The organism is Pseudomonas sp. NFACC51 (genome assembly GCF_900103575.1).
Lineage (GTDB): Bacteria > Pseudomonadota > Gammaproteobacteria > Pseudomonadales > Pseudomonadaceae > Aquipseudomonas > Aquipseudomonas fluorescens_Q.
The window spans coordinates 62,045-104,420 of sequence record NZ_FMXH01000022.1 but is presented as its reverse complement, the minus strand read 5'-3'; the positions used below and the strand labels follow the sequence as shown (position 1 = coordinate 104,420).

General features: G+C 61.7%; 38 protein-coding genes (1 of these 38 only partly in view). 24 read left to right on the top strand and 14 right to left on the bottom strand.

Annotated elements, in window-relative coordinates; genetic code table 11:
- Nucleotides 1-93 precede the first annotated feature (93 nt).
- Nucleotides 94-1,218 (bottom strand): IS481 family transposase, encoded by a 1,125-nt coding sequence (locus BLT00_RS29460; protein ID WP_092146064.1) that lies wholly within the window; start codon nt 1,216-1,218, stop codon nt 94-96.
- A 795-nt stretch (nt 1,219-2,013) separates the two neighbouring features.
- On the bottom strand, nt 2,014-2,727 hold the full coding sequence (locus BLT00_RS29455) for an SIMPL domain-containing protein (protein ID WP_092149050.1): 714 nt from the start codon (nt 2,725-2,727) through the stop codon (nt 2,014-2,016).
- A gap of 370 nt (nt 2,728-3,097) precedes the next feature.
- Here BLT00_RS29455 and BLT00_RS29450 point away from each other — a divergent pair, with 370 nt between their 5' ends.
- From BLT00_RS29450 to BLT00_RS29435, 4 genes are all read left to right on the top strand, one after another.
- Complete coding sequence (locus tag BLT00_RS29450) at nt 3,098-4,360, top strand: ATP-binding protein (RefSeq protein WP_092149047.1); 1,263 nt, start codon at nt 3,098-3,100, stop codon at nt 4,358-4,360.
- The gene (locus BLT00_RS29445; protein WP_003177957.1) at nt 4,353-4,913 is read left to right on the top strand and encodes a response regulator transcription factor; all 561 of its coding nucleotides are present in this window, start codon (nt 4,353-4,355) and stop codon (nt 4,911-4,913) included. Before BLT00_RS29450 ends, BLT00_RS29445 begins: the two co-directional genes overlap by 8 nt.
- 251 nt (nt 4,914-5,164) lie before the next feature.
- Nucleotides 5,165-6,892, top strand: a complete 1,728-nt coding sequence (locus BLT00_RS29440) for an ABC transporter ATP-binding protein/permease (protein ID WP_063322938.1) — start codon at nt 5,165-5,167, stop codon at nt 6,890-6,892.
- A 235-nt stretch (nt 6,893-7,127) separates the two neighbouring features.
- Nucleotides 7,128-7,874, top strand: coding sequence for a FadR/GntR family transcriptional regulator (locus BLT00_RS29435; RefSeq protein ID WP_003197797.1), 747 nt, complete (start codon nt 7,128-7,130; stop codon nt 7,872-7,874).
- 508 nt (nt 7,875-8,382) lie between these two features.
- Here BLT00_RS29435 and BLT00_RS29430 read toward each other — a convergent pair.
- Nucleotides 8,383-8,742: a hypothetical protein gene (locus tag BLT00_RS29430; RefSeq protein WP_092149044.1), complete on the bottom strand. Its 360-nt coding sequence runs from the start codon at nt 8,740-8,742 to the stop codon at nt 8,383-8,385.
- 369 nt (nt 8,743-9,111) lie between these two features.
- On the opposite strand from BLT00_RS29430, the gene kdgD reads away from it, so the two are divergent.
- The 6 genes from kdgD to BLT00_RS29400 all read left to right on the top strand — a co-directional run bounded on the left by kdgD (nt 9,112) and on the right by BLT00_RS29400 (nt 16,864).
- Nucleotides 9,112-10,023, top strand: a complete 912-nt coding sequence (kdgD, locus tag BLT00_RS29425) for a 5-dehydro-4-deoxyglucarate dehydratase (protein WP_063322936.1) — start codon at nt 9,112-9,114, stop codon at nt 10,021-10,023.
- A 193-nt stretch (nt 10,024-10,216) separates the two neighbouring features.
- Nucleotides 10,217-11,662, top strand: coding sequence for an aldehyde dehydrogenase family protein (locus tag BLT00_RS29420; RefSeq protein ID WP_092149042.1), 1,446 nt, complete (start codon nt 10,217-10,219; stop codon nt 11,660-11,662).
- Nucleotides 11,663-11,747: 85 nt separating this feature from the next.
- Nucleotides 11,748-13,112 (top strand): MFS transporter, encoded by a 1,365-nt coding sequence (locus BLT00_RS29415; RefSeq protein ID WP_072341209.1) that lies wholly within the window; start codon nt 11,748-11,750, stop codon nt 13,110-13,112.
- A 13-nt stretch (nt 13,113-13,125) separates the two neighbouring features.
- Complete coding sequence (gene garD / locus BLT00_RS29410) at nt 13,126-14,679, top strand: galactarate dehydratase (RefSeq protein WP_092149040.1); 1,554 nt, start codon at nt 13,126-13,128, stop codon at nt 14,677-14,679.
- 195 nt (nt 14,680-14,874) lie between these two features.
- Nucleotides 14,875-15,816, top strand: coding sequence for an AEC family transporter (locus BLT00_RS29405; protein ID WP_092149038.1), 942 nt, complete (start codon nt 14,875-14,877; stop codon nt 15,814-15,816).
- A gap of 85 nt (nt 15,817-15,901) precedes the next feature.
- Entirely contained in the window at nt 15,902-16,864 is a 963-nt protein-coding gene (locus BLT00_RS29400) for a DUF4917 family protein (RefSeq protein ID WP_063322931.1), read from the top strand.
- Between the two features lie 188 nt (nt 16,865-17,052).
- On the opposite strand, the gene BLT00_RS29395 is transcribed toward BLT00_RS29400, so the two are convergent.
- From BLT00_RS29395 to gatC, 6 genes are all read right to left on the bottom strand, one after another.
- Nucleotides 17,053-17,433: a carboxymuconolactone decarboxylase family protein gene (locus BLT00_RS29395; RefSeq protein WP_092149036.1), complete on the bottom strand. Its 381-nt coding sequence runs from the start codon at nt 17,431-17,433 to the stop codon at nt 17,053-17,055.
- Entirely contained in the window at nt 17,430-18,491 is a 1,062-nt protein-coding gene (locus BLT00_RS29390) for a calcium/sodium antiporter (RefSeq protein ID WP_063322929.1), read from the bottom strand. Before BLT00_RS29390 ends, BLT00_RS29395 begins: the two co-directional genes overlap by 4 nt.
- A gap of 49 nt (nt 18,492-18,540) precedes the next feature.
- Nucleotides 18,541-18,918 carry a septal ring lytic transglycosylase RlpA family protein gene (locus BLT00_RS29385; RefSeq protein ID WP_092149034.1) on the bottom strand — a complete coding sequence of 126 codons (378 nt, stop codon included), beginning with the start codon at nt 18,916-18,918 and terminating at the stop codon, nt 18,541-18,543.
- A gap of 185 nt (nt 18,919-19,103) precedes the next feature.
- Nucleotides 19,104-20,549, bottom strand: coding sequence for an Asp-tRNA(Asn)/Glu-tRNA(Gln) amidotransferase subunit GatB (gene gatB / locus BLT00_RS29380; RefSeq protein WP_063322927.1), 1,446 nt, complete (start codon nt 20,547-20,549; stop codon nt 19,104-19,106).
- A gap of 10 nt (nt 20,550-20,559) precedes the next feature.
- Nucleotides 20,560-22,011 carry an Asp-tRNA(Asn)/Glu-tRNA(Gln) amidotransferase subunit GatA gene (gene gatA / locus BLT00_RS29375; RefSeq protein ID WP_092149032.1) on the bottom strand — a complete coding sequence of 484 codons (1,452 nt, stop codon included), beginning with the start codon at nt 22,009-22,011 and terminating at the stop codon, nt 20,560-20,562.
- A 16-nt stretch (nt 22,012-22,027) separates the two neighbouring features.
- Nucleotides 22,028-22,315, bottom strand: a complete 288-nt coding sequence (gatC, locus tag BLT00_RS29370; RefSeq protein ID WP_003197816.1) for an Asp-tRNA(Asn)/Glu-tRNA(Gln) amidotransferase subunit GatC — start codon at nt 22,313-22,315, stop codon at nt 22,028-22,030.
- Nucleotides 22,316-22,687: 372 nt separating this feature from the next.
- On the opposite strand from gatC, the gene mreB reads away from it, so the two are divergent.
- From mreB to tldD, 8 genes are all read left to right on the top strand, one after another.
- Complete coding sequence (gene mreB, locus BLT00_RS29365) at nt 22,688-23,725, top strand: rod shape-determining protein MreB (RefSeq protein ID WP_002555108.1); 1,038 nt, start codon at nt 22,688-22,690, stop codon at nt 23,723-23,725.
- A 142-nt stretch (nt 23,726-23,867) separates the two neighbouring features.
- Entirely contained in the window at nt 23,868-25,019 is a 1,152-nt protein-coding gene (mreC, locus tag BLT00_RS29360; protein WP_092149031.1) for a rod shape-determining protein MreC, read from the top strand.
- Nucleotides 25,016-25,504 carry a rod shape-determining protein MreD gene (mreD, locus tag BLT00_RS29355; RefSeq protein ID WP_003197820.1) on the top strand — a complete coding sequence of 163 codons (489 nt, stop codon included), beginning with the start codon at nt 25,016-25,018 and terminating at the stop codon, nt 25,502-25,504. The genes mreC and mreD overlap by 4 nt, the downstream gene beginning before the upstream one ends.
- Before the next feature lie 183 nt (nt 25,505-25,687).
- The gene (locus BLT00_RS29350; RefSeq protein WP_063322925.1) at nt 25,688-26,284 is read left to right on the top strand and encodes a Maf family protein; all 597 of its coding nucleotides are present in this window, start codon (nt 25,688-25,690) and stop codon (nt 26,282-26,284) included.
- A 56-nt stretch (nt 26,285-26,340) separates the two neighbouring features.
- The gene (gene rng, locus BLT00_RS29345; protein ID WP_018613976.1) at nt 26,341-27,798 is read left to right on the top strand and encodes a ribonuclease G; all 1,458 of its coding nucleotides are present in this window, start codon (nt 26,341-26,343) and stop codon (nt 27,796-27,798) included.
- Between the two features lie 60 nt (nt 27,799-27,858).
- Nucleotides 27,859-31,662, top strand: a complete 3,804-nt coding sequence (locus BLT00_RS29340) for a YhdP family protein (RefSeq protein WP_092149029.1) — start codon at nt 27,859-27,861, stop codon at nt 31,660-31,662.
- A 130-nt stretch (nt 31,663-31,792) separates the two neighbouring features.
- Nucleotides 31,793-32,656 (top strand): carbon-nitrogen hydrolase family protein, encoded by an 864-nt coding sequence (locus BLT00_RS29335; protein ID WP_092149027.1) that lies wholly within the window; start codon nt 31,793-31,795, stop codon nt 32,654-32,656.
- 5 nt (nt 32,657-32,661) lie between these two features.
- Nucleotides 32,662-34,104: a metalloprotease TldD gene (tldD, locus tag BLT00_RS29330; RefSeq protein WP_072341241.1), complete on the top strand. Its 1,443-nt coding sequence runs from the start codon at nt 32,662-32,664 to the stop codon at nt 34,102-34,104.
- Nucleotides 34,105-34,250: 146 nt separating this feature from the next.
- Here tldD and yjgA read toward each other — a convergent pair whose 3' ends face one another.
- Entirely contained in the window at nt 34,251-34,775 is a 525-nt protein-coding gene (yjgA, locus tag BLT00_RS29325; RefSeq protein ID WP_014336624.1) for a ribosome biogenesis factor YjgA, read from the bottom strand.
- A 108-nt stretch (nt 34,776-34,883) separates the two neighbouring features.
- On the opposite strand from yjgA, the gene pmbA reads away from it, so the two are divergent.
- From pmbA to BLT00_RS29295, 6 genes are all read left to right on the top strand, one after another.
- Nucleotides 34,884-36,230 (top strand): metalloprotease PmbA, encoded by a 1,347-nt coding sequence (pmbA, locus tag BLT00_RS29320; RefSeq protein WP_063322920.1) that lies wholly within the window; start codon nt 34,884-34,886, stop codon nt 36,228-36,230.
- A 284-nt stretch (nt 36,231-36,514) separates the two neighbouring features.
- The gene (locus BLT00_RS29315) at nt 36,515-36,910 is read left to right on the top strand and encodes a hypothetical protein (RefSeq protein ID WP_063322919.1); all 396 of its coding nucleotides are present in this window, start codon (nt 36,515-36,517) and stop codon (nt 36,908-36,910) included.
- A complete protein-coding gene (locus tag BLT00_RS29310) occupies nt 36,903-38,279 on the top strand; it encodes a class II fumarate hydratase (protein WP_092149025.1) in 1,377 nt (458 codons plus the stop codon). Before BLT00_RS29315 ends, BLT00_RS29310 begins: the two co-directional genes overlap by 8 nt.
- A 28-nt stretch (nt 38,280-38,307) precedes the next feature.
- Nucleotides 38,308-38,748: a hypothetical protein gene (locus BLT00_RS29305; RefSeq protein ID WP_063322917.1), complete on the top strand. Its 441-nt coding sequence runs from the start codon at nt 38,308-38,310 to the stop codon at nt 38,746-38,748.
- Nucleotides 38,749-38,750: 2 nt separating this feature from the next.
- Entirely contained in the window at nt 38,751-39,362 is a 612-nt protein-coding gene (locus tag BLT00_RS29300; RefSeq protein WP_092149023.1) for a superoxide dismutase, read from the top strand.
- Nucleotides 39,363-39,390: 28 nt separating this feature from the next.
- Nucleotides 39,391-40,281: a ZIP family metal transporter gene (locus tag BLT00_RS29295; protein WP_092149021.1), complete on the top strand. Its 891-nt coding sequence runs from the start codon at nt 39,391-39,393 to the stop codon at nt 40,279-40,281.
- Between the two features lie 165 nt (nt 40,282-40,446).
- Here the strand turns inward: BLT00_RS29295 and BLT00_RS29290 are convergent, their stop codons facing one another.
- The 4 genes in view from BLT00_RS29290 to hpf are tightly spaced (at most 15 nt apart) and all read right to left on the bottom strand, a layout consistent with a single transcriptional unit that may run on beyond the window.
- Nucleotides 40,447-40,722: an HPr family phosphocarrier protein gene (locus tag BLT00_RS29290; protein ID WP_063322915.1), complete on the bottom strand. Its 276-nt coding sequence runs from the start codon at nt 40,720-40,722 to the stop codon at nt 40,447-40,449.
- 15 nt (nt 40,723-40,737) lie between these two features.
- Nucleotides 40,738-41,595 carry an RNase adapter RapZ gene (gene rapZ, locus BLT00_RS29285; protein WP_003197845.1) on the bottom strand — a complete coding sequence of 286 codons (858 nt, stop codon included), beginning with the start codon at nt 41,593-41,595 and terminating at the stop codon, nt 40,738-40,740.
- A gap of 2 nt (nt 41,596-41,597) precedes the next feature.
- Nucleotides 41,598-42,062, bottom strand: a complete 465-nt coding sequence (gene ptsN / locus BLT00_RS29280) for a PTS IIA-like nitrogen regulatory protein PtsN (protein ID WP_003197847.1) — start codon at nt 42,060-42,062, stop codon at nt 41,598-41,600.
- A 12-nt stretch (nt 42,063-42,074) separates the two neighbouring features.
- Nucleotides 42,075-42,376 carry the 3' portion of a ribosome hibernation-promoting factor, HPF/YfiA family gene (gene hpf, locus BLT00_RS29275; protein ID WP_003178005.1) on the bottom strand. Its footprint extends 7 nt past the window's final position, so the window shows 302 of its 309 coding nt (coding positions 8-309); its start codon lies beyond the right edge, outside the window — the gene reads right to left on this strand; its stop codon occupies nt 42,075-42,077.

Sequence of the window (42,376 nt, the reverse complement as noted above, 5' to 3'; positions counted from 1 at the left end):
ACTTAGGGTTCCGCCCTGACGGCGGGTCACTTTCGAAAAGCGTGTACGGACCGGACACATGGTTGACACCTGTGCGGAGACATAGTGGACACATTATGCGCCGTAGTCAGGGTTATTCACGTCGAAGGTCCGTAAGAAGTGATGGCAGAAATAGACGTCAAACAAGCCATCGCTTTCAGCGTTAGGGCGTATTGCGATGTGCTGTCCTACCAGTCCTTTGGCGATGCTGAAGTAGCGTTTCTGGAAGCGAAATCGACTGTGATACACCTTGGCCAACACATCATCCGGGCCATATTCAAACTCTGACAGTTGCTGCGGATACGCCCAGGGGCTGCTCCGATAGCGGTCCATAGGCACCTTGTAGCCCAGCGCCTGATGGGGGCGCTGCAGGTTATAAACCTCACGCCATCGATCAAAAGCCGATTGAGCGTCCATTAGCGTGGAAAAATGACGCCCATCCAGCACTTCTGCTTTGAGCGAGCGGTGGAAACGTTCGATCTTTCCATTGGTTTGAGGATGGCGAGGACGGCTGAAACTGATCCGGATCCCCAGGCGAATCAGCCAGATACTCAGCTCTGTCACTTCACCCGGATTGCGTGGCGAGCCCCAGGGTGGGCCGTTATCGACGTTGATACGCGCCGGCAAGCCATAGCGTTGGAAAACCTCGATCATCCTCTCCTTCACCGTGGCTCCCCGTTCGTTGTCACAAGCCTCAATGGCTAGGCTGAACCGAGAATGATCGTCCAGCAGGGTCAGGGGATGGCACCGACCTTGTTGCAGCGCAAAATGCCCTTTGAAATCCATCTGCCAAAGATCATTAGGCGCGTCGTGTTCAAATCTCAGCGTTGCCGATTGCTCTCTCTGAGAGGGCTGGATCAGGCCGTGCCGGTGCAAGACATTGGTGACGGTGCTGGGGGCGATACGTTTTTCCAACAGGCTGCTAATCGTGCGTCCGCCCCATGCCGGATGGGCCAGCCTAAGGGCCACGACTTGCGCCTCCATGGCGACCTGCGTCAGTTTGGGGCTGGTCGCGGGTCTGCGAGATTTCTCTTGCAGACCAGGCTGACCATGCGCCTTGTAGCGATCTAGCCACTTGTAGGCTGTTTGCGGGCTGATACCGAATCTTCGACACAGCTCACGTTTATTGCTGCCGGGTTGCCGTGCTAAGGCAACGAACTCTTCTTTCAGGCTCATGGCATCTCTCGTAGTCCAGGGCATGATGGCTTTCCGGCGAAATTGGCTCGCTGGAAAGTGTCAACCATGTCCCCGCACACCCGTCAACCATGTGTCCGGTCCGTACAAAAAGCGCGAAAGTAACCAAAGCGCTTTAGCCCCACCACTCGGTGCCTCGCCTAGGCTCGGCATGCCCTCACTCCGGCATTGCTCCGTGGGCCCGCTGCGAAGGGCCATCCATGGCCCAGCGCAGCTATCCCGGCATCCATGCCGGGATGCCCACTCCACAATGCCTGCGTTCGGCCAGCGTGGTTAACGGGGCGCCGAGATCAACGTCCACCGCGAGGCGGCCTGATAGCCGGCCTGGTTCCCACGGTCGTACTCCGATCCAATTTGTGGGAGCGGGCTCGCCCGCGAAGGCGGCTTGAAAGCCCAAGTGTGAAATCTGAGCATTTCATACCTAAGGAAAATATTTTGACTTTTCAAGGTGGTCGAATTTGTCGCTGTCCACATTCCATAAAACGTGGACAGCTTTCTCGCGCTGTTTTTGGAAATGTCAAAAACTATTCTGCGAATCCGTTTCTGAGAAAGAACCCTGCGGAGGTTGAGGCAATACGCCTCTGCTCAGCTGAACACCAACCCCGTGGCGAGGGAGCTTGCTCCCGCTGGGGCGCGAAGCGGCCCTAAAAGCAGCGACTCCATTCATCTGACACAACGCGGCGCCGGGGTTGGGTCTGCTGCGCAGCCCAGCGGGAGCAAGCTCCCTCGCCACGGGGAGCGCCGATGCTGGAGGTTAGCGTTCAGCCAGCAGAGAACTGGCTGAGCCGCTGCCCATCATTACTACATCGACACCTCAACCACCCCATCCGCCGTCATGGTCACCTTGCTGGTGCCCGCTTCCACGTCAGGCGTCACGGACTCCGCATCCATGGACGCGCCTTTCATCATCATTTGCGGGCGCATGAACGGTTGTGGATAACCGTTGGTATTGAAGTTCAGGTTGACGATCTTGTAACCCTTGCCGCCCAGGGCCTCGGTGGCCAACTGGGCGCGGGCCTTGAAGGCGTTGACGGCGTCTTTGAGCAGGGCGTCTTCGCTGCCCTGGCGGGTGGCGGTGGCGATGGCGAAGTCCATGCCGCCCATTTTCATGTCGCCCAGCAGCTCGCCGGTGAGTTTGGACAGGGCGGCGAAGTCTGCGCTTTCCAGGCGCAGTTCGGCGCGTTCACGCCAGCCGGTGATTTTCTGGCCCTTGTTGTCGTAGATTGGGTAGCTGTTACGGCTGCCTTGGCGCAGGGTAATGCCCTTGACCTCTTTGGCCTGGCCGATGGCTTTGTTCACCGTAGTGCTGACAGCGGCGGCGAGTTTGGCCGGGTCGGTGTTCTGTTCTTCGGTGTAGAGGGTCACGATCATCAGGTCGCGGGCCACTTCCTGGCTGACTTCGGCGCGCAGGGATATCTGGTTGTAGTGCAGCTCATCGGCGGCCAGGGCCGGCAGGCTGGCGAGGGTGCCGAGGCTGAGGGCAAGCAGGGCAGCGGGGCGACTGAACGTGTGCATGAAAGCTCCTTGGGATGAGGCGCAGGGGTGATGTCCGGGCCTGCGTGAAGGATAAGACTCTAGCTTTTATGGGTGGGTTCGCACAGTTACAACTTCTATACAGATACCTGAAGCCAATGAAGATCCCCTGTGGCGAGGGAGCTTGCTCCCGCTGGGCTGCGCAGCAGACCCAAACCTGACACCTCGGTGTGTCAGACAGATTGAGTCGCTGCTGTTGGGGCCGCTTCGCGGCCCAGCGGGAGCAAGCTCCCTCGCCACAGGGGGAAAGGTGACATTTGGAACTGTGGCGCTTTGCCGCATAGCTGCCGCTGCAACCCGCGCCTTGGTTATACTCCGTGCGATTCGCCTGGAGCGCTCATCAGGAGAGCTCATGCTCGCCCCTTTGCAAATGACATCCGCCTCTCGCCAGAACCTCTGGCGCCTGACATTCATCCGCATTCTGGTCCTGGCGGCCCAGGCCGGCTCGGTGGGGCTCGCCTATTGGTTCGACCTGCTGCCGCTGCCCTGGCTGCAACTGGCGATCACCCTGGTCTGTTCCAGTGTGCTCTGCGCGCTGACGGCCGTCCGCCTGCGCACCTCGTGGCCGGTGACCGAGCTTGAATACGCCGTGCAACTGGCCTGTGACCTGTTTATCCACAGCGCGCTGCTGTATTTCTCCGGCGGCTCCACCAACCCCTTCGTCTCTTATTACCTGGTGCCGCTGACCATCGCCGCGGTGACGTTGCCGTGGCGCTATTCGCTGATTCTTTCCGGTATCGCCCTGGCGCTGTATACCTTGTTGCTGGCGCGGTTCTACCCGCTGGAAACCTTTCCCATCGCTCGGGAAAACCTGCAGATCTACGGCATGTGGCTGAGTTTCGCCCTGGCCGCGGCAGTCATTACGTTTTTTGCGGCTCGCATGGCCGAGGAGCTGCGCCGCCAGGAAGAACTGCGGGCCATTCGCCGTGAAGAGGGCCTGCGGGACGAGCAATTGCTGGCCGTGGCGACCCAGGCCGCCGGTGCCGCCCATGAATTGGGCACGCCGCTGGCGACCATGAGCGTGCTGCTCAAGGAGATGCGCCAGGATCATCATGATCCAGCATTGCAGGAAGATCTCAGCGTGTTGCAGGATCAGGTCAAGCTCTGCAAGGAAACGCTGCAATACTTGGTACGCGCGGCCGAGGCCAACCGCCGGCTGGACATCGACATGCAAGCAGTCACCTTCTGGCTCGACGATGCCCTGAACCGCTGGCACCTGATGCGCCCGGAAGCCAGTTATCGCTTCCAATGCCTGGGCAAGGGCGTGGTACCGCGCATGGCGCCGCCGCCGGACCTGACCCAGGCGCTGCTGAACCTGCTGAACAACGCCGCCGACGCTTGCCCCGAAGGGCTGGAAGTGGCGTTGGATTGGAATGCCTATGAGCTGACCATCAGTATTCGCGACCACGGCGCCGGTGTGCCGCTGGCGATTGCCGAGCAGATCGGCAAGCCGTTCTATACCACCAAGGGCAAAGGTTTCGGCCTGGGCCTGTTTTTGAGCAAAGCCAGCGTGACACGCGCCGGCGGCTCGGTGAAACTCTACCCCCATGAGGAAGGCGGCACGCTCACCGAGCTGCGCCTGCCCCATGCCGACCGAGGAGACGAATATGAGTGACGAGATCCAAGTCGACGGCGAAGAACTGCCGCACCTGTTGCTGGTGGATGACGACGCCACGTTCACCCGCGTGATGGCCCGGGCCATGTCCCGTCGCGGTTTTCGCGTCAGCACCGCAGGTTCTGCCGAAGAAGGCCTGACCATCGCCCAGGCCGACCTGCCGGACTACGCCGCCCTGGACTTGAAAATGGACGGCGATTCGGGATTGGTGCTGCTGCCCAAGCTGCTGGAGCTGGACCCGGAGATGCGCGTGGTGATCCTCACCGGTTATTCGAGCATCGCCACCGCGGTCGAGGCCATCAAGCGCGGTGCCTGCAATTACCTGTGCAAACCGGCGGACGCCGATGATGTACTGGCGGCGCTGTTGTCCGAGCACGCCGACCTCGACACCCTGGTGCCGGAAAACCCCATGTCGGTGGATCGCCTGCAGTGGGAGCACATCCAGCGGGTGCTGACCGAGCACGAAGGCAATATCTCCGCGACGGCCCGAGCCCTGGGCATGCACCGGCGGACCTTGCAGCGCAAATTGCAAAAGCGACCCGTGCGTCGCTGAACCTGCGCTGAACGAATGCTGTCCACCCTCGCGACACATCGGGCCGTTGCTTTATGATCGGCCCCAGCGTCATGTATCACAAATACTGTTCCTTTTTGACGGCGTCTGTTGCCGTCATGCTGCGTTGCCGCTCCTCGCCATAGCGGGCTATGACTCGTCGCGGCGCCTTGCCTGACGACAACAGCCACTCGTCAAAAAGAAACGTATTTGCGAAACATGACACTAGTTCTTTTCCCTATTGAGCCTTAACCATGAATCAGAACGCTGAATATTCCGCGGTCAATGACGCGGTGCGCGGCCAGTTTTTCCGCCGTGTCTGGCAAATGACCACGCCGTACTGGCGCAGTGAGGAGAAGGGCAAGGCCTGGACGCTGTTGATCGCCGTCATCGCACTCTCGCTGTTCAGCGTGGCGATCTCGGTGTGGGTCAACAGTTGGTACAAGGATTTCTACAACGCCCTGCAGGAGAAGAACAGCGCGGCGTTCTGGCAGTTGATCCTGTACTTCTGTGGTATCGCGGCGGTGGCGATCCTGGGCGCCGTTTATCGCTTGTACCTCACGCAGATGCTCACCATCCGCTGGCGGGCCTGGCTCACCGAGCAGCATTTCGCCCGTTGGCTCAGTGACAAGAACTATTACCGGCTGGAGCAGGGCGGCTACACCGATAACCCGGACCAGCGGATTTCCGAAGACCTCAACAGTTTCACCACCAACACCCTGAGCCTGGGCTTGGGATTGCTGCGCACCGTGGTCAGCCTGGTGTCGTTCTCGATCATTTTGTGGGGCGTGTCGGGCAGCATCGAGGTGCTCGGCTACACCATCCCGGGCTACATGTTCTGGTGTGCACTGGTGTATGCGGCGGTGGGCAGTTGGCTGACGCACCTGATCGGCCGACGCCTGATCGGTCTGAACAACAACCAGCAACGCTTCGAAGCCGACCTGCGTTTTTCCATGGTACGGGTGCGTGAAAACGCCGAGAGCATTGCGCTGTACAACGGCGAGCCGAACGAGAACCGTCGCCTGAGCGGGCGTTTCGGCCTGGTCTGGCACAACTTCTGGGACATCATGCGGGTGTCCAAGCGCTTGACGTTCTTCACCTCCGGCTACGGCCAGATCGCGATCATCTTCCCGTTCATCGTCGCCGCGCCGCGTTATTTCGCCGGCAAGATCCAATTGGGCGAGCTCATGCAGATCAACTCGGCGTTCGGCAATGTGCAGGAGAACTTCAGCTGGTTCATCAGCGCCTACGCCGACCTCGCCGCGTGGCGCGCCACCTGCGATCGTCTGCTGAGTTTCCGCCAGGCCATGAGCGACAACGAAGACCGCGTGCCGGCCATTGACGTACAAAACCAGGGCGATGGGTTGAAGGTTCAGCACTTGGGGTTGGACTTGGCCGATGGTCGCCATCTGCTCGATAACGCCGACATGACCGTGGAACCGGGCGAGCGGGTGATGCTCAGTGGCCGTTCGGGCAGTGGTAAATCGACCCTGCTGCGGGCGATGGGGCATCTGTGGCCGGCGGGGCACGGGACGATCCGGCTTCCGGCCGCGCGTTACCTGTTCCTGCCGCAGAAGCCTTATCTACCGATTGGCAGCCTGCGTGAGGTATTGAGTTATCCACAGGCCGGCGATATCTACCCCAACGAACGTTATGTCCAGGTGCTGGAAACCTGCCGCCTGCCGCACCTGATTGCGCGGCTGGATGAAAGCAACCACTGGCAGCGCATGCTCTCGCCCGGCGAGCAACAACGCCTGGCCTTTGCCCGTGCATTGCTTTATGCACCGCAATGGTTGTACATGGACGAAGCCACGTCGGCGATGGATGAAGAAGACGAAGCCACGCTGTACCAGGCGCTGATCGACCAGTTGCCGGGTTTGAGCATTGTCAGCGTTGGCCACCGAAGCAGTTTGAAACGTTTCCATCCGCGACATGTGCGTATCGAAAATGGCCAACTGGTGGAGCGCACTGTGACCGCTTGATGACCATCGCCGAACATTGTTGTGGCGAGGGGATTTATCCCCGCGGGGCTGCGTAGCAGCCCCTTGATTGGTCTGGATTGGGGCCTGTGATTTGATGGGGCGCTTTGCGCCCAACGGGGATAAATCCCCTCGCCACAACGGTCATCCTCAACGAGGGCTGTCCGGTGGGACGGTGATCGTACAACCACGTTGCGCTATGATGTTGCCATTCAGCCGTTTACCGAGACACAGCCCCATGGAAAACCCGATCGAAGTACCACGCTTTCCCCGCAAGCGCCGCAGCCTGGCGCAGGAGCTGGTGACGGTGTTGACCGAGCAGATTCGCGACGGCCTGCTCAAGCGCGGCGATAAATTGCCCACCGAGTCGGCGATCATGGAAGCCCATGGTGTCAGCCGAACCGTGGTGCGCGAGGCGATTTCCCGCTTGCAGGCGGCCGGCCAGGTGGAAACCCGCCATGGCATCGGCACTTTCGTGCTGGACACGCCGAGCCCGAGCGGTTTTCGCATCGACCCGGCCACCGTGGTCACCTTGCGTGACGTGCTGGCGATCCTGGAGTTGCGCATCAGCCTGGAAGTGGAATCCGCCGGGTTGGCGGCGCAGCGGCGCAGCGACGAGCAACTGGCCGCCATGCGCGCCGCCCTCGACGCCTTGAACGAAAGCGCCGCCCACGCCAGCGATGCGGTGGCCTCGGACTTCGCCTTCCACCTGGAAATCGCCCTGTCCACCGGCAACCGCTACTTCACCGACATCATGACCCACCTGGGCACCAGCATCATTCCGCGTACCCGGGTGAACTCGGCGCGCCTGGCCCACGATGACCAGCAGCGCTACATGAACCGCCTGAGCCGTGAGCACGAGGAGATCTACGACGCCATCGCCCGCCAGGACTCCGAGGCGGCGCGTGCGGCCATGCGTTTGCACCTGACCAACAGCCGTGAAAGGCTGCGCCAGGCCCATGAAGAGGCGCAGGCGCAGGGCTGAAGACGCTGGTGACAGGATGCTTTTGTGGCGAGGGAGCTTGCTCCCACTGGGCCGCGCAGCAGCCCCTCTCAAGCTCACTCAATCAACCTGATCCACCGTGTCGCCGGGTTCTAGGGCCGCTTCGCGGCCCAGCGGGAGCAAGCTCCCTCGCCACGGGGAATTGGGTACGGCGTGGGTTAAGGGAATGCCTCGAATCAGTGTCAGATTCAAGAGCAAATCGGTTGGTCGAGCGGGATGCTTTTGAGCTTTTGAGCTTTTGAGCTTTTGAGCTTTTGAGCTTTTGAGCTTTTGAGCTTTTGTGGCGAGGGAGCTTGCTCCCGCTGGGCTGCGCAGCAGCCCCCTCTCAAACTCACTCAATCAACCTGATCCACCGCGTCGCCGGGCTCTAGGGCCGCTGCGCGCCCCAGCGGGAGCAAGCTCCCTCGCCACAAAAAGCATCCCCTCGGCAAAGAGAGCGGTGTCCGGTTTTCGATCTGTTTGCCTGTCTGACAAATCGTAGGCGCCAATCCTACGCACTGATCCGCAACATTTGCGGCTCGGATATATCGCTGTCCCTACCGCTCTCGTAACTCACCACGTAACGAAGCTCAACCAATTGGCCGACGTAAGCTGTCAAGTCGACATGGGTTAGCGTCACTGTCACCCCCTTGCGTGGCGTACCTTCCTCGCCGGCGGTCAGAGATGTAAACGCGCCTACCGAAGTTGGATGTGTCGAGCCGACGCCCAGAGTCAGTTGGGCGTTCGAGTAGCGGTCGAAATCTGCATCCGGAATTTTCACGGTTAACGTCTTTGTCTTTGACAAGCTGATCGTGACTTCCCCTGTGGCTGGAAAATCCCTGAGCGTCGGTTTCGCATACGTCTTCGCCATGATGTCACTCCTTGTGAGGCGGCCCTGATCGTCGCGTACGGGCGACTCACTTTAAAGGTTTCGGAAAAGGACCACGGCCGGGCGTCGCACGGCCACACTGCCGTTATGCCTTCGTCCCGTAACGTCGCCTACTGACAGAGTTGACAGTCGCGATGAGCGGTCCTGGGCACTCGCCCGCAAGTTTCATTGGCTTTCCAGTTCCGCCAGATGGCCTGATTTACAAGGCTTTGCGAGCGCTCCCCGTGCCCTCACACCTGACAAAAGACGAAATGCAGTTGACGTGTGTATTTTAAGTTGTACGATGACCTACAACTTCTGGCCGAAGCTTAACCATTTCATACACATTTTGCGTCCCAGGGTGTTCGAATAATGAATCCACAAGAACTGAAGTCCATCCTCTCGTCTGGCCTGCTGTCGTTCCCGGTCACCGATTTCACTGCCCAAGGCGATTTCAATCGCGCCAGCTACATCAAGCGTCTCGAGTGGCTGGCCCCGTACGGCGCATCTGCGCTGTTCGCAGCAGGCGGCACCGGTGAATTCTTCTCCCTGGCCGCCAGCGAGTATTCGCAAGTCATCAAGACCGCCGTCGATACCTGCGCCACCAGCGTGCCAATTCTTGCCGGTGTTGGCGGTGCCACTCGCCAGGCCATCGAATACGCTCAAGAAGCCGAGCGCCTGGGTGCCAAGGGCCTGTTGCTGCTGCCGCACTACCTGACCGAAGCCAGCCAGGACGGCGTCGCCGCCCACGTTGAAGCCGTGTGCAAATCGGTGAAAATCGGCGTGGTGGTGTACAACCGCAACGTTTGCCGCCTGAACGCCACTCAGCTGGAACGCCTGGCCGAGCGCTGCCCGAACCTGATCGGTTACAAGGATGGCCTGGGTGATATCGAGCTGATGGTGTCGATCCGTCGTCGCCTCGGCGATCGTTTCAGCTACCTGGGCGGCCTGCCGACCGCTGAAGTCTACGCCGCGGCCTACAAGGCCCTGGGCGTGCCGGTCTACTCCTCGGCGGTGTTCAACTTCATTCCGAAAACCGCGATGGACTTCTACCACGCCATTGCCCGCGACGATCACGAGACCGTCGGCAAAATCATCGACGACTTCTTCCTGCCTTACCTGGACATCCGCAACCGCAAGGCCGGTTACGCGGTGAGCATCGTCAAGGCCGGCGCGAAAATCGTCGGCTACGACGCAGGTCCTGTGCGCACGCCGCTGACCGATCTGCTGCCAGAAGAATACGAAGCCCTGGCCGCGCTGATCGACAAGCAAGGCAAGCAATAACAGACCCGACAAGGCCGCTGAGCAATAAGCGGCTTTTGCGTAAGGCTTGATCGTTCCCACGCTCTGCGTGGGAACGCAGCCAGGGACGCTCTGCGTCCCTTAAGCCGAACGCGGAGTGTCCGTTGAGGCGTTCCCGCGCAACGCGTGGGAATGATCTTGGGACTAGACAGGCTTTTTGTTAGGAGGAGCATCCGTGGCAGATTCAAAGCGTTTCGATAACTACATCAACGGTCAGTGGGTGGCCGGTGCTGACTATTGCACCAACATCAACCCGTCTGACCTGTCCGATGTCATCGGTGAATACGCCAAGGCTGACGCAGCGCAAGTCAATGCCGCCATCGAAGCCGCCCGCGCCGCCTTCCCGGCCTGGTCGACCTCAGGCATCCAGGCCCGTCACGATGCGCTGGACAAAGTCGGCAGCGAGATCCTCGCCCGCCGTGAAGAACTCGGCCAATTGCTGGCCCGGGAAGAGGGCAAGACCCTGCCCGAAGCCATCGGCGAAGTGACCCGCGCCGGTAACATTTTCAAATTCTTCGCCGGTGAATGCCTGCGCCTGTCCGGCGATTACGTGCCGTCAGTGCGCCCAGGCGTCAACGTCGAAGTCACCCGTGAAGCCCTCGGTGTGGTCGGCCTGATCACCCCCTGGAACTTCCCGATCGCCATTCCCGCGTGGAAAATCGCCCCGGCCCTGGCCTACGGCAACTGCGTGGTGATCAAACCCGCCGAATTGGTGCCGGGCTGTGCCTGGGCCTTGGCCGAGATCATTTCCCGCGCCGGTTTCCCGGCCGGTGCGTTCAACCTGGTGATGGGCAGCGGCCGTGTGGTCGGCGACATTCTGGTCAACAGCCCGAAAGTCGACGGCATCAGCTTCACCGGCTCCGTCGGTGTAGGCCGGCAGATCGCGGTCAACTGCGTGTCGCGCCAGGCCAAGGTCCAGTTGGAAATGGGCGGCAAGAACCCGCAGATCATCCTCGACGACGCCGACCTCAAGCAGGCCGTCGAACTGGCGGTGCAGAGCGCGTTCTACTCCACCGGCCAGCGTTGCACGGCCTCGAGCCGCCTAATCGTCACCGCTGGCATTCACGACAAGTTCGTCGAGGCCATGGCCGAGCGCATGCAGTCGATCAAGGTCGGTCATGCCTTGAAGTCCGGCACGGATATCGGCCCGGTGGTTTCCGAAGCCCAGCTCAACCAGGACTTGAAGTACATCGACATCGGCCAGAGCGAAGGTGCGCGGCTGGTCAGCGGTGGTGGCCTGGTGACGTGCGACACCGAAGGTTACTTCCTCGCGCCGACCCTGTTCGCCGACAGCGAAGCCTCGATGCGCATCAGCCGCGAAGAGATCTTCGGCCCGGTGGCCAACGTCGTGCGCGTGGCCGACTACGAGGCGGCGCTGGCGATGGCCAACGACACCGAGTTCGGCTTGTCGGCCGGTATCGCCACCACCTCGCTGAAGTATGCCAACCACTTCAAGCGCCATTCCCAGGCGGGCATGGTGATGGTCAACCTGCCGACTGCCGGCGTGGATTACCACGTGCCGTTCGGCGGGCGCAAAGGTTCGTCCTATGGTTCGCGTGAGCAAGGTCGCTACGCGCAAGAGTTCTACACCGTGGTGAAGACCTCCTACATCGGATCGTAATACGCAACACCGGTCGGCGCCGGGCACAGGTGCCGACCGCACAATTTGATTTCCCGCATAAAAATAAATAGTGGAAGAAGATTACATGCAAGCGACCAAGCCGACACACGTCCGCTATTTGATCCTGCTCATGCTGTTCCTGGTGACGACGATCAACTATGCCGACCGTGCCACCATCGCCATCGCAGGCTCCAGCCTGCAAAAAGACCTCGGCATCGATGCCGTTACCCTCGGTTATATCTTCTCCGCTTTCGGCTGGGCCTACGTGGCTGGGCAGATTCCTGGCGGCTGGCTGCTCGACCGTTTCGGGTCGAAAAAAATCTATGCCTTGAGCATTTTCACCTGGTCGCTGTTCACCGTGCTGCAAGGCTATGTCGGTGAATTCGGCATGTCCACGGCCGTGGTTGCACTGTTCATGCTGCGCTTCCTGGTTGGGCTGGCCGAAGCGCCGTCCTTCCCGGGCAACGCACGGATCGTCGCCGCCTGGTTCCCCACCGCAGAACGCGGCACCGCCTCGGCGATTTTCAACTCGGCGCAGTATTTCGCCACGGTGCTGTTCGCACCGCTGATGGGCTGGATCGTCTACCGTTTCGGTTGGCAGCACGTGTTCATCGTGATGGGCGTGATCGGCATCGTGTTCTCGCTGATCTGGCTGAAAGTGATCTACAGCCCGCGCCAGCACCCGATGATCAACGAAGCCGAGTTCAATCACATCGCCGCCAACGGCGCGATGGTCGACATGGACCAGGACAAGGGCAAGGAAAAGAAAGCCGACGGTCCGAAGTGGGATTACATCCGTCAACTGCTGACCAACCGCATGATGCTCGGCGTGTACTTGGGCCAATACTGCATCAACGGCATCACTTACTTCTTCCTGACCTGGTTCCCGGTGTATCTGGTGCAGGAACGCGGCATGACCATCCTCAAGGCCGGTTTCATCGCGTCCTTGCCGGCGATCTGCGGTTTCATCGGCGGTGTGCTCGGCGGGGTGATTTCCGATTACCTGCTGCGCAAGGGCCATTCGCTGACCTTCGCCCGCAAGGCGCCGATCATCGCGGGCCTGCTGGTGTCCAGCAGCATCGTGGCCTGCAACTACGTTGATATCGAATGGATGGTGGTGGGCTTCATGGCCCTGGCTTTCTTCGGTAAAGGCGTGGGCGCACTGGGCTGGGCCGTGGTGTCTGATACCTCGCCAAAACAGATCGCCGGCCTGAGCGGTGGCCTGTTCAACACCTTTGGTAACCTGGCGTCGATCACCACCCCGATCGTCATCGGCTACATCATCAGCGCCACCGGTTCGTTCAAGTGGGCACTGGTGTTCGTCGGTTGCAACGCGCTGGTGGCGGTGTTCAGCTACCTGGTCATCGTTGGGCCGATCAAGCGTGTGGTGCTCAAGGAACCAACGGCCAAGGATGCCGGCATCTCCAGCCTGTCTGAAGCGAAATCCTGAAGGAGCGGCGTCAATGCAACTGATTGAACATGCCGACTCGCCGCGTTACATCCGCCTGCACGAGCGGGACAACGTGGTGATCGTCGTCAATGACCAAGGCGTACCGGCCGGGACCGAGTTCCCGGACGGCCTGGTTACCGTGGACTTTGTCCCCCAGAGCCACAAGGTCACCCTGGAAGATATTCCCCAGGGGGGCGAGGTGATTCGCTACGGCCAGGTCATTGGCTACGCGCTGCAACCGATTCCCTGTGGCAGTTGGGTCAAGGAAGACCAGTTGCGCATGCCCACCGCGCCGCCGCTGGACAGCTTGCCGCTGTCCACCGATGTGCCGGTGGCCGATGCGCCGTTGGAGGGCTACACCTTCGAGGGCTACCGCAACGCCGACGGCACTGTCGGTACGCGCAATATCCTGGGCATCACCACCACGGTGCAGTGCGTGACCGGGGTGCTGGACCACGCGGTCAAGCGCATCAAGGACGAATTGCTGCCCAAGTACCCGAACGTCGACGACGTGGTGGCGCTGACCCACAGTTACGGCTGTGGCGTGGCGATCACCGCCACCGATGCGTACATCCCGATCCGCACCGTGCGCAACCTGGCGCGCAACCCGAACCTGGGTGGCGAAGCGCTGGTGATCAGCCTGGGCTGCGAGAAATTGCAGGCCGGGCAGGTGATGCACGAAAACGACAGTTCAGTGGACCTCAGCGAGCCGTGGTTGTATCGCTTGCAAGATTCCAGTCACGGTTTCACCGAAATGATCGAGCAGATCATGGAGCTGGCCGAAACCCGCCTGAAGAAACTCGACCAGCGCCGCCGCGAAACCGTGCCGGCGTCGGAGCTGATCCTGGGCATGCAGTGCGGTGGCAGCGATGCGTTTTCCGGCATCACCGCCAACCCGGCGCTCGGCTACGCCTCGGACCTGCTGCTGCGGGCGGGGGCGACGGTGATGTTTTCCGAAGTCACCGAAGTGCGCGATGCGATCTACCTGCTGACCTCCCGGGCGCAAACCCAGGAAGTCGCCCAGGAGCTGGTGCGGGAAATGGACTGGTACGACCGTTACCTGGCCAAGGGCGAAGCCGATCGCAGTGCCAACACCACGCCAGGCAACAAGAAGGGCGGGCTGTCGAACATCGTCGAAAAATCCCTGGGCTCGATCGTCAAGTCTGGCAGCAGCGCGATCAACGGCGTGCTCGGCCCGGGCGAACGCTTCAAGCAAAAGGGCCTGATCTTCTGCGCCACACCGGCCAGCGATTTTGTCTGCGGCACGTTGCAACTGGCGGCGGGGATGAACCTGCACGTGTTCACCACCGGCCGAGGCACGCCGTACGGCTTGGCGATGGCCCCGGTAGTGAAAGTCTCGACCCGCACCGAACTGGCCCAGCGCTGGCCGGACCTGATCGACATCGATGCCGGTCGCATCGCCACTGGACGCGCGACCATCGAGGAACTGGGTTGGGAGCTGTTCCACTACTACCTGGACGTGGCCAGCGGCAAGAAGCAAACCTGGGCCGAGCGGCACAAGTTGCACAACGACATCACGTTGTTCAACCCGGCGCCGATTACCTGACCTAGTGTTGTCGTTGATCGTTCCCACGCTCCGCGGGGGAATGCCTCTGCGGACGCTCCGCGTTCGGATCTTGGGACGCGGAGCGTCCTTGGCTGCATTCCCACGCAGAGCGTGGGAACGATCAGTTCACCAGACGCCAGTGCCGTGAGTGGCTTATCATTAGCCACCTAACGACACCCCTCTCAAGGTCCCGGCATGCTGGCAATTTTCCTCGAAACCCTGAACATCACCGCGCCGGTGTTTGCCATGCTGTTTTTGGGGGTGTTGCTCAAGCGCATCAACTGGATCAACGATAACTTCATCCACATCGCCTCGTCCCTGGTGTTCAACGTCACCATGCCGGCGCTGTTGTTCCTCGGCATCCTCCATGCCGACCTGCATGCGGCGTTGCAGCCCGACCTGCTGATCTATTTCTCCGTCGCTACCCTGGCAAGTTTCGCCATGGCCTGGGGCTGGGCGATCTGGCGTTGCCCGCGGGAGGATCGCGGCATCTATACCCAGGGTGCGTTTCGCGGCAACAACGGCGTGATTGGCTTGGCGTTGGCGGCGAGCATGTACGGCGACTACGGGATTTCCCTGGGGGCGATCCTCGCGGCGTTGGTGATCCTGTTCTACAACACCTTGTCGACCATCGTGCTGGCGGTCTATAGCCCGGTGATCAAGTCCGATCCGTGGAGCATCTGCAAAAGCGTGATCAGCAATCCGCTGATCATCAGCGTGATCGTCGCTGCACCGTTCGCTTATTGGCACATCGGCCTGCCGAACTGGTTCGAGACCTCGGCCAAATACCTGTCGCAAATGACCTTGCCCCTGGCGCTGATCTGCATCGGCGGCACGCTGTCGCTGGCGGCGTTGCGCAAGAGCGGCAAGATGGCCCTGAGTTCGAGCCTGGTGAAAATGGTCGGCCTGCCGCTGCTGACCACCCTCGGGGCCTGGCTCTGGGGTTTTCGCGGGGCGGAATTGGGCATCCTGTTCCTGTACTTCGGCAGCCCCACCGCCGCCGCCAGTTACGTCATGGCCCGCGCGGCCGACGGCAATCATGAACTGGCGGCGGCGATCATCGTCATCACCACGCTGATGGCGGCGATTACCACCAACGTGGGGATTTTTGTGTTGCAGTGGGGTGGGTGGATCTAGCCCACGATCTTCTGGATGGTTAAGAGTGGTGGCTCATTGGTATCATTGTGTTGGGAGTTAATCAGACCGACACAAGGAAGACTATATGATCACTTTCGAAGAGGCTTTTTCCTTCGTCGATTACAGCGGCAAGCGTTCCATTTTGTTGGCAAATGGGTTTTCTCAAGCCTGGAACAAAGATGTTTTCAGTTACAAGAGTCTGTTTTCCAGCGCGCACTTCGGCGAAAGGCATCGGGTGATCCGACGTATCTTCGATACGTTCAAAACATATGATTTTGAGAAAGTCATGAAACGGCTGATTGCCGCGGAAGATATCCTCAGGATCTACAATGCCGACCCGGATCTGATTGAAGAGATCAAGGCCGATCAGGAAGCCGTCAAAAACGCTCTGATTGAGGTGATATCGGCCACCCACCCGGAATTGCCTCGTGAAGTGACGGATGAGCAATATGTTTCGGTGAGGAAATTTCTCAAGCCCTTCAGCAATGTGTTCACGCTCAATTATGACTTGTTGTTTTATTGGGCGAGAAACCAGTTTGGTCTCGAGCCGGAATATTACACGGACGATGGGTTTCGAGGCGGGCCGTGGGAGGGCCCTGAAACCCAGAATGTTCATTTCCTCCATGGCGGGCTGCACATCTACGACACCCAGGGCGGTATCAGAAAGCACGCGTGTTCGGATCAGGGCGAGTCGATCATTGAGCAAGTGAAATGGAACATGGAAAACAGGAAGTTCCCCACCTTTGTCTCAGAACCTACACATGAGCGAAAGAAGGTCAGAATTCAGCACAACCCCTATCTCAGTTATTGTTTTGAACGATTGGGCCGGTTGCAAGGGGTGTTGTTTATCTATGGGCATTCGTTCGATGACAATGACCGACACATCTTCGATCAGATAAAACAGAGCTCGGTAAGCAAGGTTTTTGTGAGTGTCTACGGCGATAAGGACAGTGAAGACAATGTCTTGCTGAAGGGGCGCGCTCAAGCTTACCTGGGAGCGCACCGGGTGGAATTCTTCCAGGCTGAGAGCGCTCGGATCTGGGGCTAACGGCCGGGCCTCAGGACCCATTCGCGAACAGGTCCGCCTCCACATTATCATTGGCCGTGCGTGTTTAATGTGGGAGCAAGCCCGCTCCCTCATTGGATTTTCAGCAGACACAGAACTCATGTGCACCCGGCTGTGGGAGCGGGCTTGCTCGCGAAGACGACTGACCTGCTACCGCAAGGCTCAGGCCTTTACTCGGGCTTCTGATAAGTATCGATCACTTCCTGCGCCGCCCGAAACGCATCGATCGCCGCCGGCACGCCCGCATACACCGCACAATGCAGCAACGCCTCGCGAATCTCTTCCACCGTACAACCGTTGTTCAGCGCGCCACGCACATGGCCTTTGAGTTCCTGAGGGCACTTGAGGGCGGTGAGGGCGGCCAGGGTGATCAGGCTGCGGGTCTTCAGCGGCAGGCCTTCGCGGCGCCAGACGCTGCCCCAGGCATGTTCGTTGACGAAGTCCTGCAATGGCTGCGTGAACTCGGTGGCGTTGCCCAGGGCGCGGTCGACGAATGCGTCGCCCATGACCTGGCGACGCATGTCCAGGCCGGTCTTTGGAGTGTCGGTCATGGCAAATCCCTCTTGTGGTGTTGGCGGCGCCAGGCGCGCAGGGAGGTGAACAGCAAAAATGCGAGCAGGGCCGGCAGCACATAGAACAGCATCAGCCGTTCCAGTTGGCCGGCCAGGGGCATGCCGGTGGTGAACGACACCACGTGCAGCCCATAGGCCAGGTACAAGCCCAAAAACAGCAGGCCTTCGGCGCGAGTGACGCGGTAGCCGGAATAGAACACCGGCAGGCACAGCACCGCTACGCCGAGCATCACCGGCAGGTCGAAATCCAGGGCGTTCGGTGAGACCGACAGTGGCGTGGGAGCGGCGAGGGCGGTTATCCCCAATACCCCGAGCAGGTTGAACAGGTTGCTGCCGATGACGTTACCCACCGCAATGTCCCGTTGGCCGCGCAGGGCGGCGATCAACGAGGTGGCGAGTTCCGGCAGCGAGGTGCTGACGGCGACGATGGTCAGGCCGATGATGCGCTCCGAAAGCCCCAGGTCCATCGCCACTTCCACCGCTGCGCCCAGCAGCAGGTGGCCGGCGAAAATCAGCATTGCCAGGCCCAGCACGATCATCGCCAGGCTCTTGGGCCACGCCCCTTGCGCCACATCGACACCCACGGGGTGCGGTCGTCCTGAGTGTCGCGATTGGCGCAGCAACAGGCCCAGGTACACCGCCAGGGCCATCAGCAGCAGCACACCGTCCAGTTGCGTCAGTTCCTCATTCCAGGCCAACACGAACACCAGCAGGCTGGCACCGATCATCAATGGGATGTCCAGGCGCACCAATTGGCGCGAGACGCGCAACGGAATGATCAGCGCCGACAACCCGAGGGTGACGAGGATGTTGAAGATGCTGCTGCCGATCACGCTGCCCACAGCGATGTCGGCGTTCTGCGCCATAGTCGCCTGCAGGCTGACGGCCATTTGCGGCGCGCTGCTGCCGAAGGCGACGACGGTCAGGCCGATGATCAGCGGCCGCACTTGCAAGCGAACCGCCAGGCCTATTGCAGCCCGCACCAGCAGCTCGGCGCCGCTGATCAGCAACAACAGGCCACCGAGCAATTCGATCAGGCTGAGCAGCGGTAGGGCGGTAATCAGGGAAATGGCCGGGCTCCGTCTATCAATCGTCGAGGGCTTGCACGCGTACCCGTGCGGTGCCGCTGCGTAGCATGCCCAGTTGCTCGGCTGCTGCGCGGGATACGTCGATCAGACGGTCTCGAGTATACGGACCGCGGTCGTTGATACGGACCACGACGCTGTCGTTATTTTTCAGATTGGTGACTTTCACCCGGGTGCCGAACGGCAACTGGCGATGGGCGGCGGTCAGGCCGTTCTGGTTGAAACGCTCGCCGCTGGCGGTGCGTTTGCCGTGGTGTTTTGCACCGTAATAGGAGGCGACGCCGGTCTGGTCGTAGCCGTGAGGATCGACCGTCCCGCTCTGGCTGGCGCAACCGGCCAGCAGGGACAGCAGGGCGCAGGCGCCGAGGAGACGCTTCATCAAAGGGTTTCCCACATCAGTGTGGTTGTGAGGATCATTGTGGCGAGGGAGCTTGCTCCCGCTGGGCCGCGAAGCGGCCCCCAACAATCTACTGCCGGATACGGGGGGCTGCTGCGCAGCCCAGCGGGAGCAAGCTCCCTCGCCACAGGGGAATGAGCCAGATACAGGTACTGGCTCCATGTCCATCAGCCCTCAAGCTTGCTTTTGAGCAGTTCGTTGACCTGTTGCGGGTTGGCCTTGCCCTTGGAGGCTTTCATGGCCTGGCCGACGAAGAAGCCGAACATCTTGCCGCGCTTGGCTTCGTCTGCCGCGCGGTACTGTTCGACCTGCTCGGCGTTGGCCGCGAGCATTTCATCGAGCACGGCGGAAATGGCGCCGGTATCGGTGACCTGCTTCAGGCCGCGCTTCTCGATGATCTCGTCGGCGCTGCCCTCGCCATTGGCCATGGCTTCGAACACCATCTTGGCGATCTTGCCGGAAATGGTGTTGTCCTTGATCCGCAGCAGCATGCCGCCCAGTTGCTCGGCCGAGACCGGCGACTGGTCGATTTCCAGGCCCTGCTTGTTCAACAGGCTGCCCAATTCCACCATCACCCAGTTGGCCGCCAGCTTGGCGTCGCCACCAATGCTCACGACTTTCTCGAAATAATCGGCCTGTTCGCGGCTAGTGGCCAGGACGTTGGCGTCATAGCTCGACAGCCCGAACTGGGCCTGGAAGCGCTCGCGTTTTTGCGGCGGCAGTTCCGGCAGGGTGGCGCGCACCTCGTCGAGGAACGCGTTCTCGATGACCACCGGCAGCAGGTCCGGGTCGGGGAAGTAACGGTAGTCGTTGGCTTCTTCCTTACTGCGCATCGGACGGGTCTCGTCCTTGTTCGGGTCGTACAGGCGGGTCTGCTGGATGACCTTGCCACCGTCCTCGATCAGTTCGATCTGGCGCTGGATCTCGCTGTTGATCGCCTTCTCGATGAAGCGGAACGAGTTGACGTTCTTGATCTCGCAGCGCGTGCCGAACTCAACCTGGCCTTTAGGCCGGATCGACACGTTGCAGTCGCAGCGCAGCGAGCCTTCGGCCATGTTGCCATCGCAGATGCCCAGGTAGCGCACCAGCGCATGGATCGCCTTGACGTAGGCCACGGCTTCCTTGGCGCTGCGCATGTCCGGCTCGGAAACGATTTCCAGCAGTGGCGTGCCGGCACGGTTCAGGTCGATGCCGGTGGCACCGTTGAATTCTTCGTGCAGGCTCTTGCCGGCGTCTTCTTCCAGGTGCGCCCGGGTGATGCCGACGCGCTTGACCGTGCCGTCTTCCAGGGCGATGTCCAGGTGGCCCTTGCCAACGATCGGCAGTTCCATCTGGCTGATCTGGTAGCCCTTGGGCAGGTCCGGGTAGAAGTAGTTCTTGCGGGCGAACACGTTGTGCTGGCCGATCTCGGCGTCAATCGCCAGGCCGAACATCACCGCCATGCGCACCGCTTCGGCGTTGAGCACCGGCAGCACGCCGGGCATGCCCAGGTCGACCAGGCTGGCCTGGGTGTTGGGCTCGGAGCCGAACGTGGTGGAGCTACCGGAAAAGATTTTCGACCGGGTGGTGAGCTGGGTATGAATCTCCAGCCCGATCACGACTTCCCATTGCATGTGTTTCTCCTCAGAAGCCGGTTGGGGTGCGGGTGTGCCAGTCAGTGTTCAACTGATACTGGTGGGCAACGTTCAACAGGCGGCCTTCCTGGAAATACGGCGCGAGCAACTGCACGCCCACCGGCAGGCCATCGACGAAACCGGCCGGCATGGACAGGCCCGGCAAGCCGGCGAGGTTGGCGGTGATGGTGTAGACGTCTTCCAGGTACTCGGCGACCGGGTCGCTGTTCTTGGCGCCGAGCTTCCAGGCCGGGTTTGGCGTGGTCGGGCCGAGGATGATGTCGACCTCGTTGAAGGCCTCCATGAAGTCGTTTTTCACCAGGCGGCGGATTTTCTGCGCCTTGAGGTAGTAGGCGTCGTAGTAGCCGGCGGACAGCGCATAGGCGCCGACCATGATCCGGCGCTGCACTTCGGCACCGAAGCCTTCGCCACGGGAGCGCTTGTACAGGTCGATCAGGTTTTCCGGGTTCTCGCAGCGATAGCCGAAGCGCACGCCGTCGAAGCGTGACAGGTTCGAGGACGCTTCCGCCGGGGCGATCACGTAGTACGCGGGAATCGCGTGCTGCATGTTCGGCAGGCTGATTTCCTTGATGACCGCGCCGAGCTTCTCCAGCTCCTTGACGCTGTTGTGGACCAGCTCGGCGATGCGCGGGTCGAGGCCGGCGCTGAAGTACTCCTTCGGCACACCGATGCGCAGGCCCTGCAGCGAGCCGTTGAGGCTGGCGCTGTAGTCCGGCACGGGCTCATCGATGCTGGTGGAGTCGTTCGGGTCGAAGCCGGCCATGCCTTGCAGCAGGATCGCGCAGTCTTCGGCGGTGCGCGCCAGCGGGCCGCCCTGGTCGAGGCTGGAGGCGTAGGCGATCATGCCCCAGCGCGAGACGCGACCGTAGGTCGGCTTCAGGCCGGTGAGGTTGGTAAACGCCGCTGGTTGGCGAATCGAACCGCCGGTGTCGGTGGCGGTGGCGGCCGGCAACAGGCGTGCGGCCACGGCGGCGGCGGAACCACCGGACGAACCGCCCGGTACGTGTTCCAGGTTCCACGGGTTTTTCACCGCGCCGTAGTAGCTCGACTCGTTGGCCGAGCCCATGGCGAATTCGTCCATGTTGGTCTTGCCCAGGGTCACGGTGCCGGCGGCGGCCAGCTTGGCGACCACGGTGGCATCGTACGGGGCTTTGAAGTTGTCGAGCATCTTCGAACCGCAGCTGGTGCGGATGCCCTGGGTGCAGAACAAGTCCTTGTGGGCAATCGGCGCACCGAGCAGGGCACCGGTTTCACCATTGGCGCGCCGGGCATCGGCGGCCCTGGCCTGGCTCAGGGCCAGCTCCTGGGTGAGGCTGATGAAGCTGTTGAGCTGCGGGTCAAGCTGGGCGATGCGCGCCAGCAGGACCTGGGTCAGCTCTTCGGAAGAAAACTTTTTATCGGCGAGTCCGCGGGCGATCTCGGCCAGGGTCATGTGATGCATGAGAGGCTCTTTCCCTTTAGTCGATGACTTTCGGAACCAGGTACAGGCCGTTTTCGACCGCTGGTGCGATGGACTGGTAGGCCTCGCGGTGATTGGACTCGGTCACGACGTCGGCGCGCAGGCGCTGGCTGGCTTCCAGTGGGTGTGCCAGTGGTTCGATGCCGTCGGTATTGACCGCCTGCATCTCGTCGACCAGCCCCAGAATGCTGTTCAGGGCAGAAGTGATGTGTGGAAGATCGGCTTCATTGAGGCCCAGACAGGCCAGATGAGCGATTTTTTCCACGTCGGAGCGTTCAAGCGCCATGGGATTCTCCAGTGGAAAACAAAACGGACGCAGTCTGTCCGTGTGTTAGATTGTCGGAACACTACCGCATTTCTACGGCCCTAGTGCCCTGTATCACAAGTGCTGTTCCTTTTTGACGGCGTCTATTGCCGTCATGCTGCGTTGCCGCTTCTCGCCATAGCAGGCTATGACTCGTCGCGGCGCCTTGCCTGACGACAATAGCCACTCGTCAAAGAAGGAGCGCACTTATGACACAGGGCACTGGCCGCGATTGTGGGGTTTGGTGCACAGAAAAGCGGCCAATTTAACATATTGGCGCCTTGCCCAAAATCCCTGTCGTTGTTAGAGTTTGCCGCACTTTTTTACCCACGCGTTGCCTAGGGTCCCTTTCCCATGTTCAAGAAACTGCGTGGCATGTTTTCCAGCGATCTTTCCATTGACCTGGGCACTGCCAACACCCTTATTTACGTGCGCGAGCGCGGTATCGTCCTGAATGAACCCTCGGTCGTGGCCATCCGCACCCACGGTAACCAGAAAAGTGTCGTGGCTGTCGGTACGGAAGCCAAGCGCATGCTGGGCCGTACACCGGGCAACATCGCGGCCATTCGCCCAATGAAGGATGGCGTGATCGCCGACTTCAGCGTCTGCGAAAAGATGCTGCAGTACTTCATCAACAAGGTTCACGAAAACAGCTTCCTGCAGCCCAGCCCTCGTGTGCTGATCTGCGTTCCATGCAAGTCCACCCAGGTAGAGCGACGCGCTATCCGTGAATCGGCTCTCGGCGCCGGTGCCCGTGAAGTGTTCCTGATCGAAGAGCCAATGGCCGCTGCCATCGGTGCCGGCCTGCCGGTGGAAGAAGCCCGCGGCTCGATGGTCGTCGACATCGGTGGGGGTACCACTGAAATCGCGCTGATCTCCCTCAATGGTGTGGTCTACGCCGAATCCGTACGTGTGGGCGGCGACCGTTTCGACGAAGCGATCATCACTTATGTGCGTCGCAACTACGGCAGCCTGATCGGCGAATCCACCGCCGAGCGCATCAAGCAGGAAATCGGCACGGCCTACCCGGGCGGTGAAGTGCGTGAAGTCGACGTGCGTGGTCGCAACCTGGCTGAAGGCGTTCCACGGGCCTTCACCCTCAACTCCAACGAAGTGCTCGAAGCGCTGCAAGAGTCGCTGGCGACCATCGTCCAGGCGGTCAAGAGCGCCCTGGAGCAGTCGCCGCCGGAGCTGGCGTCGGACATCGCCGAGCGCGGCCTGGTGCTGACCGGTGGTGGCGCACTGTTGCGTGACCTTGACAAGTTGTTGGCCCAGGAAACCGGCCTGCCGGTGATCGTTGCCGAAGACCCGTTGACCTGCGTTGCCCGCGGCGGTGGCCGAGCATTGGAAATGATGGACAAGCACACCATGGACCTGCTCTCCAGCGAATAAGTTTTGCTGAAGTGGTCTATGTTGTTCGCTCCCGGGCAGCACTTTGCAGTGCTGCCCGTTGGCGTTTATCTTCTGTCATTCGTATCCAGGCCGGTTTGATGCCGTATGAATAAAGAAAACATTTGCCTGGGAGGAGCGGCCTATTAAACCGCTTTTCGCCAAAGGCCCCTCATTGGGTGTGCGCCTGCTGGTGCTGACCGTGCTATCGGTCGCGCTGATGGTGGTCGATGCCCGCTTCACGCTGCTCAAGCCTGTACGCAGCCAGATGTCGCTGGTGTTGATGGAATCCTACTGGATCACCGACCTGCCGCAGCGCCTGTGGCAAGGTGTCGCCAGCCAGTTTGGCAGCCGGACCGAACTGGTCGCCGAAAACGAAAAACTCAAGACCGAAAACCTGCTGTTGCAGGGGCGCATGCAGAAGCTGGCGGCCCTCACCGAGCAGAACGTTCGGCTGCGCGAGTTGCTCAATTCTTCGGCGCTGGTCAACGAGAAGGTCGAAGTGGCCGAGTTGATCGGCATGGACCCCAACCCCTTCACCCACCGTATCATCATCAACAAGGGCGAGCGCGACGGCGTGGTCCTCGGCCAGCCGGTGCTCGACGCCCGTGGCCTGATGGGCCAGGTGGTGGAGTTGATGCCCTACACGTCCCGCGTGTTGTTGCTGACCGATACCACCCACAGCATTCCGGTGCAGGTCAACCGCAACGGCCTGCGGGCGATCGCCAGCGGCACCGGTAACCCGGAACGCCTGGAGCTGCGGCATGTGGCCGATACCGCCGATATCAAGGAAGGCGACCTGCTGGTCAGTTCCGGCCTCGGCCAGCGCTTCCCGGCCGGGTATCCGGTGGCGACGGTCAAGGAAGTCATCCATGACTCCGGCCAGCCGTTTGCCATCGTTCGCGCGGTGCCGACGGCGGCATTGAATCGCAGCCGCTACCTGCTGTTGGTATTCAGCGACAACCGCACGCCCGAAGAACGTGCCAACGATGCCGCCGTGGCCCAGGAAGCCCAGGACCGCCAGGGCGGCGAGTCGGCCGCCCCAGTGACCGCAGCGCCGGCGCCTGTCCCGGCCGCGGTGCCAAAACCACCAGTGCCAGCACCCGCGACGGCGGCTCCGGCCACCGCGCCGGCGGCAACCCCGGTCACCGCGCCCGCCGCGCCTGCTGTGAAACCGACCCGCTCGGCCACCCACGCGCCCGCCGCGCAGCCTGCTCAACCAGCCCGGCCCGCCGCCAAACCGCCAGCCTCCACGCCGGCCACCGCGCCAGCCCCCAGGGGAGCACGAGAAGAATGAGCAGTACCCAATCCGGTAACGGCTGGATGGTCTGGCTGACCTTCGCCATCGGCCTGTTGCTCAGCGTTTCGCCGCTGCCGCAGTTCATGGAAATCCTGCGCCCACTGTGGCTGGCCCTGTTGCTGGCCTTCTGGGCGCTGGCCTTGCCGCACAAGGTCGGCATGGTCACCGCCTGGTGCCTGGGCCTGGCCGAGGACGTGCTTTATGGCACGTTGCTGGGGCAGAACGCGCTGATCCTGACGTTGATCACCTTCTTGGTGCTGTCGCTGCAACAACGCCTGCGGATGTTCCCTATGTGGCAGCAGTGCCTGGTGATCCTGGTGATCTTCGGCCTGGCGCAACTGGTGCAGTTGTGGCTCAGCGCGCTGACTGGCAACCGCCAGCCGACCCTGGCGCTGGTCTTGCCAGCCCTGGTCAGCGCCTTGCTCTGGCCCTGGGTCAGCTTCGGTTTGCGTGGCCTGCGCCTGCGTTTCAAAATCAACTGATTCGGTCAGGATACCTACACTTTTTCTGATGACTTACATCCCTGTGGCGAGGGAGCTTGCTCCCGCTCGGTTGCGTAGCGACCGTAAAAGTTGGGGCCGCTGCGCAGCCCAGCGGGAGCAAGCTCCCTCGCCACAAAAGCTGTTTTTGTCTGGATGGCTGTGCTTTGAGAGGGAGATGTCTCGATGAAACCGCTTTACCTCGCCTCAGGTTCGCCGCGTCGGCGTGAACTGCTCACGCAGATCGGCGTGCCCTTTACCGCCGTCGGCGCGGACATCGACGAAACTCCCCTGGACCACGAAACCCCTTCGGCCTATGTCGAGCGCCTGGCGCGCGGCAAGGCCGAGGCGGGTCGGCGAGCCCTGGACGCCGGCATGGATGGCTGCGTGTTGGGCGCCGATACGGCTGTGGTACTGGACGGGCGAATTCTCGGCAAACCCGTGGACCAGGCCGATTCCATGGCGATGCTCTTGAGCCTGTCCGGTCGCGAACATGAAGTATTGACCGCCATTGCCATACTGGGAGGGCAGCGTTGTGAATCCCGCGTTGTGCGCAGCCTGGTGCGCTTTCGGTCGATCACGGAACAGGAAGCGGCGGCCTACTGGGCCAGCGGTGAACCCCGGGACAAGGCCGGCGGCTATGGCATTCAAGGGCTGGGTGCGGTATTCGTCGCCGGGCTTGAAGGCAGTTATTCAGCCGTGGTCGGCCTACCGCTGTGCGAAACCGCAGAACTACTGGGCCATTTCGGCATACCCTGTTGGCAAACCTTGAGCGCGCGCTGAGCGCCGTCTGACTTGATGCGGCCATAATCGTGAACATGCCTGAACGAGACCCTGCCATGAGTGAAGAGATCCTGATCAACATCACGCCGATGGAATCGCGCGTGGCGGTGGTTGAAAACGGTGTTCTGCAAGAGGTCCACGTCGAGCGCACGCAAAAGCGTGGCATCGTCGGCAATATCTATAAAGGCAAGGTGGTGCGGGTGCTGCCGGGCATGCAGGCGGCCTTCGTCGACATCGGCCTGGACCGCGCGGCATTCATCCATGCGTCGGAAATTTCCATGCGCGAAGGGCCGGCCGTGGAGAGCATCAGCGCGCTGGTGCATGAAGGCCAGAGCCTGGTGGTGCAGGTCACCAAGGACCCCATCGGCTCCAAGGGCGCGCGCCTGACCACGCAACTGTCGATTCCGTCGCGCTACCTGGTGTACATGCCGCGCACCGCCCATGTCGGCATTTCCCTGAAGATCGAAGACGAGGCCGAGCGCGAGCGTCTCAAGCAGGTGGTCAGCGACTGCGTGGAAAAAGAAGGCATCAAGGAAGCCGGTGGGTTCATCCTGCGCACCGCCGCCGAAGGGGCCGGGGCCGATGAGATCCTCATGGACATCCGCTACCTGCGCAGGCTTTGGGACCAGATCGCCGCGCAGATCAAGACCATCGCCACCCCCAGCGTGATCTACGAAGACCTGGGCCTGGCGCTGCGGACCTTGCGCGATCTGGTCAGCCCCAAGATCGAGAAAATCCGCATCGACTCCCGGGAGACCTTTCAGAAAACCACGCAGTTCGTCGCCGAACTGATGCCGGAAATCGCCGACCGCCTCGAGCATTACCCTGGCGAACGGCCGATTTTCGACCTGTACGGCGTCGAAGACGAAATCCAGAAAGCCCTTGAACGCAAGGTCCCGCTCAAGTCCGGCGGCTACCTGGTGGTGGATCCGGCCGAGGCCATGAGCACCATCGACGTCAACACCGGGGCGTTCGTCGGCCATCGCAACCTGGAAGAAACCATCTTCAAGACCAACCTGGAAGCCGCCACCGCCATTGCCCGGCAACTGCGCCTGCGCAACCTGGGTGGGATCATCATCATCGACTTCATCGACATGGAAGATGAAGAGCACCAGCGCCAGGTGCTGCGGACCCTGGAAAAACAACTCGAACGCGACCACGCCAAGACCAACATCATCGGTATCACCGAGCTGGGCCTGGTGCAGATGACCCGCAAGCGCACCCGCGAAAGCCTCGAACAGGTGCTGTGCGAGCCGTGCAGCAGTTGCCAGGGCCGCGGCAAGCTCAAGACCCCGGAAACCGTGTGTTACGAAATCTTCCGGGAAATTCTCCGGGAGGCGCGCGCCTACCAGGCGACCGGCTATAGAGTGTTGGCGAACCAGAAAGTCGTGGACCGCCTGCTCGACGAGGAGTCAGGCAATGTCGCAGAGCTGGAAGCGTTTATTGGACGCACGATTCGCTTCCAGGTGGAAACCATGTATTCCCAGGAACAATACGACGTGGTGTTGCTCTGAAGCGCTTGGGAAGCGGCGGGCCCGCGGATTTGATCGTCTTTGCCAGGGGAGCCCACTGACATGGAGCGTCTGACACGCATTTTGGCGGCGCTGACTCGCTGGGGGCTGGGGCTGTGCGCCCTGCTGCTGGTGTTGCTGGCGTTGTACGTCAGCCTCGGTCGCGAGCTGGTCCCGCTGGTGGCCGAATATCGCGCCGAGGTCGAGACCCGGGCCGGCGCTGCCTTGGGCATGCCTGTGCACATCGGACGCCTCGACGGTAGCTGGAGCGCCCTGGCGCCAATCCTGGCTGCGCGCGACGTGGTGGTCGGCGAAGGCCCCAACGCCTTGCACCTGGATCAGGTGCGAGCCGTGCCCGACCTGTGGGACAGCTTGCTGGCACGTCAGGTGCGTATTGCCCACTTGGAAGTCAGCGGCCTGAAGATCAGCCTCAAGGAGGGCGCCGACGGCAAATGGGCCCTGGAAGGCCTGCCGGTGAAGGACGACCAGCCCCTCGATCCGCAGCAATTGCTCGAACGCATGCAGGTGGTCTCCAGGTTCTCGCTGCTCGATAGCCAGGTGACGTTGCAACCTGTCGAGCAACCACCGCTGACCCTCACCTACGTCGGTTTGAGCTTGCGCACCGGCGCCATCCGTCAACGGCTGGACGTGCGCTTGACCCTGCCTGACGGTCAGCCGGTGGCGATCAACCTGCGCACCCGTATCCGCGCCAGTGACTGGAAGAATGGCCAGGCCGATGCGTACCTGAGCCTGCCGCAAAGCGACTGGGCCAAATGGCTGCCCAAACGCCTGACCCAGCAATGGAATTTTTCCCGGATCAAGGCCGGTGGCGAGTTCTGGCTGAGTTGGGGCGGCGGTACGGTGCAAAGCGCGGCCATGCGCTTGAACGCTCCTGACATCCTGGGTGCCTACGCCGAGCGCAAGCCGGTGCAGATCCATAACCTGGCGCTCAATGGATATTTCCAGCGTGGTGACCAGGGATTTACCGCGACCTTCGATTCCCTGGCGATGAACCTGGGCGAAACCCGCTGGGAATCGCGCCTGCAACTGCAACAGAGTGCTGCCACCGAAAAGGCCGAGGAGCGCTGGCACCTGCAGGCCGATCGCCTCGACCTGACCCCGCTTACGCCTTTGCTCAACGCCCTGGCACCGTTGCCTGAAGGCCTGGCGACGACCATCGACCGTCTCAAGGTGACCGGTAGCCTGCGCAACGTGCTGCTGGACTACCGGCCGCAGAACGCCGGTGACCAGAAAATCAGCTTCGCCACCAACCTGGACACCGTGGGCTTTGACGCCTATCGCGGCGCCCCGGCTGCGCGCAATGTATCGGGGAGTCTGAGCGGCGACCTCGGTGGCGGCGAGCTGCGCATGGACAGCAAGGATTTTTCCCTGCACCTGGACCCGATTTTCGCCAAGCCCTGGCAGTACCTGCAGGCCAACGCCCGGTTGACCTGGAAGCTCGACAAGCAAGGCTTCACCCTGATCGCGCCGTATTTGAAGGTGCTGGGCGAGGAGGGGCGGATTGCTGGCGATTTCCTGATCCGCCTGCATTTCGACCACAGCCAGGAAGACTACATGGACCTGCGGGTTGGCCTGGTGGACGGTGACGGACGCTACACCGCCAAGTACCTGCCGGCGGTCCTCAGCCCGGCGCTGGATGAGTGGCTGCGCACGGCCATCGTCAAGGGCGCGGTGGACGAGGGCTTCTTCCAGTATCAAGGCTCGCTCAATCACGGTGCCGAAGACGCGGCACGCAGTATCAGCCTGTTTTTCAAGGTGCATGACGCCGAACTGGCGTTCCAGCCGGGCTGGCCTTCGGTCAGCAAGGTCAGCGGTGATGTCTTCGTCGAAGACAGCGGCGTACGCATCTTCGCCAGCCAAGGACAATTGCTCGATACCCAGGTCAAGGATGTTTCGGTGAACATTCCCCATGTACCCAGCGGGCAGAGCGTTCATCTGTTTCTGGACGGCGGGTTCGCTGGAGGACTGGGGGACGGTCTGAAAATCCTCCAGACCGCGCCGATCGGGACCGCCGAGACATTTGCCGGCTGGGAAGGCGAGGGCGACCTGCAAGGCAGCGTGAAGCTCGACATCCCCCTGGTCAAAGGCGAGCAACCGAAGATCCTGGTGGATTTCGCCACCGACAAGGCCCGTCTCAAGCTCAGCGAGCCGGTACTGGAACTGACCCAACTCAAGGGCGATTTCCGCTTCGACAGCAACAAGGGCTTGAGCGGCAAGGGCATCAGTGCCCGGGCATTCGACCGCCCCGTGACCGCACAGATTTTCGCCGAAGGCCGCGCCGGAGCGCTCAACACACGAGTCACGGCGTCCGGGCAGGTGGAGATCAAGAAACTCACCAGTTGGCTGAATGTCACCCAGCCGTTGCCGGTATCCGGTGTCGTGCCGTACCAGTTGCAAGTGATCCTCGACGGCGCCGACAGCCAGTTGTCGGTCAGTTCCAACCTCAAGGGCGTGGCGGTGGACCTGCCGGCACCCTTCGGCATGGCCGCCGATGTCGGGCGCGACACGGTGTTTCGCATGACCCTGCAAGGGCCGGAGCGGCGTTATTGGCTCGATTATGGCGATCTGGCCAATTTCACTTACGCCGCGCCGAGCGGGAAAGTCGCCGATGGTCGTGGCGAATTGTTGCTGGGGGCCGGCGATGCCGTTCTGCCCGGGGCCAAGGGACTGCGACTGCGCGGCACACTGCCGGAACTGGACGTGAGTCCCTGGCAGGACCTGGTCAACAAGTACGCCGGCCAGGATCCGGGCGGCAGTGCCAAGCAACTGCTCAGCAGCGTCGATCTGACTGTCGGCAAGCTCACGGCCATGGGCACGACCCTGGACCAGGCATCGGTGCAATTGGACCGCAGGCCGGACGCCTGGGCCTTGCGGCTCGACAGCCAGCAGGCCAAGGGCAATATCAGCCTGCCGGACGCAAAGGCCGCCCCGATTGGTATCAAGCTTGATTATGTGCGCCTGCCAGCCACAGACCCGACGGTCCAGGCGGATGAAAACTCACCGGACCCGTTGGCGTCGGTCGATCCCGGCAAAATCCCGGCCATGGATATTGCCATCGACCAATTGTTCCAGGGCCCTGATCTCATCGGTGCGTGGTCGTTGAAAGTACGACCGACCGCCAAGGGCATCGCGCTGAACGAGCTGGACATGGGCCTCAAGGGCATGGTGTTGAACGGCAGTGGTGGTTGGGAAGGCGCGCCCGGTTCCACCAGCAGTTGGTACAAGGGCCGTATCAGCGGCAAGAACCTGGGCGACGTGCTCAAGGGCTGGGGTTATGCCCCAAGCGTGACCAGCCAGACGTTCCGCCTGGATGTCGATGGCCGCTGGCCCGGCTCGCCAGCGTGGGTCGCCACCAAGCGTTTTTCCGGCAGCCTCGACGCGTCGCTGAGCAAGGGCCAGTTTGTCGAAGTGGAAGGCAGCGCCCAGGCGTTGCGGGTATTTGGCCTGCTGAACTTCAACTCCATCGGCCGACGCTTGCGCCTGGACTTCTCCGACCTGTTCGGCAAGGGGCTGAGCTACGACCGGGTCAAGGGACTGCTGGTGGCAAGCGATGGTGTGTACGTGACCCGCGAACCCATTACCCTGACCGGGCCGTCGAGCAACCTGGAACTCAACGGCACGCTGGACATGGTGGCCGACCGGGTCGACGCCAAGCTGTTGGTGACGCTGCCGGTGACCAACAACCTGCCAATCGCCGCGCTGATCGTTGGTGCACCGGCGGTGGGTGGGGCGCTGTTTCTGATCGACAAACTGATCGGTGACCGCGTGGCGCGCTTTGCCAGCGTAAGATACGACGTCAAGGGGCCGTGGAAAGAGCCGAAGATCAGCTTCGACAAGCCGTTTTGACAGCTTTGATCGTTCCCACGCTCTGCGTGGGAACGCCGCCCGGGACGCTCTGCGTCCCTGTGACGCGGAGCATCACTTGATGCATTCCCACGCAGAGCGTGGGAACGAGATGAGACAGGGAGGAGGCACCATGCCATTCGCCGTGATTCAAATGGTCAGCCAGAGCGATGTGCTCGCCAACCTGGCCCGTGCCCGGGTGCTGCTGGAGCAGGCTGCCGCAGGCGGCGCCAGGCTGGCCGTGCTGCCGGAGAATTTCGCGGCGATGGGACGGCGGGACATTGCCGATATCGGTCGTGCCGAAGCCTTTGGTCAGGGACCGATCCTGCCCTGGTTGAAACAGGTCGCCCGAGACCTCAAGTTATGGATTGTGGCCGGCACGTTGCCGTTGCCACCGGTGGACCAGCCCGAGGCCAGGTCCCACGCCTGTTCGTTGCTGGTCGACGATCAGGGCCAGATCGTGGCGCGCTACGACAAGCTGCACTTGTTCGATGTGGATGTGGCGGACAATCGCGGGCGCTATCGCGAGTCGGATGACTATGCTTATGGCGCTAACGTGGTGGTTGCCGATACCCCCGTGGGCCGGGTCGGCCTGACGGTCTGTTACGACTTGCGGTTTCCGGAGCTCTACAGCGAGTTGCGGGCTGCCGGGGCCGAACTGATCACGGCGCCGTCGGCGTTTACCGCGGTGACCGGCGCGGCCCATTGGGAGGTATTGATTCGCGCCCGGGCCATCGAGACCCAGTGCTACATGCTGGCGGCCGCCCAGGGCGGCGTGCATCCGGGGCCGCGGGAAACCTTTGGCCATGCCGCGATTGTCGACCCGTGGGGCCGTGTGCTGGCACAACAGGATCAAGGTGAGGCCGTGCTGCTGGCCGCACGCGACAGCAGCGAACAGGCGTCCATCCGGGCGCGCATGCCGGTGGCCAGCCATCGGCGCTTTTTCTCGCAGGGCGCTCGACAGCGACCTGTCCAAGACGACGAATTCAAGGCGTAAAACATATGAGCGGGTTGTTGTCCTCAGTCAGTGAACACCTCTTAGCCCCTGGCGGCGTAACCCTGGAGAGCCTGCAAGGCGTGCTGGGCGACCTGGCCGGCCCGGGCATCGATGCGGCCGACCTGTATTTCCAAGGGCAGATCTCCGAATCCTGGTCGCTGGAAGACGGCATCGTCAAGGAAGGCAGTTTCAACCTTGACCAGGGCGTGGGTGTGCGCGCCCAGTCCGGGGAAAAAACCGGTTTTGCCTACAGCAACGCCATCACCCTGGAGGCCCTCGGTGCCGCGGCCCGTGCGGCCCGTTCGATCTCCCGCGCCGGGCAGAATGGCACGGTCCAGGCGTTCAGCAGCCAGGACGTGGCGCAGTTGTATGCGCCGGATAACCCGCTGGAAGTCATGAGCCGCGCCGAAAAAGTCGAGCTGCTCAAGCGCATCGACGTCGCCACCCGTGCCCTCGATCCGCGTATCCAACAAGTGACGGTGAGCATGGCCGGGGTCTGGGAGCGGATCCTGGTGGCTTCCACCGACGGCGGTCTGGCAGCGGACGTGCGGCCGCTGGTGCGGTTCAACGTCAGCGTGATCGTCGAGCAGAACGGTCGCCGTGAGCGCGGCGGCCATGGCGGCGGCGGACGCACCGATTACCGTTATTTCCTCAGCGAAGACCGCGCCATGGGCTACGCCCGCGAAGCGCTGCGCCAGGCGCTGGTCAACCTCGAGGCCATTCCGGCCCCGGCCGGTACGTTGCCGGTGGTGCTGGGGTCCGGTTGGTCCGGCGTGCTGCTGCACGAAGCGGTGGGTCACGGCCTGGAAGGCGATTTCAACCGCAAGGGCAGCTCAGCCTACAGCGGGCGCATGGGGGAAATGGTCGCCTCGAAACTCTGCACCATTGTCGATGACGGCACCCTGGCGGGGCGTCGTGGCTCCCTGAGCGTCGACGACGAAGGCACGCCGACCGAATGCACCACGCTGATCGAGAACGGTGTGCTCAAGGGCTACATGCAGGACAAACTCAATGCCCGGCTGATGGGCGTGGCCCGCACGGGCAACGGTCGCCGTGAATCCTACGCGCACCTGCCCATGCCGCGCATGACCAACACCTACATGCTCGGTGGTCAAAGCGATCCGGCGGAAATTATCGCCTCGGTGAAAAAAGGTATCTATTGCGCCAACCTCGGCGGCGGCCAGGTGGACATCACCAGTGGCAAGTTCGTGTTCTCCACCAGCGAGGCCTACCTGATCGAAGACGGCAAGATCACCGCGCCGGTCAAAGGCGCGACCCTGATCGGCAACGGGCCGGAGGCGATGAGCAAGGTGTCGATGGTCGGTAACGACCTGGCGCTGGACAGCGGTGTGGGGACGTGTGGCAAGGATGGGCAATCGGTGCCGGTAGGTGTCGGTCAGCCGACCCTGAAGATCGACGCGATTACCGTGGGTGGCACGGGCGCATGAAAATATTCAGCGGCCCCGTGGCGAGGGAGCTTGCTCCCGCTGGGCTACGCAGTAGCCCCATGCGGTCGCTGCGCAACCGAGCGGGAGCAAGCTCCCTCGCCACGGTAATGGCTACCCTGGCAAGGGATTGGTGAGCCAGTGAACGATCAGCGCAAGCCGCGTTGGGTTTCGTCCAGCTCACGGATGTACTTGAAGATTTTACGGCTCGAGGCCGGTGGCTTGTTCTGCGCCAGCTCGTGCTGGGCCTGACGGATCAGGGAGCGTAATTGCTGACGATCAGCCTCCGGGTAGTCGATGACGAATTTTTCCAGGGTGCCGTCGTCGCCTGCGATCAAGCGATCGCGCCAGCGCTCCAGGTTGTGGAAACGTTCGTTGTATTGCCGGGTGGAGGCATCGAGTTGATCGAGCAGGACCAAAATGGCGTCAGTGTCCTGATCGCGCATCAGCTTGCCGATGAATTGCAGGTGCCGTTTACGCGCGATATTCGCGGTGTGCTTGGGCGCATCGGCCAGGGCCCGGCGCAAGGCGTCGGTCAAAGGCAGTTTGGCCAGCAAGTCAGGCTTGAGTGTTGTCAGTCGCTCGCCGAGGTCAACCAGAGCATGCAGCTCGCGTTTGACCTGGGATTTGCTTTTTTCACCCTCGTAGAGGGAGTCGTCGTAAGAATCAACCATGGTGGCAGTCCGCAAAGAAACGCCGCCATGATAACCAGTCGGGGGCCGCTTGTCCGGCCCGGTCGCTCGAAGGCCATCACCGAAAGAAGAATTTGAGTGGAGAACACCATGAGTGCAGTTCAAAGCGTCGGCCCGCAAGCATTGCCGGCACTGCAGGAGCAAGTCGAGCAGATCCTTGCCGAGGCCAAGCGCCAGGGCGCCAGTGCCTGTGAAGTGGCTGTATCGCTGGAGCAGGGCCTGTCGACGTCGGTGCGCCAGCGCGAGGTGGAAACCGTCGAATTCAATCGCGACCAGGGCTTTGGCATCACCTTGTACGTGGGCCAGCGCAAGGGCTCGGCCAGCACGTCGGCGAGTGGTCCGGAGGCCATTCGCGAAACCGTCGCCGCGGCACTGGCTATTGCCAAGCACACCTCCGAAGACGAAGCCTCGGGCCTGGCCGATGCTGCGCTGATGTGCAAGGAGCTGCGCGACTTCGACCTGTTTCACGCCTGGGACATCACCCCCGAGCAGGCCATCGAACAGGCACTGCGTTGCGAAGCGGCGGCATTCGAGGCCGACAGCCGGATCAAGAATGCCGACGGCACGACGCTCAATACCCACCAGGGCTGCCGGGTCTATGGCAACAGCCACGGCTTCATCGGCGGTTATGCATCGACCCGCCACAGCCTCAGTTGCGTCATGATCGCCGAAGCCGACGGTCAGATGCAGCGTGATTACTGGTACGACGTCAACCGCCAGGGCACCTTGCTGGCGGACCCGGTGAGCATTGGCCGGAAAGCCGCGCAACGGGCGGCCAGCCGCCTGGGCGCGCGGCCGGTGCCGACCTGTGAAGTGCCGGTGTTGTTTTCGGCCGAGCTGGCCGGCGGCTTGTTCGGCAGCTTCCTGTCGGCGGTGTCCGGCGGCAACCTGTACCGCAAGTCGTCGTTCCTCGAGGGCGCGCTGGGGCAGAAACTGTTCCCGGAATGGATGACCATCGACGAGCGTCCGCATCTGATGCAGGCCATGGGCAGCTCAGCGTTCGACGGCGACGGCCTGGCCACCTACGCCAAGCCGTTCGTGGAAAAGGGCGAGTTGGTGTCCTACATCCTCGGTACCTATTCGGGCCGCAAACTCGGCATGCCGAGCACCGCCAATGCCGGTGGCGTGCATAACCTGTTCGTGACCCATGGCGAAGAAGACCAGGCCGCCTTGCTGCGGCGCATGGGGCGTGGCCTGCTGGTGACTGAACTGATGGGCCATGGCCTGAACATGGTCACCGGCGACTATTCCCGTGGCGCGGCGGGTTTTTGGGTCGAGAACGGCGAGATCCAGTTCCCGGTCCAGGAAGTGACCATCGCCGGCAACATGCGCGATATGTTCAAACAGATCGTGGCCGTCGGGAACGACCTGGAACTGCGCAGCAACATCCGTACCGGCTCGGTACTGATCGAGCGGATGACAGTAGCGGGTAGCTGACCTTCAATCGTAGTAAAAAAGGCGCGTCATCCTAGCGGGTGACGCGCCTTTTTCATGTTCGCAGAAACCCCTGTGGCGAGGGAGCTTGCTCCCGCTCGGCTGCGCAGCAGCCGCAAAAATCTCAGCAGCACCGCAAAGACATGACAACCCTGATAAACAGGGCCTGCTTCGCAGTCCAGCGGGAGCAAGCTCCCTCGCCACGGTGAATTTTGTACGGGCTTACGGTTGTGTTGCTTCTTATTATCATCTAATAATGAATCTCATTTGCCGAGTGAGCCCCGGTCATGAGTTCTGCCCTGCACGAACAACCCTACCTTGAAAGCTGGCGCTGGATGAGTCGCCAGATCCGTTGTGCGATGAGTCCGGACGAGCCGCGGCTGATCGAGCATTACCTGGCCGAAGGCCGTTATCTGGCCTGCTGCACCGCCACTTCACCGTGGATGATTTCCGAAACCGCGTTCCGCTTGCTGCTCGACACCGCCGCCGACGTCGCGCTGCCGTGGCATTGGCGCAATCTCTGCCTCGACCAGGCCTGGCGTCCTCTGCGTGAGCTCGAACAACAATCACTGTGCCGCTGCCGCCTCAAGCGTTGGCAGAGTCATGCCTGGGCGCTGGCGACCTGCGCCCTGGAGCCGTCGATTCCTCTTATTGAACTGGTGCAAGGATCTCCCGATGAGTAATACCCGTATCGAACGCGACAGCATGGGCGAGCTGCAAGTCCCGGTGGATGCCCTCTATGGCGCCCAGACCCAGCGCGCAGTGGATAACTTTCCGGTCAGCGGCCAACGTATGCCGGCGCAGTTCATCCGCGCCCTGATCCTGGCCAAGGCGGCTGCCGCTCGGGCCAACGTAGAGCTGGAACAAATCAGCGCGGCCCAGGGCAAGGCCATTGTCGACGCCGCCCAAGGGCTACTCGAAGGCCAATTCATGGACCACTTCCCGGTGGATATCTTCCAGACCGGCTCCGGCACCAGTTCCAACATGAATGCCAACGAAGTGATCGCCACCCTTGCCAGTCGTCTGTTGGGGGAAACGGTCAACCCGAACGACCACGTCAATTGCGGCCAGAGCAGCAATGACATCATCCCTACCAGCATTCATGTCAGCGCTGCGCTGGCCTTGCATGAGCAACTGCTGCCGGCGCTGTTGCACCTAGTGCAGGTGATTGAGCGCAAGGCCGAGGAGGTGCACCCGTTCATCAAGACCGGTCGCACCCATCTGATGGATGCCATGCCGGTGCGCCTGAGCCAGGTGCTTGACGGCTGGGCGCAGCAACTCAAGGCCAATATCGGCCACTTGCAGGACCTGCTGCCGAGCCTGCAATCCCTCGCCCAGGGCGGTACGGCGGTCGGCACCGGGGTCAACGCCCATCCACGCTTCGCCGAGCTGTTCAGTCAACAACTGACGCAACTGACCCAGGTGCAGTTCACCCCAGGCCAGAATCTGTTCGCGCTGATCGGCTCCCAGGACACCGCCGTGGCGGTGTCCGGACAGCTCAAGACCACGGCGGTGTCGCTGATGAAAATCGCCAACGACCTGCGCTGGATGAACTCCGGGCCACTGGCGGGCCTGGGCGAGATCGAACTCGAAGGCTTGCAGCCGGGCTCCTCGATCATGCCCGGCAAGGTCAACCCGGTCATTCCTGAAGCCACCGCGATGGTGGCGGCCCAAGTGATCGGCAACGACACGGTGATCACTATCGCCGGTCAATCGGGCAACTTCGAATTGAACGTGATGCTGCCGATCATCGCCCAGAACCTGCTGAGCAGCATCGCGCTGATGTCCACTGCCAGCCGCTTGCTGGCGGACAAGGCCATCGCCACCTTCAAGGTCAACGAGGCCCGGCTCAAGGAAGCGTTGTCGCGCAATCCGATCCTGGTGACCGCGCTGAATCCGATCATTGGTTACCAGAAGGCCGCTGAAATCGCCAAGAAGGCTTACCAGCAAGGTCGGCCGGTCATTGATGTCGCCCTGGAGCACACCGACCTGACACGCAGCGAACTCGAAGTCCTGCTGGACCCGGAGAAGCTCACCGCCGGCGGCGTGTAACCCCCGACACCTGTGTGGAGGACTCATCATGGAACACTGGAAACGTACGATTGAACGGGCCAACCGCTGTTTCATGCTGGGCGAGCTGGTAGATGCCCGCGAAGCCTACCTGCAAGCCCTGGCGCTGGCCCAGGTGCTGTTCGAGCGTTGGTCGGATGCCGACGAAGCGGTGGCCGCGTGCGTCGTCTCCCATCACAACCTGGCGGACCTGCACTTGCGCCTGAACCAGCCAGAGGAGAGCGCCGAGTACCTCTGCGCCATCCACCAGCGGTTGTTGCAGACCCTGCAGGACGAGCGCATGGCGCCGGCCCTGCGTGCTGCTGCGTTGCGTCAGAGCCACAAGACCTATGTCGAACTGCTGACGTTCATCAGCGAACACGGTGAATACCCTCGTACCCAGCGCCTGCTGGGTTGCAATGCCGCTTCGCCCCAGCAGCGCGATGCCCCTGTTCATTACGGAGTTCATTGAAAATGGCTTTTACCTTGCCTGCATTGCCCTACGCCTACGATGCCCTGGAACCGCACATCGATGCGCAAACCATGGAAATCCACTACACCAAGCATCACCAGACCTACATCAACAACCTCAACGCGGCGGTGGACGGTACCGAATACGCCGAATGGCCGGTCGAAAAACTGCTGTCCAGCATCGAGCAATTGCCGCAAAGCCTCAGGGCCGCGGTGATCAACCAGGGCGGCGGCCATGCCAACCATTCGTTGTTCTGGGAGGTCATGGCGCCCCAGGGCGGTGGACACCCAGAGGGGGCCCTGGCCGCCGCGATCGAAGCGCAACTGGGTGGGCTCGAACGGTTCAAGGAAGCATTCACCAAGGCGGCGCTGACCCGTTTCGGCAGCGGTTGGGCCTGGTTGAGCGTGACCCCGCAAAAGACATTGGTGGTGGAAAGCAGCGGCAACCAGGACAGCCCGTTGATGAACGGCCATACGCCGATCCTGGGCCTGGACGTCTGGGAGCACGCGTATTACCTGCTGTACCAGAACCGTCGGCCGGAATACATCAACGCGTTCTACAACGTGATCAACTGGCCGGAAGTCGCACGCCGTTACCAGGCTGCGCTGGCCTGAGTGCCTCATAAACAATCCAAGGCTGACTATGGATACTGAAACGCTGGCGATAGGGAGCGGACGGATGTTCCGCTACGCCTTGGGATCGCTGTTATTGTTGGCCGGGATGACATTGCTGGTAGCCCAGGGCCTGGCGTGGCTGGACCTGGAGCCGAAACTGTTGCGTGCCCTGCAGGGCGGTGGGCTTTGCGCCTTGGGCACGGCGTTGGGCGCTGTGCCGGTGCTGGTGATCCGCCGCATGCCCCAGGCCGTGAGTGATTCGTTACTCGGTTTCGGGGCTGGCGTGATGCTGGCCGCGACGGCGTTTTCGCTGATCGTGCCGGGCATTGCCGCAGCCGAACAGCTGGGGCTCACGCCTTGGGCGGCCAGTGGCCTGATCAGCTTCGGTATCCTGCTGGGGGCATTCGGGCTGTACCTGGTCGACCGTAAAGTGTCAGCCAGCCCTGCAAGGCTGGTAGAGGCGCCCGGACGTCCGATCATTGCCCCGCGGATCTGGCTGTTCGTGTTTGCCATCGTGGCCCACAACATTCCTGAGGGGATGGCCGTTGGCGTATCGGCGGGTGGCGGCATGCCCGATGCCGACAGCCTGGCGATGGGGATCGCCTTGCAGGATGTCCCTGAAGGGCTGGTGATCGCGCTGGTGCTGGCTGCGGCCGGGATGTCGCGGCTCAAGGCGTTCGCGATTGGCGCTGCGTCAGGGCTGGTCGAGCCAGTGTTCGCGCTGTTGTGCGCCTGGTTGGTGAGCCTGGCCGAGATGCTGCTGCCCCTGGGGCTGGCGCTGGCGGCCGGGGCGATGCTGCTGGTGGTGACTCACGAGGTCATTCCCGAATCGCGCCGCAATGGCCATGACAAGCTGGCGAGCCTCGGGTTGCTGGTGGGGTTTTGCCTGATGATGGTGATGGATACGGCGTTGGCGTGATACAGGTCTGCGGGGAGTGAGTTTTGTTGTGGCAAGGGGCTTTTGTGGCGAGGGAGCTTGCTCCCGCTCGGCTGCGAAGCAGTCGTAAACCGCTGTACACTGCCGTGATGAAGCATGGGGCCGCTTCGCAGCCCAGCGGGAGCAAGCTCCCTCGCCACAGGGGGGTTATTCGCCTTCGTCGAAGTACCTGTTGATCAGGTCCACCAGGGCATCCATCGCTTCCTGCGCTCGATCGCCTTCAGTGTGCAGGTGGATCTTGGTGCCCTTGCCAGCGGCGAGCATCATCATCGCCATGATGCTTTTACCGTCGACCGCGGTCTCGGGTGTGCGACCCACCCTGATGGTGGTGTCCTTGAACTGGCCCGCGACTCCGACGAACTTGGCCGACGCTCGGGCATGCAAACCCAGCTTGTTGATGATTTCAATTTCCTGAGCAGGCATCGCGATGTGAATCCTTTAGCTGAGGTCGCGGTGGCGAACCTGGACGTTCTTCAGGGATTGTTGCAGGAGTTGACCCAGGCGTTCGGTCAGGTAGACGGAGCGGTGATGACCGCCAGTACAACCGATGGCGATCGTGACATAGGCGCGATTGCTCGCGGCAAAGCGGGGCAGCCATTTGAGCAGGTAGCTGGAGATGTCCTGGTACATTTCTTCGACATCCGGCTGGGCGGCCAGGTAGTCGATCACCGGTTGGTCGAGCCCGGACTGAGCGCGCAATTCCGGTTTCCAATAAGGATTGGGCAGGCAGCGCACATCGAACACCAGGTCGGCGTCTACGGGCATGCCACGCTTGAAACCAAACGACTCCACCAGGAACGCCGTGCCCGGCTCGGGTTGGTTGAGCAGGCGCAGCTTGATGGTGTCGCGCAACTGATACAGGTTCAGGTGCGTGGTGTTGACCTTCAGGTCTGCCAGGTCGGCGATCGGCCCCAGTAGCTGGCTTTCATCCTCGATGGCTTCGGCCAGCGAACGGTTGGCATTGCTCAGTGGGTGGCGTCGGCGGGTTTCGGAAAAACGCTTGAGCAGTGTCTCTTCATCGGCATCCAGGTACAGCACGTCGCATTGGATATGCCGGCTGCGCACTTCCTCGAGCAGTTCAGGAAAGCGCGACAGGTGGCTTGGCAGGTTACGCGCATCGATCGACACCGCTACCAGCGGCTGTGCCAACTCGGTGTGGATCAGGGCGCGCTCGGCCAGTTCCGGCAGCAGGCCGGCGGGCAGGTTGTCGATGCAATAGTAGCCGCTGTCCTCAAGCACGTTGAGGGCCGTGCTTTTACCGGAGCCGGAGCGACCACTGACAATGATCATGCGCATTTTTAATGACCGTTCTGCTCGTCCAGGACAACCTGGTACAACGCTTCGTTGCTCGGTGCGCTGCGCAGTTTTTCGCGCACTTCCTTGCGGTCCAGCATGCTGGCAATCTGGCGCAGCAGCTCGAGGTGCGCATCGGTCGCCGCTTCCGGTACCAGCAATACAAACAGCAGGTCGACCGGGGCGCCGTCGATGGCGTCGAAATCTATAGCAGTTTCAAGGTGCAACAGCGCGCTGATCGGCGCGGCACAACCCTTGAGACGGCAGTGGGGAATGGCGATGCCGTTGCCAAAACCGGTGGAGCCGAGTTTTTCACGGGCAACCAAGGCCTCGAAGACGTCCTGCATTTCCAGATCCGGAACCTCGCGGTGGATCAGGTTGGCAATGTGTTCGAGGGCTTTCTTTTTACTGCCACCCGGCGCGTTCACCTGGGAACGGCCGGGGGTCAGGATGGTTTCTAGTCGGATCATGGATTGGGGGGGTTAACGACCGGTTGCGCCCTGGAGGAGGCTCTGGGTCTTTTCCTTATGCTTTTTGAGTTGGCGATCCAGCTTGTCGGTCAGCAGGTCAATCGCGGCATACATGTCTGTGTGCTCTGCGTTGGCAACCACTTCTCCGCCGGGGATATGCAGCGTGGCTTCGATTTTCTGCAGCAGCTTCTCGACGTTCATCGTGACTTGCACGTTGGTGATCTTGTCGAAATGCCTCTCCAATCGGTCGAGTTTTTCGCCGATGTAGGTGCGCAGGGGTTCGGTCACTTCCAGTTGGTGTCCACTGATGTTGA

What these genes read in the sequence shown, in the direction of transcription:
- BLT00_RS29460 (WP_092146064.1), bottom strand. Translation starts at nt 1,218, where the DNA reads ATGCCCTGGACTACGAGAGATGCCATGAGCCTGAAAGAAGAGTTCGTT.
- BLT00_RS29455 (WP_092149050.1), bottom strand. Translation starts at nt 2,727, where the DNA reads ATGCACACGTTCAGTCGCCCCGCTGCCCTGCTTGCCCTCAGCCTCGGC.
- BLT00_RS29450 (WP_092149047.1), top strand. Translation starts at nt 3,098, where the DNA reads ATGCTCGCCCCTTTGCAAATGACATCCGCCTCTCGCCAGAACCTCTGG.
- BLT00_RS29445 (WP_003177957.1), top strand. Translation starts at nt 4,353, where the DNA reads ATGAGTGACGAGATCCAAGTCGACGGCGAAGAACTGCCGCACCTGTTG.
- BLT00_RS29440 (WP_063322938.1), top strand. Translation starts at nt 5,165, where the DNA reads ATGAATCAGAACGCTGAATATTCCGCGGTCAATGACGCGGTGCGCGGC.
- BLT00_RS29435 (WP_003197797.1), top strand. Translation starts at nt 7,128, where the DNA reads ATGGAAAACCCGATCGAAGTACCACGCTTTCCCCGCAAGCGCCGCAGC.
- BLT00_RS29430 (WP_092149044.1), bottom strand. Translation starts at nt 8,742, where the DNA reads ATGGCGAAGACGTATGCGAAACCGACGCTCAGGGATTTTCCAGCCACA.
- kdgD (WP_063322936.1), top strand. Translation starts at nt 9,112, where the DNA reads ATGAATCCACAAGAACTGAAGTCCATCCTCTCGTCTGGCCTGCTGTCG.
- BLT00_RS29415 (WP_072341209.1), top strand. Translation starts at nt 11,748, where the DNA reads ATGCAAGCGACCAAGCCGACACACGTCCGCTATTTGATCCTGCTCATG.
- garD (WP_092149040.1), top strand. Translation starts at nt 13,126, where the DNA reads ATGCAACTGATTGAACATGCCGACTCGCCGCGTTACATCCGCCTGCAC.
- BLT00_RS29405 (WP_092149038.1), top strand. Translation starts at nt 14,875, where the DNA reads ATGCTGGCAATTTTCCTCGAAACCCTGAACATCACCGCGCCGGTGTTT.
- BLT00_RS29400 (WP_063322931.1), top strand. Translation starts at nt 15,902, where the DNA reads ATGATCACTTTCGAAGAGGCTTTTTCCTTCGTCGATTACAGCGGCAAG.
- BLT00_RS29395 (WP_092149036.1), bottom strand. Translation starts at nt 17,433, where the DNA reads ATGACCGACACTCCAAAGACCGGCCTGGACATGCGTCGCCAGGTCATG.
- BLT00_RS29385 (WP_092149034.1), bottom strand. Translation starts at nt 18,918, where the DNA reads ATGAAGCGTCTCCTCGGCGCCTGCGCCCTGCTGTCCCTGCTGGCCGGT.
- gatB (WP_063322927.1), bottom strand. Translation starts at nt 20,549, where the DNA reads ATGCAATGGGAAGTCGTGATCGGGCTGGAGATTCATACCCAGCTCACC.
- gatA (WP_092149032.1), bottom strand. Translation starts at nt 22,011, where the DNA reads ATGCATCACATGACCCTGGCCGAGATCGCCCGCGGACTCGCCGATAAA.
- gatC (WP_003197816.1), bottom strand. Translation starts at nt 22,315, where the DNA reads ATGGCGCTTGAACGCTCCGACGTGGAAAAAATCGCTCATCTGGCCTGT.
- mreB (WP_002555108.1), top strand. Translation starts at nt 22,688, where the DNA reads ATGTTCAAGAAACTGCGTGGCATGTTTTCCAGCGATCTTTCCATTGAC.
- mreD (WP_003197820.1), top strand. Translation starts at nt 25,016, where the DNA reads ATGAGCAGTACCCAATCCGGTAACGGCTGGATGGTCTGGCTGACCTTC.
- BLT00_RS29350 (WP_063322925.1), top strand. Translation starts at nt 25,688, where the DNA reads ATGAAACCGCTTTACCTCGCCTCAGGTTCGCCGCGTCGGCGTGAACTG.
- rng (WP_018613976.1), top strand. Translation starts at nt 26,341, where the DNA reads ATGAGTGAAGAGATCCTGATCAACATCACGCCGATGGAATCGCGCGTG.
- BLT00_RS29340 (WP_092149029.1), top strand. Translation starts at nt 27,859, where the DNA reads ATGGAGCGTCTGACACGCATTTTGGCGGCGCTGACTCGCTGGGGGCTG.
- BLT00_RS29335 (WP_092149027.1), top strand. Translation starts at nt 31,793, where the DNA reads ATGCCATTCGCCGTGATTCAAATGGTCAGCCAGAGCGATGTGCTCGCC.
- tldD (WP_072341241.1), top strand. Translation starts at nt 32,662, where the DNA reads ATGAGCGGGTTGTTGTCCTCAGTCAGTGAACACCTCTTAGCCCCTGGC.
- yjgA (WP_014336624.1), bottom strand. Translation starts at nt 34,775, where the DNA reads ATGGTTGATTCTTACGACGACTCCCTCTACGAGGGTGAAAAAAGCAAA.
- pmbA (WP_063322920.1), top strand. Translation starts at nt 34,884, where the DNA reads ATGAGTGCAGTTCAAAGCGTCGGCCCGCAAGCATTGCCGGCACTGCAG.
- BLT00_RS29315 (WP_063322919.1), top strand. Translation starts at nt 36,515, where the DNA reads ATGAGTTCTGCCCTGCACGAACAACCCTACCTTGAAAGCTGGCGCTGG.
- BLT00_RS29310 (WP_092149025.1), top strand. Translation starts at nt 36,903, where the DNA reads ATGAGTAATACCCGTATCGAACGCGACAGCATGGGCGAGCTGCAAGTC.
- BLT00_RS29305 (WP_063322917.1), top strand. Translation starts at nt 38,308, where the DNA reads ATGGAACACTGGAAACGTACGATTGAACGGGCCAACCGCTGTTTCATG.
- BLT00_RS29300 (WP_092149023.1), top strand. Translation starts at nt 38,751, where the DNA reads ATGGCTTTTACCTTGCCTGCATTGCCCTACGCCTACGATGCCCTGGAA.
- BLT00_RS29295 (WP_092149021.1), top strand. Translation starts at nt 39,391, where the DNA reads ATGGATACTGAAACGCTGGCGATAGGGAGCGGACGGATGTTCCGCTAC.
- BLT00_RS29290 (WP_063322915.1), bottom strand. Translation starts at nt 40,722, where the DNA reads ATGCCTGCTCAGGAAATTGAAATCATCAACAAGCTGGGTTTGCATGCC.
- rapZ (WP_003197845.1), bottom strand. Translation starts at nt 41,595, where the DNA reads ATGCGCATGATCATTGTCAGTGGTCGCTCCGGCTCCGGTAAAAGCACG.
- ptsN (WP_003197847.1), bottom strand. Translation starts at nt 42,062, where the DNA reads ATGATCCGACTAGAAACCATCCTGACCCCCGGCCGTTCCCAGGTGAAC.